Annotated in this window: 50 protein-coding genes and 2 tRNA genes (1 of these 52 cut by a window edge); 26 read left to right on the top strand and 26 right to left on the bottom strand. The window is 65.5% G+C overall.

Features of this window, described 5'->3' with window-relative positions:
* The first annotated feature begins 67 nt into the window (after positions 1–67).
* Positions 68–244 carry a DUF2256 domain-containing protein gene (locus tag GobsT_RS11465; protein ID WP_071529341.1) on the top strand — a complete coding sequence of 59 codons (177 nt, stop codon included), beginning with the start codon at positions 68–70 and terminating at the stop codon, positions 242–244.
* 93 nt (positions 245–337) lie between these two features.
* Here GobsT_RS11465 and GobsT_RS11460 read toward each other — a convergent pair whose 3' ends face one another.
* From GobsT_RS11460 to GobsT_RS11435, 5 genes are all read right to left on the bottom strand, one after another.
* Positions 338–730 carry a TspO/MBR family protein gene (locus GobsT_RS11460; RefSeq protein WP_010047458.1) on the bottom strand — a complete coding sequence of 131 codons (393 nt, stop codon included), beginning with the start codon at positions 728–730 and terminating at the stop codon, positions 338–340.
* Positions 731–743: 13 nt separating this feature from the next.
* Positions 744–989 carry a hypothetical protein gene (locus GobsT_RS11455; protein WP_010047456.1) on the bottom strand — a complete coding sequence of 82 codons (246 nt, stop codon included), beginning with the start codon at positions 987–989 and terminating at the stop codon, positions 744–746.
* Positions 990–1,250: 261 nt separating this feature from the next.
* Positions 1,251–1,334 (bottom strand) — tRNA-Leu (locus GobsT_RS11450).
* Between the two features lie 93 nt (positions 1,335–1,427).
* Positions 1,428–3,614: a hypothetical protein gene (locus tag GobsT_RS11445; RefSeq protein WP_010047455.1), complete on the bottom strand. Its 2,187-nt coding sequence runs from the start codon at positions 3,612–3,614 to the stop codon at positions 1,428–1,430.
* Positions 3,615–3,679: 65 nt separating this feature from the next.
* A complete protein-coding gene (locus GobsT_RS11435) occupies positions 3,680–5,113 on the bottom strand; it encodes a hypothetical protein (RefSeq protein ID WP_010047453.1) in 1,434 nt (477 codons plus the stop codon).
* 222 nt (positions 5,114–5,335) lie between these two features.
* Between GobsT_RS11435 and GobsT_RS11430 the strand changes: the two genes are divergently transcribed.
* Positions 5,336–5,410 (top strand) — tRNA-Pro (locus tag GobsT_RS11430).
* Between the two features lie 173 nt (positions 5,411–5,583).
* Positions 5,584–6,939 carry a tyrosine-type recombinase/integrase gene (locus tag GobsT_RS11425; protein WP_109571140.1) on the top strand — a complete coding sequence of 452 codons (1,356 nt, stop codon included), beginning with the start codon at positions 5,584–5,586 and terminating at the stop codon, positions 6,937–6,939.
* Between the two features lie 212 nt (positions 6,940–7,151).
* On the opposite strand, the gene GobsT_RS11420 is transcribed toward GobsT_RS11425, so the two are convergent.
* Complete coding sequence (locus GobsT_RS11420) at positions 7,152–7,814, bottom strand: AbiV family abortive infection protein (protein WP_010033816.1); 663 nt, start codon at positions 7,812–7,814, stop codon at positions 7,152–7,154.
* Between the two features lie 266 nt (positions 7,815–8,080).
* On the opposite strand from GobsT_RS11420, the gene GobsT_RS11415 reads away from it, so the two are divergent.
* Both GobsT_RS11415 and GobsT_RS11410 read left to right on the top strand, forming a co-directional pair.
* On the top strand, positions 8,081–8,689 hold the full coding sequence (locus GobsT_RS11415) for an HK97 family phage prohead protease (protein WP_010033818.1): 609 nt from the start codon (positions 8,081–8,083) through the stop codon (positions 8,687–8,689).
* Positions 8,690–8,773: 84 nt separating this feature from the next.
* Positions 8,774–9,412, top strand: coding sequence for a hypothetical protein (locus tag GobsT_RS11410; RefSeq protein ID WP_010033821.1), 639 nt, complete (start codon positions 8,774–8,776; stop codon positions 9,410–9,412).
* Between the two features lie 77 nt (positions 9,413–9,489).
* Here the strand turns inward: GobsT_RS11410 and GobsT_RS11405 are convergent, their stop codons facing one another.
* Positions 9,490–9,942, bottom strand: coding sequence for a hypothetical protein (locus tag GobsT_RS11405; protein ID WP_148087701.1), 453 nt, complete (start codon positions 9,940–9,942; stop codon positions 9,490–9,492).
* 330 nt (positions 9,943–10,272) lie between these two features.
* Between GobsT_RS11405 and GobsT_RS11400 the strand changes: the two genes are divergently transcribed.
* The 4 genes from GobsT_RS11400 (at position 10,273) to GobsT_RS11390 (ending at position 13,696) form a co-directional block, all read left to right on the top strand.
* Positions 10,273–11,607 carry a phage major capsid protein gene (locus GobsT_RS11400; protein ID WP_109571141.1) on the top strand — a complete coding sequence of 445 codons (1,335 nt, stop codon included), beginning with the start codon at positions 10,273–10,275 and terminating at the stop codon, positions 11,605–11,607.
* Positions 11,608–11,813: 206 nt separating this feature from the next.
* The gene (locus GobsT_RS11395; protein ID WP_148087700.1) at positions 11,814–12,842 is read left to right on the top strand and encodes a HEPN domain-containing protein; all 1,029 of its coding nucleotides are present in this window, start codon (positions 11,814–11,816) and stop codon (positions 12,840–12,842) included.
* 62 nt (positions 12,843–12,904) lie between these two features.
* The gene (locus tag GobsT_RS37675; RefSeq protein ID WP_010033829.1) at positions 12,905–13,054 is read left to right on the top strand and encodes a hypothetical protein; all 150 of its coding nucleotides are present in this window, start codon (positions 12,905–12,907) and stop codon (positions 13,052–13,054) included.
* A 99-nt stretch (positions 13,055–13,153) separates the two neighbouring features.
* Positions 13,154–13,696 (top strand): phage tail protein, encoded by a 543-nt coding sequence (locus GobsT_RS11390; protein WP_010033831.1) that lies wholly within the window; start codon positions 13,154–13,156, stop codon positions 13,694–13,696.
* 127 nt (positions 13,697–13,823) lie between these two features.
* Here the strand turns inward: GobsT_RS11390 and GobsT_RS37670 are convergent, their stop codons facing one another.
* Positions 13,824–14,621, bottom strand: coding sequence for a hypothetical protein (locus tag GobsT_RS37670; RefSeq protein WP_168217238.1), 798 nt, complete (start codon positions 14,619–14,621; stop codon positions 13,824–13,826).
* Positions 14,622–14,776: 155 nt separating this feature from the next.
* Here GobsT_RS37670 and GobsT_RS11380 point away from each other — a divergent pair, with 155 nt between their 5' ends.
* On the top strand, positions 14,777–15,178 hold the full coding sequence (locus GobsT_RS11380; RefSeq protein ID WP_010033844.1) for a hypothetical protein: 402 nt from the start codon (positions 14,777–14,779) through the stop codon (positions 15,176–15,178).
* Positions 15,179–15,374: 196 nt separating this feature from the next.
* Positions 15,375–16,328: an RNA polymerase sigma factor gene (locus GobsT_RS11375; RefSeq protein ID WP_010033846.1), complete on the top strand. Its 954-nt coding sequence runs from the start codon at positions 15,375–15,377 to the stop codon at positions 16,326–16,328.
* Positions 16,329–16,405: 77 nt separating this feature from the next.
* Here the strand turns inward: GobsT_RS11375 and GobsT_RS11370 are convergent, their stop codons facing one another.
* Together GobsT_RS11370 and GobsT_RS11365 are read right to left on the bottom strand one after the other, a co-directional pair.
* Positions 16,406–17,341: a class I SAM-dependent DNA methyltransferase gene (locus GobsT_RS11370; RefSeq protein ID WP_081471420.1), complete on the bottom strand. Its 936-nt coding sequence runs from the start codon at positions 17,339–17,341 to the stop codon at positions 16,406–16,408.
* Between the two features lie 243 nt (positions 17,342–17,584).
* Positions 17,585–17,884 carry a helix-turn-helix domain-containing protein gene (locus GobsT_RS11365; protein WP_010033852.1) on the bottom strand — a complete coding sequence of 100 codons (300 nt, stop codon included), beginning with the start codon at positions 17,882–17,884 and terminating at the stop codon, positions 17,585–17,587.
* 224 nt (positions 17,885–18,108) lie between these two features.
* Between GobsT_RS11365 and GobsT_RS11360 the strand changes: the two genes are divergently transcribed.
* From GobsT_RS11360 to GobsT_RS11330, 7 genes are all read left to right on the top strand, one after another.
* The gene (locus GobsT_RS11360; RefSeq protein WP_010033858.1) at positions 18,109–18,519 is read left to right on the top strand and encodes a hypothetical protein; all 411 of its coding nucleotides are present in this window, start codon (positions 18,109–18,111) and stop codon (positions 18,517–18,519) included.
* Positions 18,516–18,839, top strand: a complete 324-nt coding sequence (locus GobsT_RS11355; RefSeq protein WP_010033861.1) for a hypothetical protein — start codon at positions 18,516–18,518, stop codon at positions 18,837–18,839. The genes GobsT_RS11360 and GobsT_RS11355 overlap by 4 nt, the downstream gene beginning before the upstream one ends.
* A gap of 209 nt (positions 18,840–19,048) precedes the next feature.
* Entirely contained in the window at positions 19,049–19,225 is a 177-nt protein-coding gene (locus GobsT_RS11350; protein WP_010033864.1) for a DUF1580 domain-containing protein, read from the top strand.
* A gap of 333 nt (positions 19,226–19,558) precedes the next feature.
* Complete coding sequence (locus GobsT_RS11345) at positions 19,559–21,724, top strand: hypothetical protein (RefSeq protein WP_148087699.1); 2,166 nt, start codon at positions 19,559–19,561, stop codon at positions 21,722–21,724.
* A gap of 67 nt (positions 21,725–21,791) precedes the next feature.
* Positions 21,792–22,298 carry a hypothetical protein gene (locus tag GobsT_RS11340; RefSeq protein ID WP_010033866.1) on the top strand — a complete coding sequence of 169 codons (507 nt, stop codon included), beginning with the start codon at positions 21,792–21,794 and terminating at the stop codon, positions 22,296–22,298.
* Between the two features lie 534 nt (positions 22,299–22,832).
* Entirely contained in the window at positions 22,833–23,078 is a 246-nt protein-coding gene (locus GobsT_RS11335; RefSeq protein WP_010033867.1) for a hypothetical protein, read from the top strand.
* Between the two features lie 55 nt (positions 23,079–23,133).
* Complete coding sequence (locus tag GobsT_RS11330; protein WP_010033868.1) at positions 23,134–23,679, top strand: hypothetical protein; 546 nt, start codon at positions 23,134–23,136, stop codon at positions 23,677–23,679.
* Positions 23,680–23,866: 187 nt separating this feature from the next.
* Here the strand turns inward: GobsT_RS11330 and GobsT_RS11325 are convergent, their stop codons facing one another.
* The 6 genes from GobsT_RS11325 to GobsT_RS11295 all read right to left on the bottom strand — a co-directional run bounded on the left by GobsT_RS11325 (position 23,867) and on the right by GobsT_RS11295 (position 31,351).
* Entirely contained in the window at positions 23,867–25,120 is a 1,254-nt protein-coding gene (locus GobsT_RS11325) for a leucine-rich repeat domain-containing protein (protein ID WP_010033871.1), read from the bottom strand.
* A gap of 154 nt (positions 25,121–25,274) precedes the next feature.
* A complete protein-coding gene (locus GobsT_RS11320) occupies positions 25,275–26,162 on the bottom strand; it encodes a leucine-rich repeat domain-containing protein (RefSeq protein WP_010033873.1) in 888 nt (295 codons plus the stop codon).
* Entirely contained in the window at positions 26,137–27,294 is a 1,158-nt protein-coding gene (locus GobsT_RS11315) for a hypothetical protein (protein WP_010033874.1), read from the bottom strand. The genes GobsT_RS11320 and GobsT_RS11315 overlap by 26 nt, the downstream gene beginning before the upstream one ends.
* 88 nt (positions 27,295–27,382) lie before the next feature.
* Entirely contained in the window at positions 27,383–28,192 is an 810-nt protein-coding gene (locus GobsT_RS39530; RefSeq protein ID WP_010033876.1) for a leucine-rich repeat domain-containing protein, read from the bottom strand.
* Positions 28,193–28,417: 225 nt separating this feature from the next.
* Positions 28,418–29,845 (bottom strand): sigma-54-dependent transcriptional regulator, encoded by a 1,428-nt coding sequence (locus GobsT_RS11300; protein WP_010033879.1) that lies wholly within the window; start codon positions 29,843–29,845, stop codon positions 28,418–28,420.
* Positions 29,846–29,860: 15 nt separating this feature from the next.
* Positions 29,861–31,351, bottom strand: coding sequence for a sensor histidine kinase (locus GobsT_RS11295; RefSeq protein WP_010033882.1), 1,491 nt, complete (start codon positions 31,349–31,351; stop codon positions 29,861–29,863).
* A 332-nt stretch (positions 31,352–31,683) separates the two neighbouring features.
* Between GobsT_RS11295 and GobsT_RS11290 the strand changes: the two genes are divergently transcribed.
* Positions 31,684–32,847, top strand: coding sequence for a hypothetical protein (locus GobsT_RS11290; RefSeq protein ID WP_010033885.1), 1,164 nt, complete (start codon positions 31,684–31,686; stop codon positions 32,845–32,847).
* Positions 32,848–32,977: 130 nt separating this feature from the next.
* Here the strand turns inward: GobsT_RS11290 and GobsT_RS11285 are convergent, their stop codons facing one another.
* Entirely contained in the window at positions 32,978–33,541 is a 564-nt protein-coding gene (locus GobsT_RS11285; RefSeq protein ID WP_010033888.1) for a DUF6939 family protein, read from the bottom strand.
* Between the two features lie 72 nt (positions 33,542–33,613).
* On the bottom strand, positions 33,614–34,939 hold the full coding sequence (locus GobsT_RS11280; RefSeq protein WP_010033889.1) for a hypothetical protein: 1,326 nt from the start codon (positions 34,937–34,939) through the stop codon (positions 33,614–33,616).
* Positions 34,940–35,154: 215 nt separating this feature from the next.
* Between GobsT_RS11280 and GobsT_RS11275 the strand changes: the two genes are divergently transcribed.
* The gene (locus tag GobsT_RS11275) at positions 35,155–36,048 is read left to right on the top strand and encodes an outer membrane protein assembly factor BamB family protein (protein ID WP_010033892.1); all 894 of its coding nucleotides are present in this window, start codon (positions 35,155–35,157) and stop codon (positions 36,046–36,048) included.
* 35 nt (positions 36,049–36,083) lie between these two features.
* Here GobsT_RS11275 and GobsT_RS11270 read toward each other — a convergent pair whose 3' ends face one another.
* From GobsT_RS11270 to GobsT_RS11250, 5 genes are all read right to left on the bottom strand, one after another.
* Positions 36,084–37,493, bottom strand: a complete 1,410-nt coding sequence (locus GobsT_RS11270; RefSeq protein ID WP_010033893.1) for an MATE family efflux transporter — start codon at positions 37,491–37,493, stop codon at positions 36,084–36,086.
* Between the two features lie 316 nt (positions 37,494–37,809).
* The gene (locus GobsT_RS11265) at positions 37,810–38,967 is read right to left on the bottom strand and encodes a transposase (protein WP_010033207.1); all 1,158 of its coding nucleotides are present in this window, start codon (positions 38,965–38,967) and stop codon (positions 37,810–37,812) included.
* 312 nt (positions 38,968–39,279) lie between these two features.
* The gene (locus GobsT_RS11260) at positions 39,280–42,408 is read right to left on the bottom strand and encodes an efflux RND transporter permease subunit (RefSeq protein WP_010033895.1); all 3,129 of its coding nucleotides are present in this window, start codon (positions 42,406–42,408) and stop codon (positions 39,280–39,282) included.
* Positions 42,405–43,532 carry an efflux RND transporter periplasmic adaptor subunit gene (locus tag GobsT_RS11255; protein ID WP_010033899.1) on the bottom strand — a complete coding sequence of 376 codons (1,128 nt, stop codon included), beginning with the start codon at positions 43,530–43,532 and terminating at the stop codon, positions 42,405–42,407. The genes GobsT_RS11260 and GobsT_RS11255 overlap by 4 nt, the downstream gene beginning before the upstream one ends.
* Before the next feature lie 434 nt (positions 43,533–43,966).
* A complete protein-coding gene (locus GobsT_RS11250) occupies positions 43,967–44,425 on the bottom strand; it encodes a MarR family winged helix-turn-helix transcriptional regulator (protein WP_033197750.1) in 459 nt (152 codons plus the stop codon).
* 240 nt (positions 44,426–44,665) lie between these two features.
* Here GobsT_RS11250 and GobsT_RS11245 point away from each other — a divergent pair, with 240 nt between their 5' ends.
* Positions 44,666–45,523 (top strand): sugar phosphate isomerase/epimerase family protein, encoded by an 858-nt coding sequence (locus GobsT_RS11245; protein ID WP_010033910.1) that lies wholly within the window; start codon positions 44,666–44,668, stop codon positions 45,521–45,523.
* 14 nt (positions 45,524–45,537) lie between these two features.
* Positions 45,538–46,968 carry a CehA/McbA family metallohydrolase domain-containing protein gene (locus GobsT_RS11240; protein WP_010033913.1) on the top strand — a complete coding sequence of 477 codons (1,431 nt, stop codon included), beginning with the start codon at positions 45,538–45,540 and terminating at the stop codon, positions 46,966–46,968.
* Positions 46,969–47,055: 87 nt separating this feature from the next.
* On the opposite strand, the gene GobsT_RS11235 is transcribed toward GobsT_RS11240, so the two are convergent.
* Positions 47,056–47,757, bottom strand: coding sequence for a hypothetical protein (locus GobsT_RS11235; protein ID WP_010033916.1), 702 nt, complete (start codon positions 47,755–47,757; stop codon positions 47,056–47,058).
* A gap of 31 nt (positions 47,758–47,788) precedes the next feature.
* Positions 47,789–48,235 carry a hypothetical protein gene (locus GobsT_RS11230; RefSeq protein ID WP_010033918.1) on the bottom strand — a complete coding sequence of 149 codons (447 nt, stop codon included), beginning with the start codon at positions 48,233–48,235 and terminating at the stop codon, positions 47,789–47,791.
* Positions 48,236–48,708: 473 nt separating this feature from the next.
* Here GobsT_RS11230 and GobsT_RS11225 point away from each other — a divergent pair, with 473 nt between their 5' ends.
* Positions 48,709–52,431, top strand: coding sequence for a sigma-70 family RNA polymerase sigma factor (locus tag GobsT_RS11225; protein ID WP_010033925.1), 3,723 nt, complete (start codon positions 48,709–48,711; stop codon positions 52,429–52,431).
* 481 nt (positions 52,432–52,912) lie between these two features.
* On the opposite strand, the gene GobsT_RS11220 is transcribed toward GobsT_RS11225, so the two are convergent.
* Positions 52,913–53,176, bottom strand: a complete 264-nt coding sequence (locus GobsT_RS11220) for a hypothetical protein (protein WP_010033928.1) — start codon at positions 53,174–53,176, stop codon at positions 52,913–52,915.
* Between the two features lie 758 nt (positions 53,177–53,934).
* Between GobsT_RS11220 and acnA the strand changes: the two genes are divergently transcribed.
* The 3 genes from acnA to GobsT_RS11205 form a co-directional block, all read left to right on the top strand.
* Positions 53,935–56,691: an aconitate hydratase AcnA gene (gene acnA, locus GobsT_RS11215; RefSeq protein WP_010033930.1), complete on the top strand. Its 2,757-nt coding sequence runs from the start codon at positions 53,935–53,937 to the stop codon at positions 56,689–56,691.
* A 67-nt stretch (positions 56,692–56,758) separates the two neighbouring features.
* Positions 56,759–57,370, top strand: a complete 612-nt coding sequence (locus GobsT_RS11210; protein WP_010033933.1) for a hypothetical protein — start codon at positions 56,759–56,761, stop codon at positions 57,368–57,370.
* 81 nt (positions 57,371–57,451) lie between these two features.
* A protein-coding gene (locus GobsT_RS11205) for a hypothetical protein (protein ID WP_010033936.1) crosses the window boundary here: on the top strand, positions 57,452–57,516 show its 5' portion. The gene runs 928 nt beyond the window's last position; the window shows 65 of its 993 coding nt (coding positions 1–65); the start codon lies at positions 57,452–57,454; the stop codon falls past the right edge of the window.

Genomic DNA, 57,516 nt, shown 5'->3' with positions numbered 1-57,516 from the left:
CGGACATCGCCTTGCCCTGCGGCGCTCACCGCCGTGCGCTACAATGGCCGTTGCCCGAACATCATCAATGCCGAGTGCTGCCGTGGCCCGCAAGAAAGAGAACCTGCCCTCGAAGACGTGTGCGGTCTGCGGGCGCCCGTTCACCTGGCGGAAGAAGTGGGAACGGTGCTGGGATCACGTGCGGTACTGCAGCGAGGCGTGCCGAGCAGGGCGGGCGAAACGTGTCGCACAGAGTTCGCAGTAGCTTCAGGTTCCAGGTTCCACGCCACAGGGCTGGTGCGAGTCGATTCTCCACGAACTCGCTCGTCTCGGGTGAACGCTCCGAACCGCAGGTCCGTCAGTTCATCGCTGTAATCGACAATTGGATCGCTGTAGCGAGCGACACCCAAATGAAATACGGAACTTGGGCGAAGGCGACCCACCGGTAATGCGACCAGACGGCGACCACGCACCAGAGGATCGTCGCCCACACGACCACGATGTCCGCCGCCGCCAACGGCACGCTCCGCAGTCCGGCGAAGATCGGCATGAACAAGAGGTTGGCGACGAGGTTCGCGGCGAACGGCAGGGCGACCCGGCGTGGCAATTTGCGCCGTAACGCCTGTATGAACACGAACCCGAAGCTGACGAGGATGATTGGGTACAGGCACCCCCAGATCAGGCGGATCGTTGCCGGGGCGGGGGTCCACCAGGGTTTGGCGAGCGAATCGTACCAGTCGATCCAGTTCATCTCGGTTGCGTCCTTACAGGTTCTGCGGCACGGCTATGAACGCATCACCCGCCCCGACCATAATAGGTTCGGACAAGTCCACCCACCCGCCGTCGCCCACCGCCGCTTCTGCCAACAGGCGCCGCCGCTCGCCGGTGCCGGGATCGATCTGGTAGACGGCCACCCGAATACCGGCTTCGACACCCTCCAAATGGAAACGAGCAATGCGCCGGTCGTCGGCGAACCGGAAGGTGAAGAACGGGTCCTCGAACAGTGTCACGCCGTCCTCGCTCGTCGGTGAGTTCGAGCCGCCGACCGCACGCCGTCAGTGCGAAACTCGGACGTGTAAATCCGTTAAGAACAGCGACCGCAACGGATTCAGGTTCGGGGGCGTGAAGTGGGCACTCGGCTTCTCGTCCTTTTGGGTGCCCGAAAGCCGTTATTGCTTAAACATCGGCCTAAATAATGTGAAGCCGGTAGTCTGCTAGGAATCCGGTTAGAAACGAAAAAAGCCCACCGGTTTTACCCGATGGGCTGAAGGTGCCGAGGAGAGGACTTGAACCTCCACGCCCTTGCGAGCGCTAGAACCTGAATCTAGTGCGTCTGCCAATTCCGCCACCTCGGCATCCCCTTGCGTCAGGGGTGTGAAGCTATCTTAAAGAGACGAGGCGGAAGGTCAAGCGCCGCGCACGAAACCTTCCGCTCTTTCTCGGCTCGCTCAGCGCCCATCGCCCCCGCCACTACCAGGTCCAAACAAACCCGGCATGCCCATCGGGTTGGTCGCCGGCGTTTTCGGCGCCGAAAGCACCAGGGGGACATCAACCCCGACCAGCCCGACGCTGTTGATGTAGGTGAACCAGTCGTTAGCGAATTTCTTGACCGCAACCGGATCGGCCGGGCCGTCTTCTGAGGTCGAAAGCCCGAACACCCGCACAAACACCCCGAACGCGGTACGGCCGTCGATCGGCAGGTCGCGCGGCAGCTTATTTAGTTCGGCAATGTACCGTTTGAGTTCGGCCGGTCGGGCCTTGGCGAGGTAGTAGTAGAGAGCCCATGACGTGGCGTTTGCCTTGAGCGCCAATCGCTGTTGCTTGCGCCGGAGCAGCAGAGCGGGATCTTCCTCCGCCGATGCGGTCGCAGCGCCTTGGCCGGGCATGCCCGGGCCGCCCGGAATCCCGGGGCCGCGCCCCCCCTCCCCGTCCATCCCGGGGCGCCCCGGTTGGCCAGGGAACATCGGGGCCATTGGGTTCGGGTTGACCTTCTTCGTCACCTTTTTCGGCGGAGCGGGGTCGGGGTCGTCGCCGTTCTTGATCCCGTTAAAGTACACATCGCCGAGCACGTTCTCCAGCAACCGGTCGGCTTCTGAGGGCAGTTCCTTTTTGGTAACGAAGTCGCGGAAGTGGCGCTGAAGCACGTAGTTCGGCCCGCCGTACCCGGTGGCCAGCGCGACGTGCATGTTGGGTGTCTCGTCATCGCCAACGGTGACGTAGGCCGGCCCGCGCGGCCGGGTGAAGAAGTTGACCGCCCCGTTGGTGAGCCACACCGGGAGCGTAACGTGCTTCGGCAGGACCCCGGTGGCGTACAGCAGTTGCCTGGAACCCTCGCGGCTGACCGCCGCGATCTCCGCGTCGTCGATCGCCAGGCGCTCGACGGCGGCGAGCGTGGACGCGTGCGCCACGTCGTCCGGCTTGGTGCCCTTCTGCCCACTGAAATCGATCTCGGGGGCCTTACCCGCGAGCAACTGCTGGCGGTTCAGCCCGCGCCCGAACAGTTGCTGGTTCTGCCGCAGAAACGTCTGGCCGACGTCGTCCATGCGTTCGGGCGAAAGCACCAGAACCCCGTGATCGGGCGCGTAAAACGCGTCGGATATCGGCAGCCCGTCGAGCGCGCGGTTCAGGCTGCGGACGGCTTCCGGCCCGGGCGCGAGCACCGCGACGAGCGGCTTGTTTGGCACCGGAAGCGTTTCACCTCGGGTGGCGTGCCACAGGTAAAACGCCTTGAAATTGTCGTTCAGTTGCGCCGCCCGGCGCGCAACATCCGCTGAGTTATTGTCCGCCGCGAGGACGGAGTAGTGGCCGAGCGTGGTGACGTTTCCGTTGCGAAAGTCGAGCCGCTCCTGCCACAGGGCGGCATCGCTCGGCGCCCCCGGGGTGTCGGCCACGGCCTTGCGGACGGCGGACCACGCCGCCACAAACGGCTTCACGTCGCGCTCCGGAATGGTGACCTTCGTGTCTTGCGCGGCCGCGACCAGCTCATCGGCGTAAGTCAGTGCTTCGGTCACCATCCCCGCCTGGAGCGCCATCACGACCGCGTCGTAGAGCACGCGACCGTCGGTCTTGGCCAGGCGCCAGGCGGCATATTTATCGAGCACCTCTGTGTGACGGGTCTTTTTCGGCCCCGGTGTGGTGAGCAATTCTTCGTAAAGCTGAATGGTGGTGCTATCAATGAACAGGAAAGCAGACAGCTTCTGCCCGTAGTGACGCAGCTCGAGCTTTCGGAACTCGGGGTTGAGCTGCGGGTGGCCGGCGCGGTTGGGGAGAAGCTTCCCTCGCTTGAGATCGGTTTCGAGCGGCACCACAACCACAATGGACCGCGTGTGGTCGGAGGAGCCGCCTGGCGCCGCAGTGCCCCCCGGCCCCATCGGCATGCCGCCGCCCGGACCGAACGGTCCCGTTCCACCCGGCCCACCCGGTAGCGGCATCCCCCCTCCGGGTGAACCGCCGCGCGGACCCGGGCCGCCGAACGAGCCGGGCGGAGCGATGCCGCCGGGGCCGCCGGGAATCGATTCGCCGCCCGGTGTGGCGCCGCCACCTTCGAGCAGAACCCGGATGATAATGTACCCCGCAAACGTCGGTGTCACTCCGACGGTCACGAGAACCGCCAGGGACAGCAGGAACCGTCTCATTCGATCCTCTCCATCGGAAACCTGTGGGGTCGGCCTCGCCAGCCGGGGCGCCCGCGGGCGAACCGTCACTTGGGCGCCGGCCCGAACTCGATGCTGGTTGCGGCGACGCCCGCCAGCAGCGTCGTGCTGCGCTTCGGGTTCGCGCGCAGGGCGGTGAGCCGGCTGCGGAGCCCCTCAATGTCCACCTTGGCCCCGATGTCGGGCTTGCCAGAATTGTCGACGCGGTCCATGGGAGCGAGCACTTTCGGGATCGTGTCCTTGTAGAAGTCTTCCACGGCGGCCGGTACCCGCCCGGCGTCGAACGCGCTCGGCTTGGTCACGTCGAAATCGGGATCGAACAGCGGGCGCCAGTTGCGGACGGCGATCGCGATCCGCAGCGAGTACGTGCGCCAGGGCAACCGCCGGTCGAACGCGTCGGCGGCGCGCGGGCTGGCAAAGGTGATCAGGCCGGCGGTCACGGCTTCGAGAGCGGCGTCGGCGTTGTACTTCAGAGGGGTGACGCGCACCCCTTTGACCTGTACGGGGGCCATGTTGCAGATGCCGATGACCGCTTCGGCGGCGTCCGCCGGCCCAGGCGCCGGGACCAGCGCCGGGTCCGAAAGCGCGATCCGCGCGAGCGTGTGAACGGGGTAAATCACCTGCCCGCTCCCGTCGGTCGAGCTGACGTACCGGAACTGCGCGAGTGCCTTGATGCCCTGGCGGCGGACCAGCGCAACGACCGCCAACTGCTCCTCGGTCGCCTTGGTAACTTTGTTTTCCGGGAGGCCCGCGACGAGCCGCGCCGGGTCGTTCACGCCGGCGTCCAGCACTTTAACCAGTTCACCGACGAGGTTGGGCTCCTCGGTCTGGGCGACGTGGTTGCGCGTCTTGATCCAGTCCGCGTCGTACGCCGCCAGAAGGTTCGCGGCCCCCTGGAGCGCATAATACTTGATCTCGGTACGGGTGTTCGCGTTGGCGATCAGTCCGGTGAGCGTCGGGTAGTGGGCGGACGAACCGGAACGGCACACGACCGAGAGCACGCGAGCCGCGTTCACGCGGACGATCGGGTCCGGGTGCTTTTCGATCAGCTCTTTGAACGCGGCGTCGAGCGCGGCACCGAGTTCGCGAATGTAAACCGCGTGCTCGGGCGTGGGCCGGCTCGCCCCCGGGGCCGCTTCGAGCGTGAAGCGGGCGATATCCTGGAGGATGCCGTTCGGCCCGTCGATGGACAGGTGCAGCGTCCCGGGCGCGTCGAGCTTGAACTCTTGCGGGGTTTTGTAGACGGAGGGGTGCGCGACCACATCGGCATAGTACTTGGCGAACTTGGCGAAGTTCTCTTTCGCCTCGTTCAAGCCGTCCGCCGGAATCCCTTTCAAGGCGTCGCGATACCCGACCACCTTCTCAACGGCGGAGTTGTCCTTTCTGGGGAGCGGGGGGGCCTGCCCCGCAGCGGGACCGGCGAACAGCGCGAACCCAGCGCCGGCGAGCAGCGTCCAGGAGATGCAGCGAGCGAGGGTCATCGGTTTCCCCGAACCATGAAATGGGTTGGGCTAGTATTTAAAACGGCGCCGAGCGAGTTTCTGTTGGCCGATTCTTTCAGGCTAACCGGCCGATACGCGGGTTGCAAGGGAGCAGCGATTCGGTTCACGGGGCGCCGGGTGATACAGCCAGTGTGACCGGTTCGGAGGCCACCCGTTGCCGTTCGGCCTTCCGGGTGTTACAAAGCAAGAGTTGGATGGTTTCGGGCCGTAGCGCAGCTTGGCTAGCGCGCTTGCTTGGGGTGCAAGAGGTCGTGGGTTCAAATCCCGCCGGCCCGACATGTTAGAACCCCACAAAACCCTGGTGAAAACCGGGGTTTTGTCGTTTTTTGACCCTACCCTGTTTTGTGCAAGAAGTCCCGTAGTCTACGGGGGTCGTTTTTTCGCCTACTCCCCTGCAACGCTAAACCCTGCCGATGTAATCTCGGAACTCACAACCCCGAGAATGCGTCATGCCCAACCCGCCGAAACTGTACACAGTTGGTGCTGAATCGCTCACCCTCAAAGAGTGGTCAAAACGGCACGGGGTGCCGGTCACGACCATTAACGCCCGAATCAAACTCGGGTGGTCGGTGGCCGACGCCGTCAGCACGAAACCCGACCGCCGGTTCCGTCCGACTTCCAAGCCCGCGGTCGCGTCGGTCCGCCCCTGCCCTCGCATGAAGCCCCACAAAGCCACCGGGCAGGCTCACTGCGAATGGCAAATGGGGAACAAGCGGAACGTTCGCTACTTCGGGAAATGGGGCTCTGAAGAGGCGCAACAGGCTTACGCACGGTTTCAGTTGGAGTGGGCCACCCAGCTCGTGAAGAAGTCCCCGGTGCCGTTGGGCGAAACGCTTCTCGTGTGCGAGCTGGCCGAACAATGGCTCGAATACTGCGAACAGGGTGACGACGGCGAAGGCGGGTATCGAAAGCACGGTAAGCTCACGTCGGAAATTCACGCCCAGCGTGCGGCGGTGGCCTACCTGCTCGAATCACACTCGGGACTGACGGTCGATGAATTCGGTCCGGATCAGCTCCGGGCCGTGCGTCGGGCGATGATCGAGGCTCGCCCCAAGCGGAACGGTAAGCCGGCCTCGCAGGGACTGGCACGCAGCACGATCAACGGCTACCAGTCGCGAATCGTCCACATGTTCGGTTGGGGCGTGGGACGGAAGCTCGTACCCGCCAACGTGTGGCATGAGTTGAAGGCCGTGGGGCGTCTCATCAAGGGGAAGAGTCAAGCCCGTGAGACACCAAAGAAGACCGCGGCACCGTGGGCCAACGTCGAAGCCGTGTTCCCGCACCTGCACCAGAACGAAGCGTGCCGGGCTGTTCTCGAAGCGCTCGTGCGTGTTCACTGGTGGCTCGGTGGCCGACCGGAAGACCTCGTGTCGATGCGGGCCGGCGACCTGGACCGCACCGAAGACGTCTGGCGCTACGTCCCGGACACGCACAAGAACGAGCACCGCGAACAGGAACTCGAGTACTTCATCGGCCCGAAGGCGCAAGCGATCCTCGCGCCCCTGCTCGAAGGCAAGTCGGCCACCGACCTCGTGTTCATTTACCCGGCTGTCGGTTCCGATCCGCCGACACCGATTCGACGCGGCACTTACGGGAACCGGGTCAAGGACGCCTGCAAGCGGGCCGGAGTGAAGCCGTGGACGCCGCACCAGCTCCGGCACTCGCGCGCCACCGAGGTCATGAGGATCTACGAAAGCAACTCGGCGGCGGCGGCGGTCATCGGGGACTCGGAAGAAGTGGCCCGCACCATTTACGTTGACCCGCAAAGCGCAGTGCGAAAGCGAATTGCACGTGAAACCGGATGAACTCGAAAACGAGAGGAACCGTACTTTTCGAAAGAGATGTGGTGACATCGCAAAAGCCCTGTCCCGAAAGCTTTTGCGACCGTTACATGGAGAAGATTGCACTCCTGCTTACACAACTCCGAACGGACACCGATTTAGCCCGACTCGTGGCGCGGTGGCCGACTCTTCCAAAGGAAATGCGGGATGAGATAATTGCACTACTGGCTAAGTAGCTATGACATCTTGTCCGACTTTGTTCGTATGAGTTCGCCGAGTGCATGTTGCATTTCGCGCATGCATTCGAGCATTTCCTGAGGGCTTTGTTGCATTAATCGATGGTAGTCTGAGTAAATCTCTTGGGCAACGCTTTCTGGCTTCGAGAGTGTGGACGCATACGATTCAATTACTTCACCCGTTTCCGTAAAGGAGCGCTCCGCAAGCTTGATTGCGCGTTCCGCATTCTCGCGCGTGATAACCTCTTTAGGATCAACAAATTGATTTCCATCAATTGAAACATAAATGCTTGCATTCTTCATTTCGTTTCTGTGCAAGCATGTTTTCTCAATCATATTTGCAAAGTCTTTGCCCGTCATTTTCCTGAATTGCTCAAGCTGCGAAATCCCCCATAGCGACTCTAGCCTTAACTTGTTCTTGTGATTTGCAAGCCTTTTGCGCAACGATTTCCAGTCAACTGGAATTCCACATATCGTGAATATTCCAGCCCTAAATAGCATCCCGATCTTGGCTAGCTCTTCGCTCGCAAGATGGGCTAGGGTGAAAGATCGAACAAAGCGATTTGCTGCGAATAGAACGCGAGCGTCCTCGATTAATTCTCGAGAATTGCTTTGTATCTTTATCATCCCATCTTTTATCTGGGCAGGCGTTAGCGGACTCATTGCTTCTCCCCTGCTGCAAACTTTGGCCCCTGAATAGAAGTGACCTTGAGGACTGCAAAAAAGTTCGCGCGTCCCTGCTGCCCGAGCAGGACGCGCCCAAAAGTGTTTATTTCCTGCAAGTCTAAGCACCAAGTGTCAGCTAGCCGCCCAATCTTGTCAATGGCTCCACGAAAAACGTGGTCAGCTAGTCCTCACTGCACCATCGGGCCGGACAATCACCTGACGTCCAAGAATCCCGTTCACCTGCTCCACTTCCGAGGTGAACGATGCCGAACCCCCTCTACACCCGCAACGCGCGCGGGCTCCCGGTCGACCTGCACACCCGCGGCGGCAAGCCGGTCATCACCGGTTACGCCGCGGTGTTCTACAACCCGGCCGACCCCGGGACCGAATACCGCATGTTCGAGGACATGGTTGAGCGGATCATGCCCGGCGCCTTCGACAAGACCCTTCGCGAGGGCGACGTGCGCGCCCTGTTCAACCACCGCGACGACAACATCCTTGGCCGCGTGCGGGCCGGCACCCTGCGCGTGTGGACCGATCAGCGCGGGCTCAAGTACGAAATCGACCCGCCTGACACGACCGCGGGCCGGGATGTCGTCGAGTCGATCCGCCGCGGGGACGTGACGGGCAGCTCGTTCATGTTCCGCCCGGTCTCGAACACCTACCGCGACGTGGACGGGCTGTACATCGTGGAGCGGAACGCGGTCGAGCTGTACGACGTTGGGCCGGTCACGTTCCCCGCGTACACGGCCACCGACACGGGCGTGCGGGCCGAAGTAAACGAGTGGATCAAGTCCCGGAGCGGCATCAGCCACGCCGCGGTTAAGGCCCGCGCCCGCGCCGTCGAAGTCATGCTGGCGATGGCCAACTGACACGCCGCACCCCATTCCCGAAAGAACACTTGGTGGCAATTTTCCACCAAGTGTTCCCGCCCCGTCCTTCACCCAGGTGACCACATGAGCAAGAAGAACGCACCCGTGGCCGAACCGCGCACCGCGACCGCTCCGAGCGAGCCGAAGGGGTTCGAGATTCCCAGCCTGGAAAACCATCCGGCGGTTGTTGCCGCGGTAAGTCGTCACGACGCGCTGCGCGAGCAGTTGGCCACCGCCCGCCGCACCCGTGTGCAGCTCGAACGCGAGCTGGGCGCCAAGTCCGGCGAGTCGGATGAAGAGCTGGAAGCGAAGCTGTTGGCCCGCGGGCAGTCCACCGACGGCATCACCAAGCTACGCGAGGCGCGGCGTACCGAGCGGGTGACCGCCCAGGCCGTCGAGCTGGTGGCCGACGACGTCCGCAAGGCCCGCGAGACGGCGACCCGTGAACTGACGGCGGTAGTTCGCGAAGAGGTGTTCTTGCCCGGCGTGCGGGCCGCGGTGCGCGACTGGCTCGACGCGGTGAAACGGATCGAGGCGTTCCGGCTCGTGGTTGAGGACATCCAGACGCGCGGGGTAGGGAGCAACACGTTCAGCCCGTTCAACGGCCGGGTGCCGGTGTCACTGGCCGACCGAGACGGGTTCGCCGAGTTCGCCCGCGAGCTGATCCACGACGGGCATACCGACGCGGCTACCGTCAACGCCGCGTTCCCGGACCTGCTGTGATATGAGTGAAAATGAAGAGCCGGATGGCGCCCGCGCATTAGGCCATCCGGCTCTTTCCTGCTAACAAAGCTGGTTTACTACCGAATTATCCGCAGTGGGCTTGTGGGCAACTCTGGGGGGACAATCTCAGGCACAACGACTGGCTGCGGGTTTCCGGTGAACGTGTCCATGCGCGTCTTCACCTTGCCAACTTTATCCTGAAGGACCTTCAGGCGCGCTTGGTTCTTCTTCTCCCGCTCGACGATTTCGGCCCGCGTCTTCTCCATCGCCTCAATCAACTGTTCGATGGACAAGTCTTCCGGCTTCACTTCTTCGTTCGGAAGCCCTGCGGGAGCATACGGCGTTACTGTGTCCCGCCCGGGAGGTGAGGCCAGATCGTAGCGAGGAGTATAGCGAGGGGGAGGAAGAGTGTTTGTCGCCGGGATGCCCGGGTGAGGCGCAGGGGGCGTCGTATTCGGTTGTTGCGCGAGGCTGATCCCGCATGCGACGATTGCCGCGGCACAAATGGCAATCAGGTGGCTCTTCTTCATGTCGGCACCGTTTCGAATGGTGGTCAAGGTGAGAGAGCATAGTCGGCCAGCGAGGTCGGACGCAAGATCGTTTGCGTCCGTTCGGCGAGCGCATTTCCCATCGGCCCGACGACCAATGCTTGTAGGTGCGGAGCAACGCGGCGGTACCCAGCGACCGCCGCGTTCGTTCACCCCTCCGCCGGCCGTGAGCGGTGTCCGACGGGCATACCGGGCACCGCTCACGACCACTGCTGACCGTTGTTCGGGAGGGCCGCCGCCCAGCCGGCGGGAACCTTCGACACTTCGGGGCGCGTGTCGTTCGGATTCATCACCACCCAACCGAGAGCAACCATGCCCTCCGTCAAGCAGTTGCAAGAAGAGCGGGCACCGATCGGCGTTCAGATTCGCAAGATGGCCGACGTGCTCCAAGCCGAGGGCCGCGACTTCAACGCCGAAGAGCGGTCACAGTGGGAACGGCTGAACACCGAGTTCAACCAGAAGTCGGACCTGATCGAGGCGCAGCGCCGGGCCGCCGAGGTGGGCGCCATCCTGGACGGACCCGGCGACCGCCGGAACATCCCCGGCCTAGAAGACACGGTGCCGCGGAGCATGCGCAACAAGGCCACCCGCCGGTACCGCGCCGAAGCGGCCGAAGAGATGCGGTCCCTGGCGTTGCAGGCGTGGTGCCGTCGCCAGCACGGGTTCGACCTGACCGACGCGCACAAGCGGGCGTGTCGGACGATGGGGCTGAACCCGAACCGCAAGGTGCTCGAAATCCGTCTGGATCGGCACCCGGGCAAGGGACCCCAATCCCGCGCCATGTCGGCCCAACAGCCGTCCAGCGGGGCGAGTCTGATCGCGGGCGGGAAGTTCGCCGGGGCCATCGAGAAGGCGCTGAAGGATTACAGCGGGCCGCGCGAGGTGGCCGACGTGCTCCGCACCGACGACGGCGCCCCGATGCCGTGGCCGACCAGCGACGACACCAGCAACGAAGGCGAGCTGATCGGCGAGAACCGCGAGGTGAGCACCCAGGACGCGAAGGTCGGGACCACGCTGCTGAGCGCGTACAAGTACAGCTCGAAGATGGTCAAGGTGCCGAGCGAGCTGATGGACGATACCGAATTCGACCTGGATACGTTCCTGGGCGAACTGCTCGGGGAGCGCATCGGGCGGGCGCAGAACCGGCACTTCACCGTCGGCCGCGGTTCGAGCGAGCCGCAGGGCGTGGTGACCGGTTCCAAGCTCGGCAAGACGGCCGCCAGCGGTTCGGCACTCACGGCAGACGAGATCATCGACCTGATTCACTCGGTCGATCCCGCGTACCGCCGCGACCCGTCGTTCCGCCTCATGTTCCATGACGGCATCCTGGCCATCATCCGCAAGCTCAAGGACGGTCAGGGCCGGTACCTGTTCGAGGAGGGCCAGAACGGCGCCCCGGACAAGATCAAGGGCGTGCGGTACGTGATTAACCAGAACATGGACAGCGCGCCGGCGAGCGGGGCGAAGACGATGCTCGCGGGGCCGTTCCGGAAGTTCAAGATTCGGGACGTGCGGGGGCTCCGGCTGAAGAAGCTGGAGGAGCGGTACGCGGAGTTCGATCAGGTCGGGTTCATCGGGTTCTTGCGGTCCGACTCGCGAGTCCTGAACGCCGGAACCGGACCGATTCGGCACCTCGTGCATCCGTAAACAAAGACAAGCGACTAAGCTGTGTCCCAGGCGAGCCAAAAGGGGATTTTGGCTCGCCTGGGACGCCATATTTTCCTACCTTATTACCTCCTTTTCTGAGAAAGTGTCTCGCACAGCAATGACGCAATTGCTTGTAAAAACCGCATCGACAAGATAGAATCCAGGCAGAACAAGAAAAAATATCATTAAAAAGGGCATGGCCACAAATGATGATTGAATCAGAAAAGCAATTCATTGAATTTACCACTACTGCTCATTCAGATCTGAATGGTTCCGGATTCGCGCAAGTGATTAATCTGGGGGCTCTTCCTCTTAATGGATCGTTCAAAATCGACGATGGGCTTCAGTTGCGCCGAGCTCTACCTAACGAACTTGCCACGCTACAGAAGGCGTTTGCTTTAACATACCCGCCGCGGGCGTTCTCGTTCCCTTTGCGGAATCCGTATGAAACGTTCGTGCGCGAGGAAAGGCAATCGTCGAGCCATAGCTCCATAATTGTAGAAAATCTCCCGCAAGATCAATGGCGATATCACGTAGTATACTTTGACGGACCGAGCCGGCAGCTTTTTGACTTTATTGAATCTACAATTCTTACAAAGAACCGCCTACAGATGGGAATGGTCGTCCACACGTTCCCTGGCAGCCCTGCCCCTTGTTACGGCGGATACTCTAATTTAGCCCGCCATAGCGAAGCGTTCTGGAATTCGGACGAAGTATTTTGCAATGTTACCGAGGCGGATATCGATGATATGAAAAGTGTGTACACGAAATTAAAATCCGGGCGCGACACCATCCCCCGGCTCGCCAATGCCTTGACACAATTTGCACAACTAGACAGTATACCATCTCACTCCGCACTTCGGTTTTTAGGGTATGTATCCATAATTGAATCACTAATTGCCCATAAATCAGACCAGAATAATCCAGCAGATTCATTAACAAATCAAGTATCTAAGAAAATGGCACTAGTTGGCCACCGTTCCAAACTGCCTATCCCTTATGACTTGCTAGGTGTGAAGGGCACAAATAAACATACAATGGAAGTGCAGTCTTGGAGGATATTATATTCATATCGCAGCGCCATTGCACACGGATCAAAGCCTAATTTCTCAAATGAGTTCTCTTGCCTCAGGTCTCCAGCCATCGCCCTGGAGTTTATTACCCGTTCTACTACCGCATTGATGCGTCATTACCTCGATGATCCGCTGCTAATGAACGATTTGCGTGAATGCTAAGCACCGCACCCGTCGCACAAGAACCTCTCGCGGAATAGCACTCACCCGCGGGAGCGCTCCTCATGTCGGTCGTGTTCGTTCAAGAAATCACGGGCCGGGACGGGTCGAAGGACGTTGACACCAACAAGCGGTACCGGCGCGCCTGGATCGTACGCACCTCGAACCCGGTGGACGGGGCCAACATCGTACTCGCGGCCCCGTGTTTTGAGTGAGCCATCGACGTTCTGTGTTGGCCAGCAACGCGAACACCTCACATCGTCCCTCGTCGTCCAAGAACCTCCCCAGATCGTAACCACTTGGGGAGTTCTCGCATGGGTGCCGCAACCGGCATGAACAGCTTCGATACGGCCCTGTACTACGCCGATTTCGTGACCCTGACAACCGGCCCTTCTGGCATACCACCATACCAGCCCACGGTGCCGCCGTACAACACGCACCTGTCGATTACCAACAACTCCGCGGTCTGGAAGGAACTGGGCGACGTCATCTCCCTGAACGGCGTGCCGATGGAGCGGAGCGTCACGCCGTTGACGCACCTGCGCTCACCCGGCATGGCCGCGGAGAAGATCCCGGGGTTCCTTGACGCGGGGCAGCTCACGTTGCGCCTGAACTCGAACAAAGGGCTACTGGCGAAACTCCAAACGCTGATGCCCGCCGGCGACCCGAACATCGCGCCTTACACGCACCCGAAATGGGGCCGGCTGAGTTGGGCCGTGTTCTTTCCGGACAACGGCATCTGGCTCCTCACCGGGTTCATCAAGTCCAGCCCCGTCGAGATTCCGGAAGACAATCGCATCACTATAGAACTCACGGTCGAGATTAGCGGGAAGCCGACGTTCCTCGCCTTCGTCTAACCCTTGCGCCGACTGAGCATCCCCGCGACCGGTTCGGGACCACTTTACCGGTTCCGGCCGGTCGCGGTCGTTTGTGGGAGCCGTCGTCGTTCCGAGTCGGCCAGCCCCGGGCACTTCCCCGCCGCGTTCATTCCTTCCCGAGCAGCAAGTCCACAACCCAGCATCCGCGAACGTGCGGCCCGGGTCCGCGGCAGTGGTTCAACACGTCGTCGTTGTCGCACCCGGCGTCTTGCAGCGCATCCGCGAGGATCGGCATCGCGCTGAAGTCGCGGCTTTCGTACATCTGGCGTGCAATCGCGACTGTCGTTGCGGTGAGATAGGCCCAATCAAATTCGATGCTCCTGAAGGTACTGAAGAGCACGCAGCGTAATGCAGAAGCGAATAGCCGCCCCGAGGTCGCGCGAGCAACTTGCTCGGCTGCTCGTGCGGCGTCGAGGCGACTATCGTTCCACGGTACTTTTCCTGAACTGCTCCACGCGTCCGTCCGTTTGTAGTCCTCCTGCCATGCCTGAACCGCCGCAACACTGACAGGCGACGACAGATCGGGCTCACCGACGCTCGCGGTGTAAACAGCCCGTTGGCACGTGGCGGCAGTGGCGGTCCGCAAGGCATCGCGAGCAGCCAACCACGCGAGGGGCTGAACCGTTGCGAGTGCGGCGTGAGGCACTTGCGCGACCCCATCGCGTTGGACAGGTTCGCTCTGAGCCCGCTTTCGGACGAGGTCAACGATTCCCTTTCCAAGATCCCCATCCGCGAACTGTTCGCAAACGGCGACAAGCTTGCGGTAGTAGCCGGGCGGAATGCACTCCCAAGCTAAGCGGCAACACGCGCATGCGAAGAGTCGCAACTTGCGATCAGGAGCGCGGTGGTGGTGTTCCAACATCGCCTCAGCATCTTCGCACGTCAACCATTCCGCTTCCGTCATCACTTCCCCTCTGAACTCACCTCAGCATGACTGACGCGCCGCCCGGTGCCAAGCCCCATTGTCCGCGGCGCCCATGACCCAAGAACCTCTACCGTCACCGGTCCCGTTCCACTCGCCGGACCGTTCACCGCTCCACCCATCCATGAGGTTCGGTCATGACGGCTGCAAAGACGTTTCGCACGGGACCGATCGCAATACCGACCGCCGCACCCGGTGAGGCTCAGAACCTGCTGTCCCCGCCCGGCGCGATCGGGGGCGTGAACGCGGGCATCTGCGCGCAGTGCATCGAGCTGCGCGCTATCCACGTTACCAATGACTCGCTCGCAACCGCGAAGTTCAGTCTCTTCCTTGGGGCCAGTGGTGCAGCGGCGGCCGGCACCGCCCTGATTGCCGAGCAGTCCGTGCGGCCGGGTGAGACGCTGACCTTCTGGCGCATGCTCCGGGTCAATTACCTCGAATACATCACCGGGTTCGCCAACGCCGTAAACGCGCTGGTGGTCACGTTCGAGGGCCAAATCGGCGTTGGCGAACTCTGGACGACACAGCTCGAAGCGTGAGCGGCGGGTAAGGCCGGAACGCTCGCAACATTGTTACGATTTTTAATGTGTTCCGGTAATGCAGACCGTACGTGCAGTGCTCCAAAAATTCGCCCCGAATTCCGAGGTGGGTATATCGGCCTCCCCATGCCGAGTACCCGCCACACGTCGAACGCCTTAATTCTCAGCCACTTTCGTAACAACCGAGGCATGCCGCATGACCGCGACAGCAACGACCATTGCGCGCACCAAGGCCGAACGCGAAGCGATGCTGATGCAGGTACAGAAGGCCATCGGGGCTGAAGTGCGGTGCTCGGGAATCGTCCCGCGGCACCGCGAGGACGTCGAGCAGGATGTTCAAGTCGCGGTGTGGCAGGCGACCGAGAAGTTCGACGCGACCCGCGGCGTGAAGTGGTCCACGTATGCGATCGGGGTGATGAAGAACACGCTGAAGAACTGGAAGGCGAACCACCACCACGAAGACGACGGGTCGATTCGGAACAAGGACAGCGACTATTTCGACAAGTTCGCATGGCCACAGGATCAGGCGCCGTCAGGTCACCACACCGAGGATGACGAACCGCTCGACGACGAGACGATGGGCACGCTGGCAACCGAGGTGCGGCGGACGCTCGCGGGCGGTGTGCTGTCGAAGCTCGGGGCCGGGCACCGACGGTTAGTCGAGCTGGTTGTTTTCGACCGGCTGTCCCCGGATCAGATCGCGGTTCAGCTCGGTCACCCGCTCAAGTCGGTGCGGGTCAACCTGAAGGCCGCGGTGCGGGCGCTGTGTCGCATCGGGTTCACGCAACACGCCGTGAGCGCGGAAGAGATCGACAACGCCACGACATCGAAAGTGCCCGCGGAACAACGCCAGCGGTCGAACGAACTGAACCGCAAGCGAAGTCACCTCGCGGTGAACGCCCAGGTCGTGAACCACCTTGACGAAGCCGCACGGGCGGACGGGTTCACCGCGGAGCTGGCCCGCCTGGACGACGACACCCGGACAGTCGTGAAGGCCCTGCTCGCACGCGACTTCACAATTGACGAAGCGGCCGAACTGCTCGGGGAGAGTCGGCGGGCCGTTCTCGGGAAGCTCAGGAAGGTGTCTGCTGTGGGCCGGAAGGGGGCAACGGCCGCGACGGTCGATCAGGGCGAGTTAATCGCACGGTGAACGCGCTGGGGCCATAGAAACGCGAGCGGCCGGGGTTGGGCAACGGTGCCTGACTCCGGCCGCTCGCGGTGGCGTTTTCAGTCGGGCGCTTTCGTAAGAACGAAAAAGGAGGCGTACCCTTCAAGCCAGCGGACCGGAATGAGACTCGGAGAGAAGCACTCTTCAACACGCAAGCCGGATTCACGGGCTGCCGTCTTCACGTCCTGCAGGCTGATCGGGATTCGTCGGTGTAACTCGATTCCGGTCGGCGTGATAGCCCGTGAGATTTGTTTCCGCTGTTTTCGGTCGTAGTTGGAGTAAAGCGCGAACCGGAATGCGTTTGTGGTGACGTGGGCGTACAGGCCGGACCGCTCGCGCATCGACCGCTCGGTCGTAACGTCAAAAACGAAGATGCCGCCGGGTGTGAGGTGTTTTGCCACCACGGCAAAGGTGCCCGACAACTCATTCAAGTCGCCCAGGTAATTTAACGAATTAAATGTGCAAACAATAACATCAAATTGACGTCCTAGCGAAAACGTGCGGAAATCGCCAAAAACGAAGCTTGCGCCTTTGCAACCGTCCAGGCGTGCCCGCGCGACCTCCAGCATGCGCGGGCTGGCGTCCAGTCCGACCACTTCATTGAAGCTGCGGACGAGTCGAGCTGTCAGTAACCCGGTACCACACGCGAGATCAAGGACCGATCGCAACTCGATAGAATGTCGATCAGATAAAAATTTAATCAATCCTAAATAATCTGGCTGATTGCAGGAGCCGTATTCGTCCCACGCTGACGCCAATCCTTCGTACGGTTGAAGCTCCGGGCCGCCGGTTTCCCATACTTCTTGAAGCTCTGGAAACTGCAACTCGGCCGCATAAAAGAGCGTGTGCGAGGGATTACGCCGGATGGAAGCAATGAAGTCGGACTTCGCGTGCCACGTGGTCCATGCACGCCTCAAGTACCCCAGCATCGTCGCTCCGATTCGCGATAATCGGTAAATCTTTACGCCTGCGGCGGGCCAAGAACGGTCGGCCATGCAGCCTTCGGTAGTGCCGGAAAACGTTCTGCCCGAAATCGAAGTGTGGCCGAAATGGGGTTAGTTAGTCAGATGACAGGCTTCTTTACTATCTGACTAAGTCGCCCCTTTTTGGCCACACTTCGATTTCGGGCAGAGTGAAGCGGCTCGCTTGTATCCTGCGAACACCTCTCCAACGCTGTCGGCCGATTTATGCGTCCGGCATCAGTCAACAGAAGCGGGGAAGAGATCGAGATCAGCGTGTCACTTTTTTGGCTTCTTGGCGGGTGAAGCGAGCTGCGGCGGTGTCTGGGATGTGGCACTTTCAGGCGTCAAAGGCGTCGGAACAACAATTTCAAGTTTGAAGTAAGCGAATAGCTTCGCTGCTGAGACGAGTGAAAGGGTTCGTTCACCGGTCACGAAACGGTGCAGTTGGCTTTGGTTCAGACCGCTTTCGGTCGCGATCTTGTTGAGCGACAGTCCGCTTTGCTTCACGACATCCTTGAGTACCGCGATCAAGTCGGTTCCCCCATCCACCGGATTCGTGTCGAGTTCGGTAGACAAGGGTAATCCTGCCACTTCTGCCGGTCAATCTGCACTCCGGGTAAATCGGCGAAGCGTGGGCACCTCTTTAGAAACGGGTAAATTATGCCCGTTGACAGAGCCGATAAGACCAGCCATGCTATGCCCGACGGCATAATGCTGTCCGCAAAATTGCCCTGGGGGAGATTGCAGCTCCCCCAGGGCGGTGGCATCCCCGTGTCCCCCTCGAAGGAGATCGAAGAGCCGTGAGCATTTTTACCCACGAGCAGACCGCTTTGCAAGCGGTCCCGCTTCCGGTGCGCACCGCGCCGGCCGCCGAACCCGATCAGGACAACTTCAAGTCGGCCTACGACGCCTGCAAGGCGCACCCGGCGTACCGCGAGGCCGTCGTCATCCGTGACGCCATCGAGAGCCTTCGAGCGCTCTGCGACGAATTCACAGAACGGTATCACCCGGACACGATTCGCGTTTACCTCCGCGGCGAAGGGTTCCGAACCAGCGACCTGTGCGAAGACTTCGAGACCGTTCACCGCGACGTGTTGGGCGCGGTCTGGTTCCTGGACATCATTCGCAGTGGCATCGAGCCGGCGCTGATTCTGCCGATGGACCTGCGCAGCACGCCCCCTGTCGCCAGCGCGAAAGGGGAAGCAGCATGAGCACGGAACCGGTCCCCACTAGCCCGGCCGAAATCGCAGAAGCCGAAGGGGTAACCGCTGACGCCTGCCTCAAAGCGATTTGGGCACTCACCGACCAGCTCGACGCGATGGCCTGCCAGCTCCAAGAGTTCTGCGACGTGTTCAAGCGATTTACCGACGACAAGGCGCTAGCCCCGGTGTTCCGCGATGCCGTGGGCGTGGCGTGGGCGCTGGATCAGTTCATCGGCTTGCAGTACGGCCAGCTTCCGTACTGGACCGTTGACGGTGAGCGCGTCGTGCCGGCGACAAACGTGGCAGGGGACACCCGGCATGCCGCATGACGCGGCCCCGGGACGCGGTGCGTACGCGCCGCGGTGGCGAAGGTCGGGCACGGACGCCCGGCTTTCGTCATTTACAGACCAACCGCAGACGGATTTGAGGAGCGTGTGGGATGGTTCGCTCTTCGCAAGCGACGGACAAGTATTCGGAGTGAGTATCAGCTTGACAACCGAGCGGAGCAACGCCGATGGCTATTCTAGACGAAACCCGAATGACGATGAGCGAAGCGGGTGCGTTCATCAAGCGTGACGCCTTGACCCTACGTCGGTGGGTTTCGAAGGGTATCCGCGGAATTAAGCTTGAAGCGGTCAAGGTTGGCAAGAGCCTCGTGACCTCGCGCGAGGCCGTGACGCGGTTCATTGCCGCAACCAACACGACGCACGTGTAGCCAGCGTGCAGTCGGCCGCTCTGGGATCGAGCGCATCTGACCTGCAAAAGCGGCGGTCTGTTCGCCGATGATTTGGTTCTGAAACGAAGAAAGCCGGCCCGTGGTTGCCGCCACGAACCGGCCAAGTGAAGTGGTTTCACCAGTGATTCTTCACCGTCGCCGGTTTGTCGAAGTGGTGCGCCCGCGCTCGCGGCGTGCGATCCCCTGCGCACAGCGGGAGCGTGCGACGTGAGCCAATCAAACCGTACTTGGGTCGCATTTACACGCCGCAACCCATGCCCACTTTGCGGTGCAGAAACGCGGTGCCAACGAACGAATGACGGCTCGTGGCTGATGTGCTACGACCTGACGCGAGGCGTTCACAACCCGACAACCGGTCGAAGGGGGAAACGACGAACCGGGAAGATCGGCGACTTCATGCTTCACCGTCTTGATGGTGAAGGCATCCCCACGCCGAGCTTTGTCGCTCCCGAGCACGTTCGCCAGCGTGACAGCGTACTGCCATTGGCTCAGGAGTACGCCGCGAACTTGTCGCCCGAGCAAGGGGCGCAACTGGCGCCTCATTTGGGGCTCCCGAGGTGGGTCTCTGAATACGTTCCTCTGCTCGGTTGGAAAGCACAGCCTCGCGGATCAAAAGGGAAATCACGAAGCGCGGGAGCGTGGAGCTTCCCCGAGTACGACGGTGAAGGCCGTGTCGTCGGCATTCATTTCCGTTCGACAGCCGGGGAGAAGTGGCAGGAGAGAGACACGTCACGTGGCCTTGCCGTTCCGGCCGGTTGGCAGGACAGAAGCGGGCCGGTGTTTCTGGTCGAAGGCTGGAGCGATGTGCTGGCCATGTCGGCCGCGGGTCTACCCGCAATCGGTCGCCCGTCGAACGTTGGGGGTGTTGATGATTTGGCACAATTACTCCGCCACGTTGCACCCGACCGGCAGATTGTGGTTGTAGGCGAGAACGACCTTCGGCGAACTCCAAAGAGCGCGAGCCGGCGGCTGTGGCCTGGACGAACGGGCGCCATCGCGACAGCTCGGCAACTCGCGGCCAAAATGGGACGGCCGATATCGTGGTGCATTGCGCCCGCCGTCGTTCCAGACACGAACAGGAATGCGAAGGACGCTCGTGACTGGCTGAAGATTGCGATTGCGAGAGAGGCAAAAGGGTCCGAACGCCGCGACCGTTGGCAGAATATCGGGGCAAAGTTTGCCAATGACCTGCTCTCGACCTGCCAAATTGCTCGAACGCTGCCGGTCGAACAACCGGAGAAGAAGCAAGAACGACGTTGCCATTGCACAACCAATGCAGTCTTGCAGGGTAAACCCGCTACGAATGTCAGCGACAACAGCGGGGTTGCGGCGTTCAAGTGTCGGAGATGGACCTGCGAGGAATGCCACGACTACAACCAGAATCGGTGGCTGGCTTGGCTATACCGCTGCGTCGGGGCGTGGGCCGATGAGCTGGACCCAATTATTACCAACGCCCCGCTTGTTCGTAAGGGCGAATTGGATCACGCACCGGACCATAAAGACGTCGGTGGATGGAATATTTATGCGGCGATTGTTCACGGATCGCAATTTAGCAGCATTGGGAAAAGGCTGCGTAGCCGCAACACTCGTCAACGAATCGCTGTGGAGTACGCCGTTGTTAAAATCGGGGATTGCGAAATCCCAGAGCGGTATCGAGGCCTTGTCAACGAGAAGGAACCGAGGTCTACACGACGTGTTAAGTCCAGCCGCCTTTCCCGTGCACTAGTCATTGTGGCCCTTGACCCGGCTTCGGAGGGGGAAGAGCCTGCGCCGAAGGTGCTGAAGCTCACTCCCGCTCAACAGGCTGTCGAGCTTCTGGAGTGGGCTACAGAACAGATTCCTCTGGATCTACCGGACGGGAAAAAACGGCACCGTCCTTTTACGACGAGTTCTGGGTGGAAGATGCCAGAGCCAGAACCCGGCCGTTGGAATCGAGAAGGGCTTTCTGCGTTTCCTGTATCGGCTGTGGAGGATCTAATCCGGCGGCTCAGAATTCAGGACACAGAGGCCGCAGTTCATGCCGAGACGGTGCAGGCACAAGCTCTTTGGAGCAAGGAGAATTTCGCCGCGTTCACTGAGCTTCTCTCCGCAATGCTGCGAGAAATGCTCAAGGCCAGCAAAACGGCTCCGAAGCCGGATATTGATGAACTTGAAGCTCGCTTCTTGAGATGGCGGATGGTTATCGAGCAGTCCCTCAGCGGTGTAGCTTCTGGCTCGTTCTCGACGACTGGCATCCTTTTCGGCGTACTACAGGAGATGGTTCACCGACTACCCACAATGGGGGACAGTGAAAAGCTGATTGGGGCTGCGATGACCGACCACGAGCTGCTATCTATCGATTTGCCATACATTCGTGATTTCCTGGGGTCTCTGTGGCCTCCTCCGCCTGAGAAGAAGCCAAAGCGCCAACGGAAGGTCAGAGACGACAAGACCGACACGCCTGAGTTCGACAAGATTAAGGACACGATCGGTCAGTAGCCAAGCCGCTACGCCGTTCCTGTCCACCCGTTCGCCCCGTCCTTGTCCCTCACCGAGAGTAGCCACGATGAGCGCACCGACGACGATCCCGGCCCCGACGGTCTCAAGCGGCTCTTCGACGAATGCCGGCAGCTACGGTAAATGCTGGAAGGCGACGGTCGCGGGCACTTGGGTAGAGGCACCTGCACCGTGGCTCCCGGGCAAGGCCCAAGAGTGGGTTAACACGAACGCCGGGACACACGTGCTCACGACCCATCACCGGGACTGCCTGGACTTCGACTCACCGGCTATCGAGGTGTGGGAGGTCAAGGGGGTCGATCACTCGTCTTCGTCGGCCTTCTACGTTGGGTTGTTCCAAGGCCTCTCGAAGTGGCGCCGCGGTGAGGCCGAATGGACCGAGTTCTACTTCCTCTTGGAACCGCCCGCCATTGCGAAGCTAATCGCGGAGTTCACTCCGCTGCTCGCACTGCATCCGCAGGAACTGAGAACGCCACCTAAGGCACCTCGCGAGCCCTCGAAGCCGAAAGCGACCAAGCCGAAGCGACGACCTCTTGCGCACGTCTCGGCGGTCTGAATTCGACAGGTCCATCACACTTGGGGGCGGTCTGGTTTGCTTCGTTCGGAGCAAGTCGGACCGCCCCAACTTACGACCTCTTATGCGATTCCAAGCGCCTTCGGTTGGCGCGTGTCCAGTCCCGTAGGCTACGGGGTTGTTTCATCACATGAGTGAAATCCCCGGGGATTTTGCGTATTTTCGAGAAGGGTCGGATAAACGGGCTTGACGCGCGAAGTGCTTGGTTCCATAGTGTTTAGAGAAGATTTGCGGCGGGCGATCTCTGGCTTGGGGTGCAAGAGGTCGTGGGTTCAAATCCCGCCGGCCCGACTGCCCTGATGTCCCGTCCGGATTTTGAGCCGACGGGAAATCAGTAGCTGACTGATCTGCTCGGAGTCACAACCGGGCAGCGAAGTCAATAATTCCGCTGATCCAGATTGATTACATGGGTCAGCGGGGTTAAATTCCAGCGACTACCCCACCGCCCCGCCGGGCACCAGTTCGGCGGGGCGGTTGCTCATTTCACGCACGGCGTCCCCGCATCGGAGCAGACACATGACCGGCTCCCCGGAGGACAAGGTCCCCTTAATCGAGTTCGTGGTGCGGGTCGGGGACAAACAGTTCACCGCCTGGGGGCAGAAGCTGCCCGAGGTCGGCGCCCCGTTCGCCTTCGAGGGCACCAAAGAGTTCGGAACCAAACTCCAGGTCGAATCGGTCGGCTACGAGTTGTGCCCCCGGGGCGGGTCCGAACACGGGTGCTGGCTCGCCATCGTGATCACCGTCGGCCCCGGTCCCACTTGACCCCGCCCGGCCGGGCACCACCAGCCGGGCGACCTCCGGAACGGAAAGCGCCCCGATGCACGTCGCCACGGGAATCATCCGGATCCCCCAGTACGGCCCTCCGAACGAGTCGGGCGTCCGGCCGGTCGAGAGTTCGACCGAGTACATGGTCCGCTTCGAGGTGCTGCCCCGCATCGGCCAGGTTGTCACCTACGGCAAAGAATCCTGGGTCGTCGCCCGCGTCGAATTCCCCCTCGCATCAAGCACGACGGCCGGGGAACTGGTGGCCGGCCCGGCCCGGGTCGAACTCGATCACCTGCCCAAGGGCGGGCGCAGCGGGAGCGCCCGGAGTGGTACCGTCCTGGCCCTGATCCTGGACGAGGGGCGGCTCCAAGACCCGACCTACGACGGCGAGTTGCGCACGTTCCCGGCCCTTCCGCGGGTCGGCGAGTTCATCTCCGACGCCACCCGCAACCCGCACGTCCGGTACCGGGTCAAGGAGGTGAACCACGTCCTCAACCGACGCACCGAACTCGGGTGGATCGAGGCCGAAATCCTCATCGTCCCGGACGGGGAACCGCTCCCCTGGAAGCTCCGCGCTCAACGCCCCTCTGACAACTGACCCACTCACAGACCGCCGTTCGATTGATTCCGCCGGCTATGCCCGTACGACCACGGCCAGCAATTCGCGAAGCGAATCCCGTTCAGGGGGTTGGGACACTTCATGCGGCTATGTACCCACCAACGCGAACGGCTCGCGGGAGAGATCCGGCGGGCCGTCAGGTATTCGGCATGAGCGCGTTACCACGTCACCTCATGATTTTGCACTTCGGCAATGCTGCGGTGAGCTCCTTCACCCCCGCGTCCGTCACCTTCGTGTTGAACAGGAAGAGTGCGGTGAGGTTCTTGAGCCCGGCCAACTCCTTCAACCCCGCGTCCGTCACCCCCGTTTCTCCGAGGTAGAGCATGGTGAGGTTCGTGAGCGGGGCCAGCTCCTTCACCCCCGCGTCCGTCAAAGTCGTTCCACTCAGGTCAAGTAGGGTGAGGGCCGTGAGCCCGGCCAGCTCCTTCACCCCCGCGTCCGTCAAAGTCGTGAAGCTCAGATCGAGTGTGGTCAGGGCTTTGAACCCGGCCAACTCCTTCAACCCCGTGTCCGTCACCTTCGTTCCACCCAGGTTGAGTGTGGAGAGGGCCTTGAGTCCGGCCAGCTCCTTCACCCCCGCGTCCGTCACCTTCGCTCCACCCAGGTTGAGTGTGGTCAGGGCCTTGAGCCCGGCCAGCTCCTTCACCCCCGCGTCCGTCACCCCCGTGTTGCCCAGGTCGAGTACGGAGAGGGCCTTGAGCCCGGCCAGTTCCTTCACCCCCGCGTCCGTCACCCCCGTGTAGTGTAGATCGAGTGTGGTCAGGGCCTTGAGTCCGGCCAGCTCCTTCACCCCCGCGTCCGTCACCTTCGTGAGGCCCAGTTCGAGTGTGGTGAGGGCCTTGAGCCCGGCCAACTCCTTCACCCCCGCGTCCGTCACGGCCTTGGCCGCAAAAAGGCCGAGTACGGAGAGTTCCTTGAGGCTGGCCAGCTCCTTCACACCCGCGTCCGTCACCTTCGTTCCACCCAAGCCTAACGTGGTGAGGGCTTTGAGCCCGGCCAGCTCCTTCACACCCGCGTCCGTCACGTCCGTGTAATTCAGCTCGAGTGTGGTGAGGGCCTTGAACCCGGCCAACTCCTTTACCCCCACGTCCGTCAAAGTTGTGAAACTCAAGTTGAGTGTGGTGAGGGCCTTGAACCCGGCCAGCTCCTTTACCCCCACGTCCGTCACTTTCGTTGCGCCCAGGTTGAGTGTGGTCAGGGCCTTGAGCCCAGCCAACTCCTTCACACCTGCATCCGAAAGCGGGCAAGCGTACAGGAAGACACTCACCACCGGCTTGCCGGATGGCGTTTCGCCGCGATGCACCTTCCCCCCGAGCTTCTCGACGAAGGCGACGGCCTTGTCTTCGGCCTCGTCGGCACGCACCGAAGAGCACACGCACAGAGCCGAAATGATCGAAGCAAAAGCCAACGCCCTGAACATCGGTTGCTCCCGCTGAAGGTGACGACCTCAAGGGCGTTTTACGGCGCCCGGGACCGGAGTGCCGGGAACCAGAAGTGCGGGTTCGTATGAACGCAAACGGTCCGCTGGAGAAGTCCGGCGGGCCGTCGTGACTTCGATGCGAGCGTACCCTTCGTCACTTGCTAATTTCGCACTTTGGCAGCGCCGATTTCAGTTCCTTCCAGCCTGCGTCTGTCACCTTCGTGCGGTACAGGTTGAGCCGGGTGAGGTTCGTGAGCCCGGCCAGTTCTTTCAGCCCCGCGTCCGTTACACCCGTGCCAATCAAAATGAGTGTGGTGAGGGCCTTGAGCCCGGTCAGTTCTCTCAACCCGTCGTCCGTCACCTGCGTACGGCCGAGGTCGAGTAAGGTGAGGTTCTTGAGCAGACCCAGCTCCTTTAGCCCCGCGTCCGTCACCTTGGTAGAGTACAGGTCGAGCTTGGCGAGGTTCTTGAACGGGGCCAGTTCCTTCAGCCCAACGTCCGCCACACCTGTGCCGCCCAGGCCGAGCTCGGTGAGGTTCTTGAGCGGGGCCAACTCTTTCAGCCCCGCGTCCGTAACACCTGTCCCGCTCAAGCCGAGGGCGGTGAGGTTCTTGAACCGGCCCAGCTCCCTCAGCCCTGCGTCCGTCACACCTGTGCCGCCCAAGCCGAGGACGGTGAGATTCTTGAACCGGCCCAGCTCCTTCAGCCCCGCGTCCGTCACCTTGGTAGAGAACAGATAAAGGGTCTTAAGGCTCTTGAACGGCACCAACTCCTTCAGCCCCGCGTCCGTCACGCCTGTGTCGCCCAGGGCGAGCCGGGTGAGGCCCGTAAGCGGGGCCAGCGCCTTCAGCCCCGCGTCCGTCACCTTCGTTTTGCCCAGGTCGAGCGTGTTAAGGTTCTTGAGCGGGGCCAACTCCTCCAGCCCCACGTCCGTTACAGCCGTACCAAGCAGGATGAGTTGGGTGAGGTTCGTGAGCCCGGCCAGTTCCTTCAGACCCGCATCCGTCACCTGGAGGTCACGCCACGGTTTGTGCTGTGGCACCCTCTGATTTGTGGCAGAGTGTATCTCGTTTGCGGAACGAGGAGCCCGGCCGTTCGGCGAAGAACCGTGGGAGCCGGTCGTCTTGGCTCAGCACGGCGGCCCGCAGTTGCAGGATCGATTCGGCACCGTCGGGCCGGGTCCAATGCTTCTGTGTGCTCTTCACCCGGGCGTTGATCTCGCCCACCAGTGACTCGACCAAGCTACTCGTCGGTAGCCCGTTGCGCCGGTATCGCGGGTACGCCATGCGATCCCGATTGTTCCCCAAGTAGGTCCGCGCGTGCGCCACCACCCGGCGCGGGTCCCGGCGCTCCTCGGCCGTCGCCGCCTCACCCAGTGGGGGCTCACCCAGCCGCGCCTGCCACTGATCCAGTTCGGTGAGCACTTCTCCAACGCGACCCTGCCAGCACGCGCGCATCCAGGCCACGTATTGGGACCAACCCGACGCCTCATCGGGGCTCACGGCCGCGGCCGACGAGAACACGTAACACACCGCGTGCAGGAAATCCACGATCGGCTCGAACGCACCAAAGTACCCGCGCCAGATGGTCCAGTTGTACGCCTGACCGTCGGCTACGAACGCCCGACGCGGGGCCTCATAGAAGCGCCGCTCCTGGGCCTCGGCGGCCATCATCGGGCCGAACGCGGTACTCCCCTCCAGGCTCGCCACGCACGTCCGCACCAACCGCGTCGGGGACCACCGCTCGGCCCCTTCGGGTTCCCCGGCCGGCACCGGGGGCGTCGATTCGTCCACGGTTTCCGGGGGCGCGACCTCGCCCGCCGGGCCCTTCATCTGCTGCACCAGGCGCCGCACCCGGCGCGGGCAGCGGAACGACTCGGGCGGCTCGGGGCACGGGTCCGTGGCGAACGTGGGGCCACTCAGGGTGGCCAGGCACGCCACCTTGTCCTCCTTGTTCTGGGCCTCGTGAACACCCGGGCCGGCGCCCGCGGCGCGGGTGCGGATGCGCCCCCCATCGACCTCGACCACCACGGCCACGGGCACCACCGCGGTCCGCGGCTCTAACTGGCGGCGCCGGTGCTCGACCGCCTTCCGATCGCGCCGCGCGATCAACTCGTGCCCGACCTCGTGAGCCAGTCGGCGCACCTGGTTGTCGCTGATCGTGACCCCGGTCATCCGCACCGCCTCGGCGGCATCCCGGAACGAGGAGAACCGGGCGGCGGCCGTGACGATGCGTTGAACGACCGAGGAACTGTACCCGTGCTCATCCAGCCCGAGGGCCAGCCGCAGGGGGGAAAAAGTCCCGCCGGCAGGCGGGACAATGGGCGATCCGTTCGGCCTGTTGAACCGTGGCCCCTTGGGCCGCCAGGGTGCGGGTGTGTGGTCGGGTCGGGCACGGCTCGCCACACACCGGACACGGAACCTGTTCGGGCACCTTCCGGGCCTGCTGGTGGAGCATCTGCTGGAGGGCACCTTCGGTGAGCCCTTGTGCCGCCGCGGTGGCGATCTGCTCCATCGTCCGGAAGTCCACGTCCAATCCCGGCCCGTCGTCCCCGAACGCCCGCTTGGAAACGATTTTGCCCCACTCCGCCGCCAGTGCTCGAAGGCGGTCGAGTTCCTCGGCCGTGAAACGCGGTGTGCTCATGACTCGCCCCGCACGAGAGTTGCGGCGAAATCGCCCCGCGCTTTTCCTATCCCGTGCCCCGAGGACCGCAAGGCCTACTGCAAACCGTGGCGTGACCTCCGTCACCTGCGCGAACCCCAGATCGAGCTTGGTGAGGTTCGTGAGCCCAGCCAGATCCTTCAGACCCGCATCCGTTACCTTCGTGGAGAACAGGTCGAGCGTGGTGAGGTTCTTGAGCGGGACCAGGTCCTTCAATGTCGCGTCCGTCACCTCCGGGTGAGACAACACAACACCGATAACGGGTTGACCGCTTTTGCTCGTGTCACGAGTCACCTTACCGCGGAACTTCTCGACGAGTGCAACGGCCTTATCCTCGGCCTCGTCCGCGCGGACCGACGGGCACGGGCACAACACCAAAACGGCCACAACGAAAGCCAACGCCCTGAACATCGGTGTCTCCAGTTTTGAGGCAGTTCCGGGAGGTTGTTACGGTGCCCGGCATCACAGCATACTGAAGCCCCACGCCTCGTACATGAACGGTTGGGGCGATGCGGCCCTGCTTGGTCGGTCAGTGTGAACGTCATCCGCCGCGCAACGGCTCCGTTGACGTGCTTCGCGCTCCGCGTCTCCTGGCGCCGCACGTTCGTATAGCGGGGCGCGCAACCGATCTGGAAATCAGCTCCCCGTCCGGTCGGCCTTTCGGGCCGCGCGGTCGAACGCTTGGAGCCGCGATCGGAGCGTGTTCCGCGAGATGCCGAGCAGCTCGCTGGCCTGAACCTGGTTGCCACCGACGTGATCCAGGACGTCGCCGATGACCGCGCGTTCGACCTCTAACAGGACCCGGCGGTAGATGTCGAGCGAACCGGTCGCAAGGAGGTCGCGGACCAGACGGCGGACCCCGGCCAGGTCCACGACCTCGTCAGACGGTTTGCCCGCGCCGGGATCGCCGCGCAGGGCCGCCGGTAGGCAGTCCGGCGTCAGGACCTCGCCCGTCGCCTGAATCGCCGCGAACCGCACCACGTTCTGCAATTCGCGGACGTTCCCGGCCCAGGGGTGCTGTTCGAGCAACTGAACCGCCTCTGGAGCGACCGCGTGGAACGACTTGCCCAACCGCCGGGCCGACTGCCGTAAGAAGTACTCGGCGAGTAGGGGGATGTCGCCGGGGCGGTCGCGGAGCGCCGGGAGCGCGATCACGAACCCGTTGAGGCGATAGAGCAGATCGTGCCGGAACTGCCCAGCGGCCGCCAGAGCGGCCAGGTTCTGGCCGGTGGACGCGATGACGCGCACGTCGGCCGCCACCGCGTCGCCACCGCCCGCGCGGTCGAACCGCCGCTCCTGAAGGACGCGGAGGAGCTTGGCCTGGGCGGACGGGCTGAGGTCGGCGACCTCGTCGAGGTAAACGGTCCCGCCGTCGGCCTGCTCGAACCGCCCGATCTTACCCCGGCCGCCCTCGGCACTCGTTTCGCGACCGAACAACTCCTCTTCCAGCGCCGCCCCCGGAGTGGCGGAGCAGTCGAGCGCCAGCAGCGGCCGGTCCGCCCGCTCCGAGTGCTGGTACAGGGTGCGGGCGATCAGCTCTTTTCCGGTCCCGCTCTCGCCCGTAATCAACACGGGCACGGCCTGCCGGGCGAGCAGGCCGATGGCCTTGTACACCGCCTGCATGGCGGGGCTGCGGCCCACCACCTCGTCGGCGTCCGGCGGCGCCGGCTCGCCGGCGATCACCGCCGGCACGCTCCGCATCCGCCGCAACTCGATCGCGCGAGCGACCGTGTCCCGCAGGCGGTGCAAGTCGACCGGCTTGAGGAGGTACTCGAAGGCACCGCGCTTGACGGCTTCGATAGCCGTATCGGCCGCCGCGTAGGCGGTGATCATCACGACCGGCAGCCGGGGGTCCAGCGCCCGGATCTGATCGAACACCTCCAGGCCGGTCATGTCCGGCAGGCGCACGTCCAGAATGACCGCGTCCGGCGTCTGTGCGCGAACGGCGGCGACGCCCTCGCGCCCGGTCGTCGCGGTGCTCACCGCGAGGTCGTCGGTCGAAAGCCCGGCCTCCAGCGAGTACAGCAGGCTCTCCTCGTCGTCGACGATGAGCAGATTGGCCACGTCTTCGTCTCCATATCACGGGCGAGTGCCGGTTCCCGGGCCTGATTCGAGTGCATCCAGCAGCGGCAGCCGCACGGTAAAAACGGCCCCGCCCGCGGGCGGCGAACCGGCCCGAATCGTCCCCCCGTGCGCCTCCACGATCCGGCGGCAGATGGACAGCCCCAACCCCAGCCCGGTCTCCTTGGTGCTGACGAACGGGTCGAAGATCCGCTCGCCGACGGCGGCCGGCAGGCCCGCGCCCTCGTCCGCCACTCGTAGCACCAGTTCCGGTCCCCCCCCTTCACGCGTTGCGGCTTCGACCGAGATCCGGACCCGCCCGCCGCCCGGCTGCGCGTCAATGGCGTTGTAGAGCAAGTTGTACACCACCTGGCCGAACTGGTTCGGGTCGACCAACAGGGTGACGGGTTCGGCGGGCACTTCGATCCCGAGCGCGACCTTCTGACGGTCGGCGCGCGCCTGGAGTCCCGCGACCGCCTGCTCCAGGAGCGATCGGAGGTCGGTCGCCTGGCGCTCGGGGCGCGGCGGCCGGGCGAAGTCCAGGAACCCGGTGACGGTGTGCTCCAGGCGCCCGATTTCGCGCTCGATGACCGCCAGATCCTTCGCCCGGAACGGCGACAGGCCCAGCGGGTCGGCCGCCGTCTGGATGAGGATTTTGATGGCCATGAGCGGGTTGCGGATCTCGTGGGCAATGCCCGCGGCCATCTGCCCGACCCACGCCAGTTGTTCGGCCCGCAGCGCGTCGCGTTCCACCTGGCGGAAGCGGTCCAGTAAGGCCGAGACGGACTCGTCCAGCCGCTCCGCCGCGTCCCCGGCATGCGCCCCGGTCGGCACCACGGCGCTCAACCGAACAACTGTGCCCTGGAGCCGCTCCTCCGTGCGCAGCATGCCGCGGCGGACCCCCGTCGCGATCAGCCACCCGCCGAGCAACCCGCCGCCCGCCCCGCACGCCCCGATCGCAAGGAACACGACCGTCAGGAGCCCGGTCATCTCCTCGCTCGTCTGGCCGGACTGCGCGAGCGCCTCCTCGTTCAGCCGCGCGTACTCTTTGGCGGGTTCAAGGATCTCTTTCTCGGGGATCGCGGCCAGCTCGGCCAGTTCGGCCCGCGGCACCGCGCCGGGCGGCCCGTGAAAGACCCGGTCGTACTCCGCGAACAGTCGCTCACACCCGGCACGAACCCGCCGCATGAGCGCCTGCTCTTCCTTCGTGAAGGCGACGCTCTCGGCCTCGGCCAGCGCGTCCAGCGTCAGTTGCCGGAGCGGGCGGACGGCTTCCAGGTGCTGGCGGTCGCCGGTGATGAGAAACCGGTCCAGCCCGGCGTCCACGTCGCGCACGCGGCTTTCAAGGTCGCGTGCGGCGCGAACGCTGGCGACGTTGCTGTTGAGCATCGCCGACACCCGCTGCTGCGCGAGCCGGGCGTACCACGCGGCCCCGGCGGCGGTCAGCAGCAGCAGCAAGCTCACACACGCGAGCGGAACGAGCACGCGCGAAACGATACGGTGGTCCACATACACCTCACGAATGACAGCGCACCGGGCACCGGAACCGAAGCGGTGTCGCGGCACGACCTCCCGCACGCCGGCCCCCCGCCGCGACGCCCCTACCTTCCCAAATGGCACCGCATCCGCTCGGACCGGTTCGCGCGGTGGTGCGTGCCGTACCGGCCCGGTCGGCAATGTCGGCACCGGCACGTTCCGGCGCGCACGATCGTACCGGCCGGCGCGAGGCGGGACGCCCGGCGGGCACGGAACCGGCCACCCGCCGCCTTCACTCTGGGGCTCCACAACAGTGCAATACCTTACGCGACACGCGTGTTCGCACTACGAACGGGGGCACCGACATGGGCTTCTTTACCGGGCGGGTTACGTTTCTTCGGTTCGCGGTCGGCGGCCCGGCCCCGCGGTTCTTCGACGACGAACATCTGGACCGGCTCCGGGAGCATGCCGCGGGGAGGCAGGCGCTCGCCGCCGCGGACGGCATCGAGACCGGGTGGGCGGCCGGCAAGTCGGTCCTGGACACCGAGTTCGATCTGGCCAAGAACGTGATCAACGACACGCTCCACTTCGACCTGCGGGTGGACACCGACCGGCTCCCCGGCGACCTGCTCAAAGCGTACTACGAGACCGACCTGACCGCACTGGCCAAGGAAAACCCGAGCGGCTTCGCGTCGGCCCGGCAGAAGCGCGAGGCCAAGGAGGGCGCGCGGAACCGCCTGGAGGCGGAAGCCAAGGACGGGCGGTTCAAGCGGCGTAAATGCACCCCGGTGCTGTGGGACCGGGCGGCCAACGAGGTGCTGTTCGGGGCCACTTCGGCCACCCACGCGGACCGGCTCTCGGACCTGTTCGAGCGCACCTTCGGGCTCCCGCTCGAACCGCTCACCGCCGGCCGCCAGGCCGAGCGGGCCGCGAGCGCCCTGGGGCTCACCGGGGCGGCGGAAATGCCGTCGGAGTTCGTGCCCGGGAACGAGGGCGAGGTGGCCTGGGTCCCGGGCGGCGGGGCGGCCGACTTTCTGGGCAACGAGTACCTCCTGTGGCTCTGGTTCCTGACGGACCGGGAGACCGATACGGTGACCGCGGCGGACGGGAGCGACATCACCCTGATGCCCGCGCGGACGCTCACACTGGAGTGCCCGCGCGGCGTCACCGGGAGCGAGACCATCGCCAGCGACGGGCCGACCCGGTTGCCTGAAGCGCGCCGCGCCGTGCAGGCCGGGAAGCTGCCCCGGAAGATGGGGCTGACGATGGTCCGGCACGGCTTGCAGTACGAACTGACGCTGCACGCCGAGACGCTGGCGGTGGGCTCGTGCAAGATGCCCGACCTCCCCGAGGACGTAACCGAGGCCCGGGCCAAACTGGACGAGCGGGCGACGCAGGTGCGCGAACTGGTCGAGACGCTGGACCTGTTGTACGCCCACTTCCTGACGGTGCGCCTGTCCCCCGGCTGGGCGGAAGAACTGGAGCGGGTCCGGGGGTGGCTGGCCCACGCCGAATCGCGGGCCGCATAAGCCGGCGGTGAATGCAACAACACCTCACAGGGGCATTGGGCGCACACGCATGTCCGCCCAATGCCCTTGGGCTGCCAGTTTTCTGTTCAGCCGAACGAGCCGGGCCATACCGATCGCCCCGAAGCGCACATCAGTTCGCGGGCGGTTCGGGCCACGTCTCTTCCAGAAAGTGCCGTACCAGCGCGGCGTGCGACAGCGGGCGTGAAAGGTCCTCAGCATCCGTGTTCGTTTCGTAATCGAGCAGCACGACCGTCCCGGCCCTCGCGATCCCCCGAAGCTGTTCGACTTCGCGCGCGAGGCAACGCTCCAGAACCCACGCGTACGCCGGGAGGTAGATGCGGAACCGGGCCTCGCGGTAGCCAAGAAGCGTTCCGCTCCCCACGCCGAACCGGTGCCCGCGGACCGCACCGCGACTCGCCCCGGCGCGTTTGATGTTCCGCATGTCCGTGATCGCCCACTTCTTCGGGTCGATGTCCTCCTTCTCAAAGACCTTCAGACCTTGCCAGAGCCCTTCGACCGATGCGGCGGTTTCGTCGGGCGTGTTCGGAATTGGGATCCCACCGTGGGGAAAGAAGGGGCTGAACCGCACCCACGGTTCCGGTCCTTTCGAGGTCACGTCCGCGACGGTCGCTCCGGGCCATTGTTGCGCAATGGTTGCGGCCTTCTTCCGGCGGGTCTCGATGATGATGGGCATGATCCTCTCCGCTTGGCCCAACGGATGAGGATACCGCCCTGCGAAGCCGGTGCGATGTCGGGAGCAGCGCGCTCAGCGGCGCAACACCAGCGAGACGGCCTGCGACACGACCTCCCGGTGCGTCTGGTCCGTCCGGAGGCGACCGGAGACATAGCACGCGCACAGTAACAGCGTCCAACTCACGCACGCGAGTAGCACCGCCGCCAGCACGGCGCGTGCGATCCGTCCCCACGCGAACGCTCCACCCGCCAGTACCGCCAACCCGCACGCCACAACCGGCACGTGCTCCACCCACAGCCGGACGCCGAACGAATCACCCTGCCCCGGATCGCTCCAGAACGCCAAAATCGTCGTTTGCAGCGCAGCGTTGGCCAAACTCGCCCAACCCCACCACGGCACATCCCGCCACCGCCATACGTAACCGACCAGCGCGAGCAACACGACCGGCGTCACCCAGAACAGCCCGCGCGCCGGAGACAGCAGCACCGCAAACACATCCGGCGCACTCACGAAATGCCCAGTGATCATGGGGTGGTCGTGGGTTCCATGAGCAATCAGTGCGCGCGCCCCGACGTTCACCGCGTGAACCTGTGCCTGGAACACAAGGGCCGCGACACCGACCACGAGACCGGCACCCGCACCCGGCCCCCACGCGCGCCAGCCCCGGCGCAGGAGCGGTGCCCCGCGCCACGCCACAAGCACCAGAATGTACGGCGACTGGTGCGGTCGAGTCAGGTAGAGCGCCGACGCCAGCACCGCGAACACGAACACCGCGACGTTCGACCGCCGCGCGTGCGGTATCCGGTCGGCGAGCAGCAGCAGCAACACCATGATGCAGAACGTGGTCGGGTGGACGCTGAACGGAAACCATGCGGTGTAGTACAGCAGCGGGGTGCCGAGCCAGGCCGCGATCGTCGCCACAGCCGCAACCGGCGTCGAAACAAGGGTACGAACCAGAGCAAACGTGATCTGCACGCCGAGGCCGGCCGCGAGCAGCAAGCCGAGCGCGACGAATCCAACCTCCGGTCGCGTGTAACCGACCGGCCCACTTCCCCCCCCAGCGATTGTGGTCAGCGCGCGGGCCGGTAGTAGGAACGCCCCCTCCAGCAGCGACAGCCCGACCGGGAACACGTTCTTGATGCCGCCGTCCGCACGCCGGGGAGTGCCGGCGTCGGTCCGGAACGGCCCTTGTGCCGGCCCGAGAGGCAAGTCGTCGGTCACGTCCCAGTCGCCGGAGACCACCACCGAACGCGCGGCGGCGTAGTAAAACTGGGCGTCGAACCCGCGGAGCAGCGTGCCGTAGTAGCTGTCGGCCTTCGCGAGCCCGAGCGCGCCGACCGCCACGACGAGCAGCGCCGGCCCACAGCAGCGCAGCAACCGCCTCACGAGTTCGCCCACCCCAGCCCCCTTCCAGCAACCGAACCGTCCGTACCCGCCTTACAGCGGCCCGCAATCCTAGCTCAGCCCTGCCGCGCTCACAATCGGAATGAAGCCCCGCTGAACGCCACGTCGGGACGGTGCTTCAAACCAGGGCCGCGCAGTATTCCGTTGCTACCGGCGGGCGCAGTCGCGACAATCCGGCACCGCTCCCACCACCTTGTCCGAGAACACGTATGCTCCGCTCGGTTCCGCTTGCCCTCTGGGCCACACTGTTCGGCACAACGGTTCTGGCCGCCGATCCGATCAAGCACGGCTTCCTCGCCACCGGCGGGGAAACGTTCATCACCGACGAATCCGGCAAGACCGTCTGGAAGTACCCGCACGCCACGCGCGACGGCTGGGTGCTGGACAACGGGAACGTGCTCCTCGCCCTCTCGAAGAGCAAAACGTACCCCGGCGGCGCGGTGGTCGAGGTGAACCGGGACGGCAAAACGCTGTTCGAGTTCAAGGGCACCCAATCGGAGGTCAACACGGCCCAACCGCTGGACGGCGGAACGGTGCTGCTCACCGAGGCCGGGGAAAAGCCGCGCGTCCTCGAAGTCGACCGCGACGGCAAAGTTGTCGCCGAGGTCCCGATTCAGGCGCAGACGAAGGACCACCACCTGCAAACGCGGATGACGCGGAAGCTCGCGAGCGGCAACTATCTCGTGCCGCAACTGCTGGACCGCGTGGTGCGCGAGTACGACCCCAAGGGCAAAATCGTGTGGGAGGTGAAGACGCCACACATGCCCTTCACCGCCATCCGGCTCCCCGACGGGAACACGCTCATCGGCTGCACGCACGGCGACCTGGTGATCGAGGTGAACAAGGACGGCAAGGAGGTGTGGCGGGTGACCAACGACGACCTGCCGACCAAGCTCATCAGCGACGCGTGCGGGGTTCAGCGGCTCGCGAACGGTAACACGGTACTGACCAGTTACCGCACGACCGCGAACCAGACCAAGCTGTTCGAGCTGACGCGCGACAAGAAGGTGGTGTGGACCTACACCGACGCCCGGAAGGTCGGCATCCACCACTTCCAGATTCTGGGCGCGAACGGAAAGCCCGAAAAGAACCCGCTGCGGTAACGCGTTGGTCACCGCGGCCGCTTCCACAGACCCGCTCATTTGCAGTCCGCCCGCGAGAAGAGCCCGAGTTCGTGGCGCGCGACGACGATCATTATCAACCCGTGGCCGACAAGCCCGGCGGCCATCGCGATATAGAGCGCGTCGAGACCGCGGCCGAACACCCGCACCACCAGATACCCACCCACCGCCGCAACGATCAACCGCGTGAACGCGGCGGCCAGTGACTGAACCACACGCCCCGTTCCCTGTGCCGCAAAGAACAGCGCGAGCCCACTCCCGAACCCGATGTACGCCGGGCCGACGGTCCGCAGGTACGCCCCGCCGGTCGCGAGCACATCGGGGTCGGTTGTGAACAGGCCCATCCAGACGCCGGGCAGCGCAGCGGCGGTCAGCCCGACGACCGCCCCTGCGCTAGCGCCGAGCAAAAGCCCCGCTCGCGTCGCCTGTCGCACCCGCGCGTGGTTCCCGGCCCCGGCGTTCGCGCCCACCAGCGGCACCAGCGCCGACCCGACCCCGAACACGATCGGGATGAGGAGGAATTCGAGCCGCCCGCCCATGCCGTACCCGGCAATGGCCGCCGTTCCGAACGGGGCGACGAGGGCCGTCAGCGTCAGGAACGTCATGTTCGACTGAAGGGTGTTGATCGCACTCGGAGCCGCGACGCGAAAGATCGCCGCCGTCCGGCGACGGTCCGGCCCGAGCGCCGAGAAGAACTCTCGGAACGGCGAACCCGGCGCGCGCAGCGCCCGGACGAGTGCCGCCGCCGACACCACGTTGTACCCGACCACTGCCCACGCCGCCCCGATCAGCCCGAACCCCGGAACCGGCCCCGCCCCGAAAATGAGGAGCGGCGACACGGCGAGCGTGAGCACGCCCCCGACCGCCCCCACCGCCGCCGGGTAACCGGTGATACCAGCCCCCCGGAGGCAACTGGCGGCGGCCTGAAACACCCAGACCGGCACTGCCCCCAGGAACAGCACGCCCGAGAACTGAACGGCCGCGTCCAGCACCGGCCCGGTCGCGCCGAGGGTCGCGTAGATCTCGCGCCCGAACGCCAGCAGCACGACCGTGAACCCGACCCCGATCAGGGCCGCGATCGAGAGCGCCGCACCGGCAAGCCGCGCCGCCTCGTCGCGCCGCCCGGCCCCGAGTGCCCGCGCCACCGCCGACGCCACCCCGCCGCCGTAAGCCCCGGCCGACAACGTGGTCATGAGCATGACCAGCGGGAAGCTGAGCGAGATCGCGGCCAGCGCGTCCGACCCGAGGAACCCGACGTAGTATCCCTCAACCGCGTTCACAACCGCCTGGAACGTCATGAGGGCCACCGTCGGCGCGGCCAGCTTCAGCAACGTCGGCAACACCGGCCCTTCCAGCAACAGGCGGGTGCGGTCCGAACGAACAGGTTCGTGGGGTGCGGCCGGCGGCGCCTGTGTCGCAGTAGCCATATTTCGGGTCGCTCCGTTCGGGATTCGTGCCCAGTCGGGTTGATGCGCGTCTTTCATCACCACCGATTCCCCGTGTGGTCGTTCTGGCCGTTCGATCAACTTCGGGCACAGCCACCGGCGCCGGTTTTCGTCCGAGGATGGCAAGCCAGTCACCGGCGCTCATTCGCCACAACAGCAATATCAGCAACGCATTACAGAAACCACGCCGAGCCAAACGGAAGCCAAGGCCCGTTCACCCCGGAAGCATTATCCGGGTTTTGAGGGCACGGCACGGTGGTAGCCCCGTACCAGCGAATCGGGAGCGAATCCAGTAGTTTCAAGTTGGCGGCTTGGTTTTGTTGGCCGATCGTGCAGTAGTAATGGACTTATTTTCGCCATCTGTAGGTGCCAGCCCATCGGCCAACAGTATCAGGCATACCGCCGCCAGTGTCCACCCGAGGCCGCGGGCTGAGCGGGACCACAACCAGGCGTTACGCAGGATCAGCCCGACGGCCACCCACAGGAGTCGCACGACCCCATCGGTGGTCGAGGTCCGGGGCCGAACCTGCCCCAACTGGCGGTAGCTGCTCTCGATCCCGAATCGGGTCCGGTACAGGTCCCGAATCGCCACCGGGCTCCCGCTCACCCGCCACGCCGCGTACAGTAACTTCTTGCTCCGCCGGCCCCCGGTCCGCCGGTACCGGTAGCTCTTGTGAGCGATCACCACGTGCACCCGCACCGAGGTGCCCCGATCCGCGTGGGTGTACGCATATCGACCCGCGCCCCGCCGCCGCACGGCCCGCAACCCGACCCCCTTCACCCCGGGCCGGGGCTTGCGGCCCCGGACCACGGCCGGGATCACGAACGGCACACCCCGCGCCTGGAGCAACCGCATCACCGCGATCGAGAAGAACGCCTTGTCCAGCAGCGCGACCCGGACCGTAACCCGTGCCGCCGTCACCTGATCCAACAGCCGGGTGAGCACCGCGGTCATCGGCTCCTTCTCGCCCACGGCCGTCAACCCGAGCGTGTACCGGTCCGGTCCCCCGACGAGGCACGCGGTGGCGTACGTGTGGAACGTGTGGGTGCCGCCGGCCCCCTTGGACCGGGTGGTGTCCCGGTTCGGCGTCCCGAAGTACCCGATCCGGTGGTAGTCGATCGCGACCCGAGCCGCCCGCTTCCGCTTGCCGAGCGGGGCGTGGAGGGCCGGCCGCAACCGCCGCTCGAGGGTGCGGCGCCGCTTGGGCAGCGTGAGGTACAAGCAATCCCAGATGGCCTGCCCGGACGGGGCGTCGGCGATCGCGGCACAGGCCGCGGCCACCGAGCGGGCGAACGCCGCGGCGAACAGCACCACCCGCCACACCACCTCGGGTGTACAGGTGCGGCGACGCTTGGGCAGTTGGACCGCACGGCCGAGCCAGTCGGTCAGGACCGGACGGAGGTGCCGGGTGGCGTGGGCCGGGGTGGCTCGGATAGACTGACGTTTGGGTCGCATGGGGGCTCCGACAGTGGAGGCGTGGTAACCACCATTGACCGGTAAACCCATGCGGCCCGCTACTCATAAATCGCCCAACTTGAAACTACTGGAATCGCCCGCGGGACGGCAGCTCGCGACCCGTTACCCGTCCAGTCCACGTGTGCCACCGTAGTTGTCGCACCGGCCTCTGTGAGGCCGGCTACAGAAAGCACGGGATCTTCAACCGGATTCGGGCTCACCTGGGTCAAGGCCTTGGTCACGTCACTCGCGCGGTGTCGGTGGCGCACCCTCCCCTACCAACCTGATGGCACCGCGCCCCGGAGCGAGCCACTATCCAGGGTCGGGAGCCGCACCGGACCGCGCGGCGGCCGGCGGCGCCGTGTGTTCCACGGGTGTCGGCGGCAACGGTCCGGTCGGACGCTTCACCCGGAACAGCAGGACGTACAGGGCCGGCAGGTTGCCCAACGTGAGGAACGTGGCGACCGACAGCCCGCCCATGATGGCCACCGCCAGCGGCCCCCAGAACACGCTCCGGGTGAGCGGGATCATGGCCAGGATCGCGGTCGCCGCCGTCAGCACCACCGGGCGGGCGCGCCGCACCGCCGACTCGATCACCGCGTCCCACAGCGACATCCCGTGTTCCACGTCGTGCTCAATCTGGTCGATCAGGATCACCGAGTTCCGCATGTCCATCCCGGCCAGCGCGATCACCCCAAGGAGAGCGTTGAACCCGAAGGGGGCGTGGAACAGCAGCAGTGCCGACACCGCGCCGATCAGCCCCAGCGGCGAGATCACGAACACCAGGAACAGCTTCTTGAAGCTCTGCACCTGGACCATCAGGAGCGTCAGCATCACCGCGATCATGACCGGGAACACGGCGAACAGCGCCTCGTTCGCCTTCTGGCTCTCCTCCACCGCGCCGCCGGTGTCGATCCGGTAGCCCGGCGGGAGCCCATCCTTGAGCGTCCGGAGCTGGGTCAGGATCGCGGCGGTCACGTCCGGCGCCTGCACCCCGTCGGCCACGTCCGCCCGCACCGTCAGCACCGTCTCCCGGTCGCGCCGCCACAGGATCGGCTCCTCCTGCTCGTAGGCCGCCGTGGCGACTTGCGAAAGTGGCACCGCGCTACCGGCCGGAGTGATGATCGTCAGGTCGGGCAGCGCGTCGAGCTTCAACCGCTCCTCCGGCACCGCCCGTGCCACCACGTCAATCAGTTCGATACCTTCGCGGTACTGCGACACGGGCGCCCCCGTGAGGAGCGTCTGAAGGGTCGCCGACACGTCCTGCGGGGTGAGCCCCAGCGCCCGCGCCCGGTCCTGGTCCACCCGGAGCCGTACCACCTTCGACGGCTCGTCCCATTCGAGCTGGGCGTCCCGCGCGTGCGGGTTCTGGCGCATCACATCGCGCACCCGGTGGGCGATCTCGCGGACCCGCGCCGGGTCCGGGCCGACCACCCGGAACTGTACCGGGAACCCGACCGGCGGGCCGAACTCCAGCCGCACCACCCGCACCCGCGGCAGCGCGAACGTGTCGTCCGCCGCGACCCGCTCCAGGAGGCGGGTGCGAAGCCGCTCGCGCGCCGCCGGGTCCTTCGTCTGGATCACGAACTTGGCGAAACTCGGGTCCGGCAGGTCCGGGTTCAGGGCCATGTAAAACCGCGGCGGCCCGGCCCCGACATACGCGGTAAAGTGGTCGATGTCCGGATCGCCGGCCAGCACCTGCTCCATCTTCACCACCTCGGCCTCGGTGGCGGTGAACGACGACCCGCCCGGGAGCCGGAACTCGACCAGCAGCTCCGCCCGGGACGACTGCGGGAAGAACTGTTTGGGCACGAACGTCATCCCGTACCCCGCCGTCACGAACAGCACGGCCGTCACCGCGACAACAAGCCGCGGGTGACGCACGCAGAGCGTGACCGCCCGCCGCAGGAGCCGGTACATCCGGGTGTGGTACGGGTCGTGGCGCGCGCGCCCCGCGTAGTCCGGGAGCAGCCGCACGCCGAGGTACGGGGTGAACACGACTGCCACGAGCCACGAGGCGACGAGCGCGATCCCCACCACCCAGAAGATGCCGCCGGCGTACTCCCCGGCCGCGGACCTGGCGAACCCGACCGGCAGGAACCCGACCACCGTGACCAGTGTGCCGGTGAGCATCGGGAACGCAGTGTTGCTCCACGCGAACGTGGCCGCCGCCACCCGGTCGTGCCCCTCCTCCATCTTCACCACCATCATCTCGACCGCGATGATGGCATCGTCCACGAGCAGCCCCAGCGCCAGAATGAGCGCCCCCAGGCTGATCCGGTCCAGCGCCATCCCGACCGCGTTCATGACCACCAGCGCGCCGGCCAACACCAGGGGCACGCTCAATGCCACCACCACCCCGCTCCGCCAGCCGAGCGACAGGAAGCTGACCACCAGGACGATGACCAGCGCCTCGACGAACGACCGCGTGAACTCGCCGACCGACTCCTCCACGACGTGCGGCTGGAACGCCACCCGCTCGACCGCCGCGCCCGCCGGCAGGTCGGCCCCAACGCCCGCCAGTTCCGCGTCCAGCGCCCGCCCCAGGGTGAGCACGTTGCCCCCGGCCCGCATCGCGACCGCCACCTCCACGGCCGGCTTCCCGTTGTGCCGCACGGTGAACGTCGGCGGGTCCTCGTACCCGCGGCGCACCTCCGCAATGTCCCCCAGGCGAAAAACCTTGCCGCCCGCGTGAACCGGCACCGCCTGCACCTTCTCGACCGCAGCGAACGGCCCCTCCACCCGAACGTACACCCGGTCCGTCGGGGTCTCCACGCTCCCCGCCGGGGCGACCGCGTTCTGCCGCCGGAGGCTGTCGAACACCTGCTGCGGCGGGACGCCGAGGGTGGCGAGCTTCTTGTGCGAGAACTCGACGAACACCTTCTCGGGCCGCTCGCCGACGAGGACCACCTTGGACACGTCCTTCACCCGCAGGAGCCGGCGGCGTGCGTCCTCGGCGAGCCGCTTCAACTCGGCCGGGGTGTAGTCGGCCCCGGTGAGCGCGTACACCGCCACGTACACGTCCCCGTACTCGTCGTCCAGGAACGGCCCCACCACGCCCTCGGGGAACGTGTGCCGGATGTCCCCGACCTTCTTCCGCACCTGATACCAGATGTCGGGCACGGCCTTGGGCGGGGTGTCGTTACGGAGCTGCACGGTGACCACCGCCCGGCCGGGCAGCGAGTACGTGCGGAGGTAGTCCAGGTACGGCGTCTCCTGAAGCTTCTCCTCGATCTTGTCGGCCACCTGGCGCTGCACCTCGTCGCTGGTCGCCCCCGGCCACGCGGCGGTGACGACCATCGTCTTGATGGTGAACGACGGGTCCTCGGCCCGGCCCATGCTAAGGTAGGCGTACAGCCCGGCCGCCCCGGCCGCGAGGATCAGGTAAAGAACGACCGCCGGGTGCTGGACCGCCCAGCGGGACAGGTTGAACGCGCTCACGGGTTCCCCGCTTCCCAGGGCCGCACGGTCAGCCCCACATCGAGCTTTTGTACCCCGGCGGTGACGACCAGTTGCCCCGGTTTCACCCCGCCGGACAGCACCACCGTTTCATGCCGATACTCCCGAACCTCGACCGGCGTGAGTGCGAGCGCGCCGGTCGCGCGATCCACGACCCAGACCGCCGGCCGGTCGCCGGTTCGTAGCAGCGACGAAAGCGGCAGCACATATCCGGGGGCCGCGTCGCCCGGGGTGAGGTGAACGGTCGCGGTCATGCCGAGCGCGATTTGCGGCCCGGTCCGGTCGATGGTGAACCGCGCTTGGTACGTTCGGGTGACCGGGTCCGCGATCGGGGACAGCTCGCGGAGCGTGGCCGGGTACGGTTGGCCCGGGGCGGCCCAGAGGGTGATCGTGGCCCGCGCGGTCCGTGCGGCGTGTACCCGGTTCTCGGGCAAGCTCACCACCGCTTCCCGCTCACCGTCCCGAGCGAACCGGGCGACGACCTGCCCCTCGGCCACCACCTGCCCGGCCTCGGCCGGGAGCGCGGTGATTACGCCGTCCGAATCGGCGGTGAGTTCGCAGTACGCGAGGCGGTTACGAGCGAGGGTGAGAAGCTCCTTCGCGCGGTCGCGCCGCCCCCCGGCCCCGTACAGCGCCGAGCGCCCCTTATCGAGGTCCGACGAGCTGCCGGCGCCGGTGTTGTACGTGCGCTGGAGCCGGTCGTACTCCGCGGTCGCCTGGACGACTTCGGCCTCGGCCGCCGCCAGGTCCGCCTCCGCCGCCTTCAGCGTGAGCCGGTAGTCCGTCGGGTCGAGCCGGAACAGAACGGCCCCGGCCGCGACACGCTGCCCGACCTCGACGTGCCGCGAGACGATCTTGGCCCCCACCCGGAAGGCGAGGTCGGTTTCGTACCGGGCGCGGACCACCCCGGTGTAGGTCTGGCCGCCGCCGTCCGCCCCGGCCCGCACCTCCGTCACCCGCACCACACGCGACTCGGGAGCGGTCACCGGTGGCGGAACCGGCGCCTCGGTCGGAGATTTACCGCCGGCCGTGTGCGCGACGCCGGCCCCGACGCCCGCGAGCGCCAGGGTTCCGGCCACCGCGAGAAAGCGAATTCGATTGCTCATGCGTACTCCACATGAATCAGCCCCGGCGGGGCGAACCGCAACAAGTTGCATATACAACTTTATGTCGGTAAAGTACCCGGGCACTCCTGCCCCCTTACATGGATTGTGCGCGAAGTTAGTGAGTGGCATAGGGCTCCCGCCCTGTGCTACGGCCGCCGGCCCCTCCGGGGCGGGGAACAAGTTAAAAGGCAAAAGTGTAAAGGCAAAAGTGTTGCATCCTTTTTGCCTTTTGACTTTGCTCTTTTGCCTTGGTCTTGCACCCCGGAGGGGTGGCCGAACGTAGCGCAGGGCGGGAGCGGGGCTGAGCGCCGGGTTGGGTGCGCAATCGAGATCGCACGGACCCGGCGTTTCGTAGTTGGTGGTTGGGTCAATCGTGCCGTTCCGGATGGTCCGGGCGCCCACCGCCAGCGCGCATCCAAACCGACCCGGCGCGATCACCCGGAAGCAGCGCTCCCGCTGTTCGCTTGCCGGATCTTGCCTACCGCCGCGAACAGCCCTTGCGCGAGTTCCGGGCCGATCAACTCGTGAACACGCTTCTGGGCCTCTTCCCAGGCGGGCATCAATTTCTCGATCAGCGCTCGCCCGGCGGGCGTGACCTCCAGGTCTTGCGCGCGCCCCTCAGCGGGCGTGGAACGAACCCACCCCCGGTCGAGCAACCGGTCGAGGTCGCGGCTGAGAGTCGATTTGTCGAGTTGTAACAGCCGGCACACGTCCGAGGCGCGAACCGGTCCCCGGTCCGCAATAACGACCATGACGTTCATCTGGCTGATCCGCACCCCGTGCGGGCGGAACGCGTCGTCGTAGATCCCGGTGATGACCCGGTTGAGAATGCGGAACCGGCCGGCCAGGCACTCGGCCGCCACCCGGTTCGCAGGGTTTGGGACTTGTGACATGCTTATATTGTATATGCAACACAAGGAGCGGTCAATGCACTGTTGCAACGGATACACCCGCCCGAGAGCCGTGCCGCATTTCTTGACGAGCCGTGACAGCCGGGGAGAGGGCTCTGGCGGACAGTCGGGGGCCGTCACCCGCGTGGCGGGGGTAGCGGGCTCGCCGCACGCGGTACTCCGGTGAACGGTTCTCCATACATTACCGGCACTGCACACACGCACCCTTTCGGTACAGACGTCATGTTCACTCTGTCCGCGTTCGCCGACGAGATCTCCCACGACCCGCGCGAGCAGATCGCGGTGCTGAAGGCGTGCCGCATCCGGTTCATCGAGTTCCGGTCCATCTACAAGACGAACGTCCTGGGGCTCACCGACGACCAGATCAAGGAGTTCAAGAAGCTCCTCGACGGCGAGGGCATGGGCCTGTCCGCGATCGGCTCGCCGGTCGGCAAGGTGGCGATCGACGCACCCTTCGAGCCGCACCTCGACAGGCTCAAGCGTGCCATCGAGTTGTGCCACGTGTTCGGCACGCCCGGCATCCGGGTGTTCAGCTACTACCCGCCGGGCAACGACCCCAAGTTCGATCCGGCCAACTGGCCCGCCCACCGGGACGAGGTGATCCGCCGCATGGGCGTCAAGGCCGAACTGGCGGCCAAGGGCGGGGTGGTGCTGTACCACGAGAACGAGCACCGCATTTTCGGCGACTCCCCGGACCGCGTCGCGGACATCCTCTCGACGGTCAACCACCCGGCGCTGCGCGGCGCCTACGACGCGGCCAACTACGCCTACGGCAACTTCGATCCGGTGGAGGGGTGGGAGAAGACGAAGGCGTGGACGGCCCACCTGCACATCAAGGACTGGAAGATGGGCGGGCACGCGGCCGGGCACGACTACGGGGTGATCCCGGGCACCGGCGACGGGCAGATCGCGCACAGCGTCCGCGACGCGGCGGCGCGGGGGTACAAGGGGTTCGCCGTGATGGAGCCCCACCTGCGGGGCGGCGGCCCGACCGGCGGCATCACCGGCCCGGACCTGTTCCCGTACGCCGTTCAGGCGTTCCGGACCATTCTCGACGAGGCCTGGGCGAAGTACGACTGACCCGGAATCGCATCATGCTGACGGTTCATTTGCGCGTCACCGACGCGGCGACGACGCGCCCCCTCCCGGTACGGGTCCGCGTGTCCGGGCCGGACGGGGCTCAGTACGCGCCGCTCGGGTTCTCGCCCCAGTTCCCGGGGGGGCGCAACGAGGCGGTCGGCGGCCAGTTGCGTGTGGGCCGCGAGCGGTGGTTCTACGTCGGCGGCGCGTGCGAAGTGCCGCTCCCGGCGGGCGTACCACTCCAAATTCAGGCGGCGAAAGGCCCGGAGTGGGTGCCGCTCGACGAGACGGTGACGCTCGGGGCGGGGCAGATCTCGTTGCGGTTCGCGCTGTCGCGCTGGGCGGACACGCGCCCCGACGGGTGGGCGACCGTCGACACCCGGTGCCACTTCCTGCCGCCGCACGCCGCGCTGCTCGAAGCCCGGGCCGAGGACCTCGACGTTGCGAACCTCCTCGCGGTCCCGTTCCCGCTGCTGGCGCTCGACGCGAACACCTACGCCACCGCCCCCAACATGCTGGCGTTCAGCGGGCAATCGCCGGCGCTGGTGGGAGACGGTTGCGCGGTGTACGTGAACACGTTCAACACGCACCCGGTGCTGGGGAAGGTGGCGCTGCTGAACTCGCACCGCCCGGTGCTGCCGCTGACCTTCGGGGGCGAGGAGTCCGACGACTGGGGCGTGTGCGACTGGGCGGACCAGTGCCACCGAAAGGGCGGGCTGGTGGTGTGGGCGGACGCGTTCGAAACCGCGGGCGGTGTCAGCGGGGGGGAGGCGCTGGTCGCGGCGGTGCTCGGGAAGGTGGACGCGATCGAGGTGGTTCAGAAGCCCGGCCGGTCGCCGCTCCTGCCGTGGGTGTACCGGCTGTGGGACGCCGGGGTGCGGGTGCCGCTCGTGGGCGCCAGCGCGAAAGACTCGAACGCGGTTCGGCTCGGCGTGACGCGAACGTACGCGCGCGTGAGTGGCGTACAGCCCTCTGACGACGCCCCTTCCGTGAGCCAGCAAGAGCGAGAAGGGGAGAAGGCTTCTTCTTGGCTGGAGGCGGTTCGCCGCGGGCGCACGTTCGTTACCGCCGGGCCGCTGCTCGATCTCGTTCTTGACGATTCATGTGCGACCGTAACCGCGCGGGCACACCCGAGTGCTCCCCGGGTTGAACTGGTCGCGAACGGAGCCGTGATCGCGGCGGGGGACGGCTCGGCGGCCGCTACTCTGGGTGAGCCCGGCTGGGTCGCGGCTCGCGTCACGGGCGCCAGCGGGTTCGCTCACACCTCGCCCATCGCGTTCGGGAGCCCGGCGCGGAAGTCCGAGGCCGTTTCGGCGCTGGTCGCGCTGATCGAGCAGACCCGCGACTGGGTCGAGACGCTCGGTCGGTTCGCCAATCCCAAGCGCAAGCAGGCCCTACTCGAACGTTGCGACGAAGCCGCACAGCGGTTGGCGGGCACCCCGTAGCGCCGCGCCCGCGGCGCAGGCACGACTAATACGCGTACCCGGTAATACGGCCGCTTTTGTTGACGAGCCGCTCCCTGGCCAGTAGTTTCAAGTGGTTGCGCTGGTTGTAAGTGTTTTGTGCGGTAATGTGATACATCGCGTGCGTGGGTACCGTGAGCGGATCCGTTGTGTGAGCCAGTCGAGCATCTGGGCTAACGGCAGTTCGGTCACCCATGCGTTCGGGTTCCGGTTCTGGGCGCGTGCGATCCGGAGGGTCAGGCACACCCATACTTGTCGCAACAACAACGCCACCCCTTCGAGCAGCAGTCGGTACTCGGGGTCGGTGCGGGTGGTCCACCCGCGGGCTTGATTCTTTTGTCGATAGCTGGTCTCGATCCCGAACCGCTCGCGGTACCGGCGGCGGCCCAGCCGAGCCCGGTTCGCCTCGGACACGGCGGTCGCATCGCCCCACCCGCGGAACGCGTACACCCGGGCCGCCCCTTCGCCCGTGCGCTCCCACACCAACACCCGGGTGGACACCGCCTGACGGGTCTTCTCGGTCACCCATTCCATCGTGGTGATGGTGCCCGACGGTTGGGTGTCGCACTCGTTGCGGCGGTTGGTGCCTTTGCCCTTCTTGCGGATCGGCACCGTGTCGTTCAGATCCCGTGCTTGCAGCAACAGCAGCGTTTCCCCGCTGTCGAACCCGGCGTCGAGCACCACCCCGCGGACCGTGAGCCCGCGGGCAACTACTTGATCCAGAAGGGTTTGCACCTGCTGGTGTGGCTTGGCGCCCTTCGTTACGCTCATCAGCCCGACGGTGTACCGCCGCCGCCGCTTATTAATCAGAACGTGGGCGGCGTACGCATGGAAGATGGAAGAATGAGGTGCCGGCCTTCTTGGGTCCGCCGATGATGCCCGGGGTGCTGCGGTCCCCGTAAAAGGGCACGTAATGCACGTCGATGGCGCACGTCCACCGGCGGGTCCGGTCCCGGCGGGTGAACCGTGCCACGCCGCGGAGCGCATCCACCAGCCGGGCCGTCAGCTGGTCCCGGGAGCCCAGGTTCGCGCGCACCGCCGGTCGCGCGGTCTGGTGGGAGAACCCGAAGTACCGGGTGACCACCGCGAACCGGGTGCGGGTGGTGCCCGCGACCAACAGCACCAGGTCCAACAACTGGGTGCGCGTCACCGACTGCTTGTAGTCGGTCCAACCGAGTGCCCGAGCCAACGTTCGCCGGGACAACGCATGGACCACCGCCGGGGTGATCGTAGAGTAACCGCGTCGCATGGGAGCTTCCCGTTCAAGTGCCTGAGAACCTTGAACTTAGGAACTCCCATGCGGCATATCCAGCCCCTTGAAACTACTGTGGCGGTCGCGGCTCGTCAAGAAAGCGACACCGCGGGTGGGTTCATGTATCAGTGACTACCGCCTCAGCAACCCGACAGCTTAGCGTAGACGGAGCACTAGGCTTTAAATCGACTGATTGTTTGTTTGATTTTACGCCCGTGCGGATGTTATCCCCGTGCGCGACCTCCAGTCTTGCTGTCCGCCAAAAAACCTCGAGATAGGGCCGTGCGGTACGGGGGCTCAATGGATCGCTCCAGAAAAGGTTGACCGGATCTACGGGGTTTCAAGTCACTCGGTCGTGAGCGCGCCCGCCCGGGCGAAACAAAATGTCGTGGGGCACCGAAATTGTCATGTCGTCCCGCGGGGCTCGTTGCTCTAGTTAGGTGAGCGTTCGAACCGAACTGAGAGCCCCGATGTCCCGTCGCACCCTCAGTAGACTCTTCCACGGACTGCGCCGTGCGGACGACGAGCGGCCCGACGCGGAACTGCTCGACCGCTTCTGCCGGGGCCGCGACCCGGCCGCATTCGAGGCGATCGTCCGCAAACATGGGCCGCGGGTCTTGTCCGCCGCGCGGCACGTCCTCGGCGCGTCGCCCGACGCCGAGGACGTGTTCCAGGCGGCCTTCTTGGCCCTCGTCCGGGAGGTCGATCGAATCCGTCGGCAACCGGCTCTGGGCGGGTGGCTGTACAGCGTCGCCCACCGCCTGGCCCTGCGGACCCGCGCGGACGCCGCGCGGCGCGAACGGATCGAGGGTCAGTGGACCGGCCCCGCCGCGGCCGAACCGCCCGACCTGGCCGTGCGGGAGGTCGCCGACGTTCTGCACGAGGAGCTGAACCGGCTGCCGGACGCCCTCCGGCTCCCCCTCTTGCTGTGCTACTTCGACGGCATGACCCGGGACGAGGCCGCACGGGAACTCGGCGTCGGCGTCGATGTGCTCCGCGGCCGTCTGGAGCGCGGCCGCAGCCGGCTCCACGCCAAGCTCCTGCGACGGGGCGTCTCGCTCCCGACCGGCCTCCTGGCGGCGGCGGTGGGCTCGACGGCGGTCGCAGTCCCCGAATCCCTCGTCAGTGCCGTCGTCGCGAGCGCCGTTGCCACAAGCGACCGTGCCGTTCACACCCTCCGTCTCAAGGCCGTATCCATGATCCTGACCAAGACGCGACTGGCCGTCGCGGCCGTTGCGGCCGTCTGCCTCGTCTCTGCCGGCGTGGTCGTCATGGCTGCGTGGAGGCCCGACATGAACCCGCCGGTCACGGCGAACGCTCCTGAGCCGGCGCCAGAATCGGCCCGGGAGGCCGAGCCGCTCGCGCCGGTTGCGGCGGACGGCCCGCTCGCGATTACCGGCCGGGTGGTGGACGAGGCCGGTGCCGGCGCGGAGGGGGCGGAGGTCCGGTTCATCTCCTCCGAACCGAGCGACCCGGTTGTCGTTACCGACCGCACCGGCGCCTTCCGCCTGCCGCTGCCGCCCGATCGGGACTCTGCACGCTGGAGCATGCCGACCGTGGTTGCTGCAACGCCGGACGGCCGGCGGTTGGGGTTAAAACACGTCGACGCCCTCAAAGACGCCCGGGACGTGCGCGTGACCCTGCTGCCCGCCCGGGCCTCAACGGTCCGGGTGACGAACGCGGCCAAGCAACCCGTCGCCGGCGCCCGGGTCGTCCTGGTGTCCGCCGGGTTAGGACCACTGGCAACGGCGACAACGATCGGCGACGGCTCGGCAACCGTTCGCTACCCCGCGGGCACTGAAGGGGCCGATGTCGCGTTCGTGTTCGCGCTCAAAGACGGTGCCGGGTTCGACTACGTCACCACGCTGAAGACGAAGCGCGGGCGGGACCGCGAGCCACTGCCGGACGAGGTCGCCCTGACGCTGTCGGGGGCGCGGACGGTCCGCGTGAAGGCCGTCGACGGGGCCGGCAAACCGGTGGCGGGGGTGACGATCCTACCGTGGTACATCCAATTGCCTGGCAAGACGGAGCACGCCAACATCGGCGGCAACGGAGTCGTGCAGTCTGTCACGGACGCGGCCGGGGTGGCCACGTTCGACTGGATACCGGTGGGCGACACGGACCAGGGGATACCCTTTATGTCCTACTCGCCCGATTACAGCTACTTTGAGCTGTTCAGCCTGAAACCGGGTGCGGCGGCCGCAGACGGGACGATGCGAATGATCCGCAAGGCACGGCTGACGGGGCGGGTGATCGGGGCCGACGGCCAGCCGGCGGTCGGGATCGCGATAAAAGCGAGCGGAGCCGGGGCCGCGTTCCACAACGGGCACGAGTCTACGACCACCCGACCCGACGGCACGTATGAGATGACCGTCAACGGGGAAGAGGCGTACGTGGTGGGCGTTGTCAACGACACGTGGGCCGCGGCGTGCCGCCCGTGCGTGGTGGCACGGGCGGGCGCCACGGTCGGCGGGCTCGACTTCCGGCTCGCGCAGGGCACGATCCTCCGCGGCCGGATGACCGTCGGTGACGGGAAGAAGCCCGCGGCCGGGGAGCATCTGTCGCTCCAGGAGTTGGGCGGGGAGTTTCCCGAGGAGTTGCGGGCGCCGGGCGACACGAAGCACCATTTTCTGTACCTCCACCGATCGGCGAAGACAGACGCCGACGGCAACTACCGGTTCTGCGTCGGGCCGGGCAATTACAACCTCATGCAGTCGCATGTCGTGAAGACGACCAAGATCACCGTGGGCCGCGAGCGTGAAGTGGTGACCGACCTCCACCTCACCCGGCCGAACCTGGCTCGCCTCGCCGGGACGGTGGTGGACGCCGGGGGGCGGCCGGTCGCGGGGGCGGCGGTCTACTCTACCGACATGGGGCACACCGACCGCATTCCGTTCGAGGCGACAACGGCCGCCGACGGGTCGTTCTCGGGCGAGCGGGTCGCGGTCCCGGCGGCCGTGTACGCCCGGTCGGCCGACAAGTCCCAGGCCGGCCTGGTGCGGATCACGGCCGACCAGCAAAAGGTCACGGTCCGCGTCGGGCCACTGGCCGCCGCCCGCGGGCGTCTACTCGACCACGAGGGCAAGCCCGTGGCCGGGGGGCGGGTGAAGTACGGCGTCCATATCCCAGCCAGCGAGCAACCGAACGCCCCGTACTACGTCGCTTACGGCGGGGTCGCAATCTCGGACGGCGACGGGTGGTACACCTGCACTGGAATGCTGGTCGGGGAGGAGTACCACCTCAGCCACGAGGAGACCCCGGACCGCGGCCCCTGGATGGGGCTGACGACTCTGACGCCGACGAAGGCGGAAACGATCTCGGTCGGCGACACGAAACTCGCCAAGCCGTACCGCCCGCCGACTCCGGAAGAGAAGGTCGCCCGGTTCTTCGCCCCGCGGGGCGACCTGGCCAAGCGCGTGGCTTCCGCCCGGACCGAAGCCGACCGCTATCACCAACGGGTGCTGCTCGTCGCCGGCGATCCCCGCGAGGCGCCGACCCGGGCGCTGGTCGAACTGATCGAGAAGCAGCGGACCGTCTCGGCGGCGCTGGGCGATTTCGAGCGGGTGGTCGTGTCGGTGGAGGACAACACGGGGATCGCCGCGTTCCGGGATGGGTACGACCGCGACCGGAAGCTCGCCCGGTGGCCGGCGCTCATCGTTCTGGGCGACGACGGAAAGGTGCTCGCCGCGAAGTGCCCGTCCCTGGACGACCCGAAGACCGCGGCGGCGGACATTCAGGCGTTCCTGGCGGCACACACCCGGACGCGCCCGGACGCGAAGGCGCTGCTCACCGCGGCTCAAGCGCAGGCCCGAGCGGAGGGGAAACGGGTGTTCCTGAAAGAGGGGGCGTCGTGGTGCGGCCCTTGCCGGCTGCTGTCCCGCTTCCTGGAGCAGCACCGGGCCGTTCTGGAACCGCACTTCGTGTTCGTAGACATCGACAGCGGGCGGTACGCCCACGGCCGTGAAGTGATGGAGCGTTACCGCGGCAAGGAGGGCGGCGGCATCCCGTGGTGCGCCGTCCTCGACGCGGACGGCAAGATGCTCGCGAACTGGAACGGACCGGACGGCAACATCGGCTTCCCGACCGAACCCAGGTCGGCCGAGCATTTCCTCAGGGTGCTAGCCGACACGGCCCCCAAACTGGCGGCCGACGAGCGAGAGAAACTCGGGCAGGCGCTCAAGAAGGCACCGTGAGTCGCGCTTTCCGAAGCGCCAGGGCGGGGGAGCCGTCCTGGCGGTATCGTCACGCGGTCGGCGCGGCAAACGGCTGTGGGGCCGCGGGCCGCACAGCCGCACGAGCAAGAGGTGGAACAATCACTTCGGGAACGGGCGTGGGATGGTTTTTTTTTTCGAATGGACTGATTATTAAGCTGTTGTTTCCAATTTGGGTCTGGTTCAGGTGGTAAGCGCGGCTTTTCGCCCGCACTGGTGTCGGAATGGACGAACGGGTAGAGCTTCGTTCCGGCCCACACGTGCCTTGCGTTTGCCGAAGGAGGTTTTGACAGGATCGACAGGATGAACGGGAATGAAGGCCGATCGTCTTGATCCGGTTCATCCGCCCGTGTCGGAGTCAGCTCAAGCCAGATTGCGAGGAAGTGGACGAAAAAATGACCCGTTGCGAGTAGCTTTGAGCCACGACAGCAACGGGTTGAAAGTAGCGCCAGTTACGAACGACTTACTGCGGCATCTTCCGAACGGGTGAGTAGGCCGGCTTCTTGCCGCCCCGGTTGGCGTAGTTGTCGCCGGACGTGCCACGCGCCAGCCGCTCGGCTTCTTGCTCGGTCTTCAGTCCCGAGTGCAGGAGCGTGTGCAGGCCCGGTTGGGCCGCCTCGATCGCTAACCATTCCCGCTGCTCGCACACCACATTCGCGGTGTCCTTGCCCTTGTTCAGGGACATCCGGTACACCACCCAGGCGTGACAAACTTCTTGAACGCGCATCGGGTCTCCGCTTACGGGCGAAGTTTCATCATAGCCGCAAAGTGCCGTCCGTTCTGCGCCTAATTCGCACGCTTCTAAAAAAACTTGTGCGAGACGTGGGGTGAACTCGTACCTCCGGCCCCCCCCTGGGGCTGCCTTGCCGAACCCGTCGTTCACCCCGAACGGGAGTACGGCCCCGAGCGCCGCGCTCGGCCGCACCTCAATTGCCTTCCCCTTTCATTCAACCGTGGCCCCGATCACCGTCGCGCGGATCTCCGGGGTTCGGACATCTGCTAGCGGCGATCTCGGTTCGCTGGTACGGAGCGACCCGCGACGCGCGTGCTTTGCGCACGATCTGGCTCACAGAGAGTAACCGAAGTCGATTCCGATTGCTGCTAATGAGTTCGGCGCAATCTTTTTTGATTATGCCACTTGTGCCGTGGCGGCGGCGTGCGGCCGGCACGGCGTTCCGGAAGGCGGCTCGGGCCGGCGGCCCACCCGGCGCGGCGCGAACCCCAGAGCTACCACGCGAAGTACCTGAGGGACCGATTGCCCGGCCCGTGGCGCGTGAGGGAACACGGAAAGATCCTCTCGCTTCAGTCGAAGACCAGGAGCGGGGCGGCGATTTCTCGGGCCTCGGCCTGCTGCCTCTTCTTTGGTGCTTTTTGTGGCCGTCCCTCTTCTCTGTCTGATCGTTCCGCCCCCACTACCCACTGCCCACTCCATCTCCAACAATACCCAGATCAGCGCTCACTCACTCCTGCCCGCGGGTCCCAGTCATGCCGAACAGCTTCGGAAGCCTCTCCACCCTGTCCGTCGGCGGCAAGCCGTACACGATTCACAAGCTCGCGGCGGTCGAGGCGGTCCACCCGCAGGCGAAGAAGCTCCCGTACTCGCTCAAGATCCTGCTCGAGAACCTGCTCCGCACGGAGGGCGTCAGCCTCGCGGTGCGCAAGGCCGACATCGACGCGCTGGCGCTCTGGCAGCCGAAGGCCGAGCCGAACGTGGAGATCGCGTTCACGCCGGCCCGCGTGCTCATGCAGGACTTCACCGGCGTGCCGTGCGTCGTGGACCTCGCGGCCATGCGCGACGCCATGAAGACGCTCGGCGGCGACCCCGCGAAGATCAACCCGCTGGTGCCCGTCGAGCTGGTCATCGACCACTCGGTGCAGGTGGACGAGTACGGCACCGACCACGCGTTCCGCGACAACGTGGCGCTGGAGTACGAGCGGAACCAGGAGCGGTACACGTTCCTGCGGTGGGGCCAGAACGCGTTCCGCAACTTCAAGGTGGTGCCGCCGGGCACCGGGATCTGCCACCAGGTGAACCTCGAGCACCTGGCGCGCGGGGTGTTCACCGACGCGCACGGCGTGGCGTACCCGGACACGCTGGTGGGCACCGACAGCCACACCACGATGATCAACGGGCTCGGGGTGCTGGGCTGGGGCGTCGGCGGGATCGAGGCCGAGGCCGCCATGCTGGGCCAGCCGGTGTCCATGCTGATCCCGCAGGTGATCGGGTTCAAGCTGTCCGGCAAGCTGTCCCCGGGCGCCACCGCCACGGACCTGGTGCTGACGGTCACGCAGATGCTCCGCAAGAAGGGCGTGGTCGGCAAGTTCGTGGAGTTCTTCGGCCCGGGGCTGGCCGACCTGCCGCTGGCGGACCGGGCGACCATCGCGAACATGGCGCCCGAGTACGGGGCCACGTGCGGCATCTTCCCGGTGGACGCCGAGACGCTCCGGTTCCTCACCCTGACCGGCCGCCCCGCGGAGCTGGTGAACCTGGTCGAGGCGTACTACAAGGAGCAGGGGCTGTTCCACGACGCGCACACGCCCGAGGCCAGCTACACCGACACGCTCGAGCTCGACCTGTCCACGGTGGAGTCGAGCCTCGCCGGCCCGACCCGGCCGCAGGACCGCGTCCCGCTCCGGACGATGAAGGCGGCGTTCGCCGAGGCGCTGCCCAAGCTGAAGGCCGGGGTGAAGAAGCCGACCGCCGTGCCACTGGCGCTGGCCGCCCCGGCGACCGGGCCGTTCGGCGCCAAGGAGCCGGCCGCGGTGACGGTGCCGCCGGGCGCGCTGCACGACGGCTCGGTGGTGATCGCCGCCATCACGAGCTGCACGAACACCTCCAACCCGTCGGTCATGATGGCCGCCGGGGTGCTGGCGAAGAAGGCCGTGGCCCGGGGGCTGAGCACGCAGCCCTGGGTGAAGACCTCGCTGGCCCCGGGGTCGCAGGTGGTCACCGACTACCTCACGAACGCCGGGGTGCTGACCGACCTGGAGAAGCTCCGGTTCAACGTGGTCGGGTACGGCTGCACCACCTGCATCGGCAACTCCGGCCCGCTCCCGGAGGCCGTGTCCCGCGAGGTCGGGGCCGAGGGGCTGGTGGTGTCGGCGGTGCTGAGCGGGAACCGGAACTTCGAGGGCCGCGTCCACCCCGAGGTGCGGGCGAACTACCTCGCCTCCCCGCCGCTGGTGGTGGCCTACGCGCTGGCGGGCCGCGTGGACATCGACTGGGAGAGCGAGCCGGTCGGCACCGGCGCGGACGGCGCCCCGGTGTTCCTCAAGGACATCTGGCCGACGCACGAGGAGGTCGCGTCCGCGGTCGGCTCGTCCATCAAGAAGGAGTCGTTCGAGCGGATCTACGGGGCCGTGTACGAGGGCGACGCGTCGTGGAAGGCGCTCCGCGTGCCGACCGGCGACCTGTACGCGTGGGACGCCAGCTCGACGTACATCGCCAACCCGCCGTACTTCCGCGGGATGGGCGTGATGCCGCCGGCCATCGCCGAGATCACCGGGGCGCGGGTGCTGGCGCTCCTGGGCGACAGCATCACCACCGACCACATCTCGCCGGCCGGCAACATCAAGAAGGACTCCCCCGCCGGCAAGTACCTGCTCGACCACGGGGTGGAGCAGAAAGACTTCAACCAGTACGGGGCGCGGCGCGGGCACCACGACGTGATGATGCGCGGCACGTTCGCCAACGTGCGGCTGCGGAACCGGCTGGTGCCGCCCCGCGAGGACGGCACCCCGGTCGAGGGCGGGTTCACCCGGCACCTGCCCGGCACCGAGGTGGTGAGCATCTTCGACGCCTCGATGGCGTACCAGAAGGACGGCGTCCCGCTCATCATCCTGGGCGGCAAGGAGTACGGGTCGGGCTCGTCGCGCGACTGGGCGGCGAAGGGGACCAACCTCCTGGGCGTGAAGGCGGTGCTGGCGGAGAGCTACGAGCGCATCCACCGCAGCAACCTGGTCGGCATGGGGGTGGTGCCGCTGCAGTTCAAGGCCGGCGAGAGCGCCGCGAGCCATGGGCTGACCGGCGACGAGACGTTCGACATCGGCGGGCTGGTGGCGGGGCTGGACAAGAACTTCGACGGCGCGGCGCGCGAGCTGACCGTGACCGCGACCAAGCCCGACGGCACGACGGTGGCGTTCAAGGCGGTGTGCCGGATCGACACCCCGCAAGAGGTGCAGTACTACAAGAACGGCGGCATCCTGCCGTACGTGCTGCGGCAGTTGCTCGCCGCGAAGTGACGCGAACGCTGAGCGGCCCCGTTCGGGGCCGCTTTCTTTGTACCCGACGGTTCAAGAGGATGCGGTGATGTCGCCCCCGACCTTGCTCGCGCAAAACAACGGCCCGGACGCGATTGTGGTGGCCGTCATCGCGGGCGTGTGCGGCTTCTACCTGCTGCTGTTCGTCGCCAGCATCTTCTACCTTTTGACCCTCTCGCGGGCGCTCGCTCAGTGCCACCCCCTTAACCGGACGATGGAGCCGGCGATGGTGTGGCTGAACCTGATCCCGTTCTTCAACCTCGTGTGGATTTTTATCACCATCATTCGCGTGACCGAGACGCTCAGGGACGAGCACCGGGAGCGGGGGTGGCACCGGCGCGGCGAGGACTACGGGCAGACCCTTGGCATCGTGGCCAGCGCGCTGGGCGCGCTCAGCCTCGTGTTGGGCTACTGCGGGCTGCCCGCGTTCGTGGGCGGGCTCGTGTGCTGGATTCTGTACTGGGTGAAGGTCTCGAATTTGAGCCGCCGGCTGGAGTTACGCTACCGGGACGACGATTACGACACCGACGCGAGCGACGATTACGACGACGATTACGACGACGGGCGGAACGGCCGCGGCCGGTCGCCCCGGAGACGGAACGTCGATGAGGACGACAACGAAGACGACGACGGCCGGCACCCGCCCGGGAACCGGTGGTGACCGGCTCTCGTCGACGAGTAAAACCACCTGTGCCCGGCACGTTCCGAGCGGGCCGGCACCCCAATTTGAAGCGAGAGCCCGATGAACGACGCACTGCTCCGAGTGGCGACCGGCTTCAAGCTGATCTTGTACGGTATGATTATCAC

Source organism: Gemmata obscuriglobus, assembly GCF_008065095.1.
GTDB lineage: Bacteria > Planctomycetota > Planctomycetia > Gemmatales > Gemmataceae > Gemmata > Gemmata obscuriglobus.
The sequence above is the reverse complement of the archived record's forward strand: the minus strand, read 5'-3'. Positions and strand labels throughout refer to the sequence as shown.

Bases quoted from the DNA above. Each gene is read 5' to 3' on its own strand.
- GobsT_RS11465 (WP_071529341.1), top strand. From the start codon at position 68: ATGCCGAGTGCTGCCGTGGCCCGCAAGAAAGAGAACCTGCCCTCGAAG.
- GobsT_RS11460 (WP_010047458.1), bottom strand. From the start codon at position 730: ATGAACTGGATCGACTGGTACGATTCGCTCGCCAAACCCTGGTGGACC.
- GobsT_RS11445 (WP_010047455.1), bottom strand. From the start codon at position 3,614: ATGAGACGGTTCCTGCTGTCCCTGGCGGTTCTCGTGACCGTCGGAGTG.
- GobsT_RS11435 (WP_010047453.1), bottom strand. From the start codon at position 5,113: ATGACCCTCGCTCGCTGCATCTCCTGGACGCTGCTCGCCGGCGCTGGG.
- GobsT_RS11425 (WP_109571140.1), top strand. From the start codon at position 5,584: ATGCCCAACCCGCCGAAACTGTACACAGTTGGTGCTGAATCGCTCACC.
- GobsT_RS11420 (WP_010033816.1), bottom strand. From the start codon at position 7,814: ATGAGTCCGCTAACGCCTGCCCAGATAAAAGATGGGATGATAAAGATA.
- GobsT_RS11415 (WP_010033818.1), top strand. From the start codon at position 8,081: ATGCCGAACCCCCTCTACACCCGCAACGCGCGCGGGCTCCCGGTCGAC.
- GobsT_RS11410 (WP_010033821.1), top strand. From the start codon at position 8,774: ATGAGCAAGAAGAACGCACCCGTGGCCGAACCGCGCACCGCGACCGCT.
- GobsT_RS11405 (WP_148087701.1), bottom strand. From the start codon at position 9,942: ATGAAGAAGAGCCACCTGATTGCCATTTGTGCCGCGGCAATCGTCGCA.
- GobsT_RS11400 (WP_109571141.1), top strand. From the start codon at position 10,273: ATGCCCTCCGTCAAGCAGTTGCAAGAAGAGCGGGCACCGATCGGCGTT.
- GobsT_RS11395 (WP_148087700.1), top strand. From the start codon at position 11,814: ATGATGATTGAATCAGAAAAGCAATTCATTGAATTTACCACTACTGCT.
- GobsT_RS37675 (WP_010033829.1), top strand. From the start codon at position 12,905: ATGTCGGTCGTGTTCGTTCAAGAAATCACGGGCCGGGACGGGTCGAAG.
- GobsT_RS11390 (WP_010033831.1), top strand. From the start codon at position 13,154: ATGGGTGCCGCAACCGGCATGAACAGCTTCGATACGGCCCTGTACTAC.
- GobsT_RS37670 (WP_168217238.1), bottom strand. From the start codon at position 14,621: ATGACGGAAGCGGAATGGTTGACGTGCGAAGATGCTGAGGCGATGTTG.
- GobsT_RS11380 (WP_010033844.1), top strand. From the start codon at position 14,777: ATGACGGCTGCAAAGACGTTTCGCACGGGACCGATCGCAATACCGACC.
- GobsT_RS11375 (WP_010033846.1), top strand. From the start codon at position 15,375: ATGACCGCGACAGCAACGACCATTGCGCGCACCAAGGCCGAACGCGAA.
- GobsT_RS11370 (WP_081471420.1), bottom strand. From the start codon at position 17,341: ATGGCCGACCGTTCTTGGCCCGCCGCAGGCGTAAAGATTTACCGATTA.
- GobsT_RS11355 (WP_010033861.1), top strand. From the start codon at position 18,516: ATGAGCACGGAACCGGTCCCCACTAGCCCGGCCGAAATCGCAGAAGCC.
- GobsT_RS11350 (WP_010033864.1), top strand. From the start codon at position 19,049: ATGACGATGAGCGAAGCGGGTGCGTTCATCAAGCGTGACGCCTTGACC.
- GobsT_RS11345 (WP_148087699.1), top strand. From the start codon at position 19,559: ATGTGCTACGACCTGACGCGAGGCGTTCACAACCCGACAACCGGTCGA.
- GobsT_RS11340 (WP_010033866.1), top strand. From the start codon at position 21,792: ATGAGCGCACCGACGACGATCCCGGCCCCGACGGTCTCAAGCGGCTCT.
- GobsT_RS11335 (WP_010033867.1), top strand. From the start codon at position 22,833: ATGACCGGCTCCCCGGAGGACAAGGTCCCCTTAATCGAGTTCGTGGTG.
- GobsT_RS11330 (WP_010033868.1), top strand. From the start codon at position 23,134: ATGCACGTCGCCACGGGAATCATCCGGATCCCCCAGTACGGCCCTCCG.
- GobsT_RS11325 (WP_010033871.1), bottom strand. From the start codon at position 25,120: ATGTTCAGGGCGTTGGCTTTTGCTTCGATCATTTCGGCTCTGTGCGTG.
- GobsT_RS11315 (WP_010033874.1), bottom strand. From the start codon at position 27,294: ATGACCGGGGTCACGATCAGCGACAACCAGGTGCGCCGACTGGCTCAC.
- GobsT_RS39530 (WP_010033876.1), bottom strand. From the start codon at position 28,192: ATGTTCAGGGCGTTGGCTTTCGTTGTGGCCGTTTTGGTGTTGTGCCCG.
- GobsT_RS11290 (WP_010033885.1), top strand. From the start codon at position 31,684: ATGGGCTTCTTTACCGGGCGGGTTACGTTTCTTCGGTTCGCGGTCGGC.
- GobsT_RS11285 (WP_010033888.1), bottom strand. From the start codon at position 33,541: ATGCCCATCATCATCGAGACCCGCCGGAAGAAGGCCGCAACCATTGCG.
- GobsT_RS11275 (WP_010033892.1), top strand. From the start codon at position 35,155: ATGCTCCGCTCGGTTCCGCTTGCCCTCTGGGCCACACTGTTCGGCACA.
- GobsT_RS11270 (WP_010033893.1), bottom strand. From the start codon at position 37,493: ATGGCTACTGCGACACAGGCGCCGCCGGCCGCACCCCACGAACCTGTT.
- GobsT_RS11265 (WP_010033207.1), bottom strand. From the start codon at position 38,967: ATGCGACCCAAACGTCAGTCTATCCGAGCCACCCCGGCCCACGCCACC.
- GobsT_RS11255 (WP_010033899.1), bottom strand. From the start codon at position 43,532: ATGAGCAATCGAATTCGCTTTCTCGCGGTGGCCGGAACCCTGGCGCTC.
- GobsT_RS11250 (WP_033197750.1), bottom strand. From the start codon at position 44,425: ATGTCACAAGTCCCAAACCCTGCGAACCGGGTGGCGGCCGAGTGCCTG.
- GobsT_RS11245 (WP_010033910.1), top strand. From the start codon at position 44,666: ATGTTCACTCTGTCCGCGTTCGCCGACGAGATCTCCCACGACCCGCGC.
- GobsT_RS11240 (WP_010033913.1), top strand. From the start codon at position 45,538: ATGCTGACGGTTCATTTGCGCGTCACCGACGCGGCGACGACGCGCCCC.
- GobsT_RS11235 (WP_010033916.1), bottom strand. From the start codon at position 47,757: ATGAGCGTAACGAAGGGCGCCAAGCCACACCAGCAGGTGCAAACCCTT.
- GobsT_RS11230 (WP_010033918.1), bottom strand. From the start codon at position 48,235: ATGCGACGCGGTTACTCTACGATCACCCCGGCGGTGGTCCATGCGTTG.
- GobsT_RS11225 (WP_010033925.1), top strand. From the start codon at position 48,709: ATGTCCCGTCGCACCCTCAGTAGACTCTTCCACGGACTGCGCCGTGCG.
- GobsT_RS11220 (WP_010033928.1), bottom strand. From the start codon at position 53,176: ATGCGCGTTCAAGAAGTTTGTCACGCCTGGGTGGTGTACCGGATGTCC.
- acnA (WP_010033930.1), top strand. From the start codon at position 53,935: ATGCCGAACAGCTTCGGAAGCCTCTCCACCCTGTCCGTCGGCGGCAAG.
- GobsT_RS11210 (WP_010033933.1), top strand. From the start codon at position 56,759: ATGTCGCCCCCGACCTTGCTCGCGCAAAACAACGGCCCGGACGCGATT.